Raw genomic sequence first — 43,919 nt, 5'->3', positions numbered from 1 at the left:
AAGGAGAGTTACGCGGTGGCCCACCTCCTGTTCAGGGAGCGGTACCCATCCGTGGAAGTGCGCCCCGGGCAGACGCCCGCGCACTCCCAGCCGCTGATCCCGTACACCACGACGAGGGACACCATCCGTTCCCGGAGCAGGCGCTCACTCCGACGCGCCGACGTAACTACGACCTCATGGCATGACCGGGGCGGGGGGAGAGAGGCTTTCGCGTTCTCTTTGGGTGTGGAAGGTCCAGTACTGCGGGAAGTCGCCGTTGCTGATGAGGGCCCGGAGGGTCAGGACGGCTTCGGCTGAGGGGACGCTCCACCGGCTGCCGGTGATATCGAGACGTTCGGCCACCAGATGACGTGCTGCTCCTTCGACGATGCCGCTGGCGATGGGTCATCCGGCATCGAGGGCCTTGTCGTATTGGAGATAGGCGGCGTTGTCCTCCAGGTAGCGGCAGGCCCTGTCCGCTGCGGCCGTTGACCGGCGGACAGGATCTCGGTCATCGTCTCCCGCGTGATCTCCAGCCCGGGACAACACCTCCTCCCGCTCAACGAGACGCCTGCTCAACTCCTCGATCCTGTCCATCAGTTCGGCGATTCGGCGATCTCCTCCCGCGCGGCGGCCGCCCGCCGATCGAGCTCCTCCAGCCACGACCTCATCGCCGCCTCCAAGACCGCGTCCTGGAACAGGACGATCCGCCGTCCGACCACGAACGGCAACGGCGCACGCCATCACCAGCTCACCGCAGAAGAGCCACACCCTTTCGAGTTCAGGAGTCGCTGTCGGCGGTATCAGCGTGTGAGGCGACGAGGGCACCGGGCTGATGCCGGGGATGGGTTGGCTTGCGGTAGTCGAGTCTGCGGCGGCGTTCCCGCCGCTCCCGCAGTCTGTTGTGGACAGGGCTGAAGAGGGTGGCGGCCAGCAGGCCGCACGAGGTCTGGAAGGCCCACCGCTGCCAACTGCCGGAGGTTTCCCCTACTTGGGCTGAAGCCATGTCCGCGAGCGGCTGGGCCAGTATCATCCCCACCGGAATGGGCCACAGCGGGCTGTGCCACCATCCCAGACCTTGTACGGCGACCCCGATGATGGTGATCCCGATGGCGAGTGTGACAGCGACGGCCGTCAGTGCGGAATAGTTGATCTGCATAGGACGGGTTCCCGCTTCGCTCGGAGGACGGCTGAGGTCGAGGTGCCACATGGGCCCGGTCCTTGCAACGGTCACGCGGTTACGGTGGTTCACCGGGGCAGCAGAGGGCGCGACGGATGGACGCCCGCTCAGTGAGCAGTGGCACCCCAGGCGTCCGGCGTCCCGTGATCGAGCAACAGTCGATGCCGAACCAGCAGCCAACGCGTTGTGTGTGGTGCCGTTGCGCAGACGATCCGCGTGGCCAGGGTCTTGCTCGACGAAGACCGGCGTGCGCTTGGCCAGTGCCCGTGCCGGAAACCAACCACTCTTTGGCGAGAGTTCAGACTCAGGTGCCTATGCCCCGCCAGTGGTTTCATCCCGCGCAGAGGGGTTGTAAGTCGCCGCCCTCGGCATGCCGACGCCTACAGGAGTTCCTCGTCGCGCCCAAGTGAGCACCGATGGACATGAGTTGGACATTCACTGCACTGTTTCCTGCTCTCGACCAGATGCAACAGTGGCACGTCAGGCCAGGACCGGTCCGCTCGGCCCTGTGCAGCACGTCGGCTTCAGCAAGGACACAGCACGTTGCTCAGTCTCCCTCCCGTTCATGTACCTCCGGATGGCGGCGAGCGCGTCTTCCTCGGGGAGACACTTACACCGACTCTCCTCAAGTTGGCACAGACGAATGGAGAGCTGTCGTTCGTCGAGGTCATCACGCCCGCTGACGCTGGTCCGTCGCCCCACACACCGAGGGGAATCGGAAACGTTCATCATGATGGAAGGCCAGTTGGTCATCACCGCGGGCGACGGGGGGTACGAGGTGCAGCCCGGGGGAGTGGTGAATGTGCCCAAGGGCCTCCGCCACTCCTTCATGAACCTGAGCCGGACCAAGTCGGCTCGTATCTACTTCCTTTACGCCCCCGGGGGAGTGGACGGGATGTCTGCGGAGATCGGCACCCTTGGCGTACGAGGTGTCGTGAGCCCTTCGCTCAACGAGACCAGCGTGAAGGCCATGGACTATCTCGCGGACCAGTACTGGTACAACTTCGACTGGCGGAGTCCGCTCTCCGGATCAGGACGTCCAGCCCCAAGCCGTAGGCCCGCCCGCCCAAGGCGGCGGGCTGTCAGTGAACAGGAACCACCGTGATATCCGCAGTCGTCATGCCCGAACCCGACGCGCCGCTCGAGGTGCGCACCTACTCCCAGCCGGAACTCGAGCCCGGGGCCGTCCTGCTGCGCACCCTCGGCAGCGAAGTATGCGGCACCGACGCACACTTGTGGAAAGGCCAGCTCGCGGGCGTGCCGTACCCGATCATTCCGGGGCACGTCAGCGTGGGACGTGTCGCCGCCCTCGGCCGCGCCGACGGGACCGGCGAGGTCGCGAAGGACGTGTCCGGGACACCTCTCGAGGTCGGGCAGGTCGTGACCTTCCTGGACGTGTACGGGACCTGCGGACGCTGCTGGTACTGCACCGTCGGCCACGCCACCACCCGCTGTCCGGAGCGCAAGGTGTACGGGGTGACGCTGTCGGCCGACGAAGGCCTGCTGGGCGGCTGGGCCGAGTACATCCACCTCAAGCCCGGCGTCCACGTGATCCCCCTGCCCGACACTCTGGACTGGCGCGCGTTCCTCGCCGGCGGCTGCGGCATGCCGACCGCACTGCACGCGGTGACCCTCGGTGGGATCGACTTCGGCGACACGGTCGTTGTCCAGGGTGCGGGGCCCGTGGGTCTGTGTGCCGCTGTGCTCGCCCAGTTGCGCGGCGCCGGGCAGGTGATGGTCGTCGGCGGTCCCGAGGTCAGGCTGGACGCGGCGACCCGGTTCGGTGCCGATGCCGTCCTCGACATCGGCACCACGACCCCCGAAGAGCGCCTGGCGGCGATCCGGGAGGCCACCGGAGGCCGCGGAGCCGACGTCACGATCGAGGCGACCGGGGTGCCCTCGGCGGTGCCCGAGGGCATGGGGATCACCCGGGACGCGGGGCGGTACGTGGTCGTCGGCCAGTACACCGACGCCGGTGAGGCCACCTTCAACCCGCACCTGGACCTGAACCAGAAGCACCTGGACATCCGCGGGTGCTGGGGCAGCGACGTCGGACACATGTACCGAGCGGTCCAGGTGATGGCCCGCTATGGGCGGCAGTTCCCGTGGGCCGACCTCATCAGCAGGGAATACGGCCTCGACGAGGCGCAGAGCGCACTCGAGGACGTCGCCGCGCAGCGGGTGGTGAAGGCGCTCATCGTCCCCTGACACCGCCGCCCGCGTCGGGGACCCAGGCACGGGCCGCTGCTCCAAGGGAGCCGGTGTCGGAGCGGGCTCAGACAAGCAACACCACCTGGCCCAAGGCAGCCCGCGCCTCCAGTGCCGCCCGCGCCCCAGGCGCGTCAGCCGGACGGAGGGTGGACACCGACGGGGCGGAGTCGGCCCGCCGCCTCGGCCAGCGCCGGGTCAACCGGCGCCCGTACGCCGCTGGGCGGTTGAACAGGTGGACGACGAACCCCGCGTGCCGTGCCGTGATCGCGGACGGGCGATCGCGTCAGCATCCAGCAGCAGTGCTCGGGCCGCTGCGGCGACCACCTGCTCGGCACCGCCGCCGGCGCGTCCCCAGCCGTCCGGTGCTGCTCGGTTGTCCTCGACGGCGGCGTCGGCCATCACCTGAAGCGCGATGGAGTCGCGCAGATGCCCTCACCCACGGGTGGCCATGGTGCGGGAGAGCTGCCAGGCCGCCCGTAGAACACGGTCGACGTCGTCACGGGTATGGAACAGGTGGGTGGAGATGCGGACCGCGTGATGCACGAGATCGGACCCGGGGACCGGCACCTCCGTACTGCGAACCGTGATGCGGTGCTCGGTGAGGAGCCGCTCGACGAACGTGGCCGTCCTCGTCGCGTCGAGCACGTCACGCCTGTCGGCGAACGGGTTGAACGCGGTCAACGCCGTCCGGAGCCGGGAGTCGTCCAGCGGCGAGTAGAGGGCGTCGAGCCCCCACCGCTGCGCGATCTGCTGTTTCAGATGAGTGGCCAGGGACAGGGAGTGCCGCTCGATACGCTCACGGCCGATGTCATCCCAGATCTCGCAGGCCTTGGCCAGACCGTGCACCTGCGGCAGGCTCGGGTTTCCGACGTCCTGCAACAGGTCCACAATGCCGTAACCAGCGACATCGGTCGGTGTGCGCCGACGCGTACCGCCCTCGGGGTAGAACTCCGCGGAAGTGATCGTGGGCCAGAACTCGGGCAGCGGATTCGGATTGTACTGCGGTAGGACCTTGTTCCGTATGTACAGCAAGCCGGTCCGTTCCGGACCGCACTGCCATTTGGCGCCGGATCCGGCAAGGAAGTCGACGCCGAGTTCGCGGTACCGCAACGCCAACTGGCCGGGGATGTGTGCCCCGTCGACGACGGTGATGAGGCCGTGGCGCTGGGCCAGTTCGGCCAGCATCCGGATCGGCAGCATGGTGCCGGTGCGGTAGACAGGTGCCGAGAACAGCATCACCTTGGTACGTGAGGTGATGGCCTCCTCGAAGCGTTCCACGTAGTCCTCGGCACGCTGGTCGTTGCCAATCGGCAGGGTGACCCGGTGCACGACGACGCCGCGCCGGTCTCGCAGGATCGCCAGCGGAACATCCGCAGCGGGGTGTTCGTGGTTGGTGGTGAGTACCTCGTCCCCGGCGTTCAACGCGAGACCGGCAAGGACCGTCCCGATGCCGTCAGTGGTGTTGGCCGAGATGAACAGCTCGCCGGCGTCGCAGCCGAGTCCCATACCGATCTGCCGCCGAAGGTCCGTGAACGTCTCGTGATAGGCGCTCAGTCCCCGCTCGGCGATCTCCCGGTGCTGTTCCCGGATGGTTTCGAGCACTTCACGGGGCGGTGAGCCGACCGTGCCCACGTTCATGAAGAGCGGATCTCTGCGCAACACGAACATGCGCTGCCACGCAAGCGGATCGGTCGGTCCCGCGGCTTGGTCCTCCGCAGGGTCGACAGCGGGCTCGATGAGTGAGACGTCTTGAGTGTGTTCCATTGGTGTCTGCGGTTCCAGATTTCGTGAGTACGTCATTACAGGGCACCCATGAGCGCTGCGCCTCCAGGGCAGCCATGAGCGGACCGCTGGACCGCCACGATGTGTCTCTGCTACCGCGCATCCGCGGCACCTGGCGGTCGGGAGCAGGGCAACACTGCCGGGTCCGGCGGTGCTGGGGCGTCGGCGACCGCTACCCACTTCGGCATCTCGTGCTGCCCAGTTCCGCACAGGGGGTGTCGTACTCAACTGCGCGTCGGGCTCGCTGCGTTACTTGTGGCCGTCCTGGGCCCGGGCGTGTGCCAGGCGGGCTTGTCGGGCACCAAGCTCACCCCGGAGCCGGCCCGAATACAGGTGCCACATGGCGAGCGCTCCGAGTGCCGGCCCTGGAGCGAGGACGAGGAAGCCGTACCGCCAGCCGAAAATACCGCTCATCACAGGCACAAGGTTGATCGTCACTGTGGTGAGCAGGAAACCCATCGCTGTCTGAGCGGTGAGCGCGGTGCCTACATACCGAGTGTCGGCGACCTCGCTCAGGGCGGTGGAGAAGACCCCCGAGTCCGCGATCACCGCCGCGCCCCAGAGGGCAAACACCGTGTACTGGATGGCGCCTGACTGCCCATATACCAGCGGCGAGGCGAAACAGCACAGTCCGCTCACCACGAGTGCCACGATGGCCGCCGGGGCTCGCCCATGGCGGTCGGCCGCCCACCCGCCCAGGAGGCAGCCCACAGCACCGGCGATTCCGATGACGAGAAAGGCGAGTACACCGGCCTCAGCGGTGCCTGCCTGGCTGCCCGCGACGACGAAGGACGGCAGCCAGGCCCAGAAAGCGTACAGCTCCCACATGTGGCCGAAGTATCCGAAAACGGCCAGTCGTGGTCCGCGCTCACGGAACATCCGGAGGGCGTAACCGGGGTTGTGCCGGACGACGCCCTGGCCGAGATGAGGCCCCGGGCGGATCAAGGTGAGAGCAAGAAGCGCGGCACCCGTGCCCATCGCGGCCGACACGAAGAGCACGCCCTGCCACGGCAGTCCACCGAGTCCGTTGACCAGATGCGGCAGCGCCGATCCGACGGTCAATGAACCCACGAGCACGCCAAGAGCGATGCCGCGCCCCGTCGCGCTGAACCACGACGCCATCAGTTTCATCCCCACGGGATAGACCCCGGCCAGGAAGAAACCGACAAGCAGACGGCACAGCACAGCCGTCAAATAGTCGTTCGCGAGGACCGGCAGCGCCGCGGTCACTGCCGCCCCACCCATGGCACCCAGTGCCGCGACGCGCTGGGGCGGGTACCGGTCCGGCAGGTTGAGCGCGGCAGAGGTAACAGCGCCCATGACGAACCCGAGCTGCACCGATGCCGTGAGCCAGACGGCCTGCAGCTCTCCGATATGCCACTGGTCACGGAGCGCGGGAACCACCGCGGAGGCGGAGAACCACATCGCCATGCCGAGCACCTGCAGCAGCGCGATGAGGCCGAGCTGAGTCTTCGGGCTTTCCAGCTTCAACGGCTTTGCTCCTGGGGCGGTTGACACGGATGGACAGCAATCTCCGGAGGCGTGTGGCTGCTTGTACGGCGATCCCCTGCGGCCAAGCCCCTACGCGGTGATCCACTGCGCGGTGCGCGAGAGTAGCGCAGACCGGCACCTCGCACGGGGCACTGCACCGTCCATGCGTACGTCCCCACGGTGCCGTCAGCGTTGCCTGTCCGCCTGCTCAGGCAGCCAAACACGCATGTGCGGGCCGGCCTCACCGTGAGCATGACTTGGCAGGGAATGGCCAGGGAACGAGCACCGGATCCACGCGGTTGCGGCCCTGGACCGTGTCACGCTGCGACGGTGAGACGCTCGATGCTCGAACGTGAACCGGAACTGGCAGACCTCGTCGCAGCGACTCAAGAGGCCGCTTCCGGCCGCGGCTGCGTGGTACTTGTCCATGGCGAGGCCGGCATCGGCAAGTCCAGTCTTGTCGCAGCGCTGCGGGACAGCGTGCCGGACACCGTGCGAGTCCTCACCGGCTACTGCGACGATCTGCTCACGCCGCCTACGCTGGGCCCGTTTCATGACCTGACGCACAGTGTCGGGACGGAGCTGCGGCACGCGCTGGAGGAGGGCGCGGACCGGGACAGGCTCCTGACGACGCTGGGCGCCGAACTGCGGGACGCCGGACGCCCCACGGCCATGATCGTCGAAGACGTGCACTGGGCGGACGACGCCACACTCGACGCGCTGCGCTATCTCGCGCGGCGGATCGCCGGCCTTCCTGTCGCGCTCGTGCTGACCTACCGCGACGAAGCCGTGTCCCCGGAACATCCGCTGCGTAGGCTGCTCGGTCAACTGGCCGGCTCCGACCGGCTGCGCAGAGTGTCCTTGCGCCCCCTGTCACCCCGCGCCGTCAAGGAGATGGCCGCGAGCAGCCCGCTGGACACCGACCGGTTGTACGCGGCCACGGCGGGCAACCCCTGCTTCGTCAGTGAAGTGCTCCTCCACGGATACAGCGACGCGGTACCCGCCACGGTCGTCGACGCAGTGCTGGCACGAGTACATCAGCTGGGTCCCGACCTTCACGACACCGTGGAACAGCTTGCCGTGATCCCCTCCGCGGTGGACCGGCAGCTCGCGGAACTGCTGCTGGGCAGCAACCTCGACCTCCTCACCGCCGCTGAGCAGCGGGGTCTGCTCACGGTGACCGCCCGCCAGGTTGCCTTCCGCCACGAGATAACGCGCCGCGCCATCGTCGACTCACTGCCGGGAGCCCGCCGCACCGAACTCAATCGCAGGGTACTCGCGGTACTCACGGCGGCGGAGGGAACCGAACTGGGTCGGGTGGTCCACCACGCCGCGGAGGCCGGCGACCTGGACGCCATCGCACGATTCGGTCCGGCGGCCGCTCGGGAAGCGTCCCGGGCGGGGGCCCACCGTGAAGCGGTCGCACACTACGGACTCGTGCTGCAGGAACCGGGCCGCTTCGCGCCGGCCGAGCGTGCCACCCTGCTGGAGGAATACGCGATCGAGTGTTACACGCTCGGAGACGGGGAGCGCTCGGTCACCGCGCAACTGGAGGCGGTGGAACTGCGCCGCCTCCTCGGCGCCCCGGAGGAAGTCGGCGCCGGATTGCGATGGCTGTCGCGCATGCACTGGTGGAACGGACAGCGACCGGCTGCCGAACACGCCGCACAGCAGGCCATCGACACCCTGACCGGCACTGGTGACAACCGCCTGCTCGCCCTCGCCTACAGCAATCAGGCTCAGTTGCACGTCTCGGCCGACCGGTACGCCGAGGCCGTCGAGTACGGCGAGCGAGCGACCGCTCTGGCCCGCGATGTGGACGCACCGTAGGTACTGGCGCACGCCCTCAACAACCTGGGCTCGGCCCGGTGGGCCCTGGGACAGCGAGCGACGGGCCAGGCGATGCTGGAGGAGAGCCTGCACGTCGCCCTGGCGGCAGGAGAGGTCGACCACGCCTGCCGGGCCTACGTCAACACCTCGTGGCGGCTCTTGGACGACCTCTGCCCCGGAGCTGCACGCCGGCAACTCCTGGAGGCGGTAGCACTGGCCGAGGAATCCGAGCATCTCGGGTTCCTCGGCTACATCCAGCTGGGCTGCGCCCTCGCGGACTTCGCAACCGGAGCGTGGGACAACGCGCTGAATGAGGCGGCCGTTGAACGAGAGCAGGAACTGCCTGTCACCCGGTCCGGGTTCCTCACCGTTGCGGGGCGTATCCATGTGCGACGCGGCCAGGACGACGGCAGCAGGCTTCTTGAACACGCCCTGGAGCTGGCCGAACCCGTCGGCGAGCTCCAGCGGACAGGAATGATCGCCGCAGGGCTGGCTGAGGCTGCCTGGCTCCGCGGCGACCTCGACGCCACTGGCCGACATGCCGGTGCGGCCTACGCGTTCGCGTGCCGGGCCGGGCACGTCCGGTTGCGGGAGGAACTCGGGTACTGGCTCGCGAAAGCCGGTCACCCCGTTACTCCTGTGGCCGTCGACCATCCCTACGCGCTTCAGGTGAACGGGCGTTGGCGAGAGGCGGCGGACCTCTGGAAAGCATCCGGTCACCCCTACGAATACGCCGCCGCTCTGGCGGACAGCGACCAGCCCGATCCCCTGCTCACCGCTCTTGACGTGCTCGACGAGCTCGGGGGAGGACCGTTGAGCCGATTCGTACGCGCCCGGTTGCGGGCCCACGGAGTGCGGCGCGTCCCTCGTGGCCCCATACCCGCCACTCGCCGGAACCCGGCCGGCCTCACTCCTCGGCAGGTCGAGGTGGCCCAACGCCTCGTGCGAGGCCTCACCAACGCGGAGATCGCTGCTGAGCTGTACGTGTCAGTGCGTACGGTTGACCATCATGTCGCCGCCGTCCTGGGCAAGTTGGGAGCCGGAAGCCGGCGGGAGGTACGGCGCCGGGCGATCGCCCTCGACGTTCCCCTGGAAGAAGAGGGTTAGCGCGGGGCGTCGGCAGGTGCGTCGTACCTCGGTGCGGGCGCGCGCCGACTGTTGCCCGTGCCGCGGCCCAGCAGCATGCCGAGCAGGATGATCAGTCCACCCACCGGCTGGTTCCACTGCATATGTTCACCCAACAGGACCACACCCGTGAACGCGGCGATCGCGGGCGACAGATACGTGACCGTCGACGCGGCCGTCGCCCCCATGTGTTCTGCCACCTGCGCACTGAGCAGGAAGGCCAGACCAGTGGCGAAGACGCCCAGCGCAGCTACCGCGCCGATCGCGCCCGCGGGCATCGTGCCATACCCAGGCGGCGGACCGGCCACGAGCGGCGCCACCACTGCCATCTGCAGGGCAGCCATCACAAGCTGGGCCGCACCGAGTCCCAAGGGTGTCACGACCTGGCGGTTGAGGATCCACCGGGTGTGGCTGAAGCCAAGGCCGTAGCAGGCGACGGCGCCCGTCAGCATGAGCTGGCCGGTGAACGACGCTCCTCCCAGACCGTTCCAGACTCCCAGTACCACGGCCACGCCCAGGAAGCTGAGCAGAAGCCCTGCCAGCAGCCGTCGGGTCGGCCGTTCGGAGGGCAGCAGGAGTAGTGCGGCCAGCGTGGTGCTGAGTGGGGTCGCAGCGCTCCACACTCCCGCGGTCGCCGAGGAGACGCGCTGCTCGGCATACGCGAACAAGGTGAAAGGGATCGAGTGGAGGCACAGCCCGATCAGGAACGCATGCCCCCATGTCCGCCGGTGGCGCGGCAGACGTTGGCCCACTGCGGAGAGCAGCACCAGGAGAGTCAGGGCACCCAGTACGATCCGGCCGAAAGCCACATAGACGGGAGCGATGTCCCGCACCGCTACCTTGATGAACAGGAAGCTGGTGCCCCACATGACCGCGGTCGCCGTGAAGGACACCACCCAGCGGCCGGCTATCGGCTTCCGCGTGGGACGTGGGGGGTGGGCGAGGACGCTGTCTGTATCACAGGGAGACGCTGCCATCGGCAACCTTTCGGGCGTGGGTGAGCGCGGATCGAGCCCGCAGGTGAGCCGGCCGTCCTTCTCATCACCCTCGGTGGGAGACGACACCCACTGATCGGGAGCCGCAGGCACCGGCGCTCGGTCATCGACAGTGCGCCAGGCGCCACGAACCTAAGCCGCGCTGGACGGACACCGGATCGGCATTCACTGCCTGTAGTGGTCGGCCTGTTACCCACTTCGGGGCCGACGTATTGCGTGCTCATGGGCAGCGGGGATGCCAACAGCATCGGGGGAGTGGTGACTGACCGCCGGATTTCGTCCGGCGGTCAGTCTCGTGCAGCGCGTTACTGCCGTGCGGCGCAACCGCGTTACTACCGGGCGGCACCGCGCTGCTACGGTGCGGCACCGTGTTACTGCCGCGCGGAGGTCCCCGGCCGTCTCACCGGACAGCCGTCGGGAGTTCAGCCCTCAGGGCCGGACCTACCGCAGCTGGTCGTAGACACTCAGGGCCACGGTGTACTGCCCCATCCAGTTCGGGTGTCCGGGCAGGGCACCGGAAGCGGATGTCAGCGGCTCGATGTACCGCACCTCCTTGGTCTCGCACATGTCGTGGCCGACCGTGGGCTTGTAGGTGTCGACGTATGCCGCGCCGGCCCGTGTGGCCTGCTGGGAGAGCATCGAGTTGAGCCGCTTGGTGGTGTCGCGGAGGTACCCGAAGTCGCCGGCTGCGATGGGAACGGCCTTGCAGCCGACAGCGTTGTCCGGCATCAGTGAGGGGTAACCCACGACCATGACCCGAGCCTGCGGACTGCGCCGCTTGATGTCGCTCAGTACTGAACCGATCCGGGTCGACAGCGTGTTGATCCGGTCGCTGAGCTGATCGCTGCCGCCCGCGGTGTACTTCTTCTTGCAGGGACTGCCGGCCGGATCGGAGGACGCCACGAGGACGCAGTCGGTAAGGACACTGGTGAAGCCGATGTCGTTACCGCCGATGGACAGGGTGACCACACGGGTGTCGGCCGACAGGGCGTTCACCTGCGGAGGCTTGCTGCCTTGTGCGTTCCACATACTGCGGGTGGTCGCACCGCTGCAGGTGACGTCCTTGAACGAGGGCATCTCGTTCATCGTGGCCAGATAGGAGGGATAACTCTGGGTGGAACGCGCGCACTCGGCGTCCTTCTGCGTGGGCACACCGGCGCCGGAGGCGTACGAGTCGCCGAGCGCGACGTAGTGCGCGGAGCCTGCCGCTGCCGAGCTGAGGGTTCCAGCGGTGGCAGACGACATGGCACCGGCTATGAGCGATGCGGTCGCTCCAAGGGCTGCCGCGGTCACGGCGGTTCGCCGGACAGCGCGTAAGCGGCTTGAGCGAGTCATGGGATCTCCAATTGGTATTCAGAAAACGAGAGATGTCCGGGGCGTGCCAAACCGCCCATGGGAACAATCTGTTGACGGAACGCCGGGGGTACCGGTTCACCATTGACACGCTTCGTCACCGCCGTCAGTGCCCTGACGAACCGCACGGGCCGGGGACGTCACATCTGGCGGCCGACTCCGCGGACCAGCGGAATGCCTGACTGCCCTTCACGATCGGTACGCACTGCGAGTACCTGGTTCACACCCATGGTGTTGCGCTCGAAACCAAGTGCGGAGGCCGCCATGTAGAGCCGCCACACCCGGGCCCTGGCGGGCGTCGTCAGCTTTACCGCAGCGTCCCAGTGCGCCTCCAGATTGGTCACCCAGGCGCGGAGGGTCAGTGCGTAGTGCTCGCGCAGCGACTCGACGTCCCGTACCTCGAACCCGGCCTGCTCCAGTAGTGCCACGGTGGAGCCGACGGTGGACAGCTCCCCGTCCGGGAACACATAGCGGTCGATGAACGCGTTCAACTGGTACTTCGCCTCCCGTTGCACAGGGCGGCGCGCTATCTGATGGTTGAGCAGCCTGCCTCCGGGCCGAAGAAGGCCGTGGAGCCTTCCGGCATAGGCGAGGTACTGCTGGGTTCCCACGTGCTCGGCCATCCCGATCGAGGAGATCGCGTCGTACGGGCCGTCATCGATCTCGCGGTAGTCCTGTACTCGGATCTCGATCCGGTCAGTCAGCCCCGCGTCCCTGACGCGTTCGCGGGCCAGGAGTGCCTGCTCCTCGGAGATGGTCACACCCACGACCTCGACCCCATGATGCTTCGCCGCGTGCAGAGCCATTGAGCCCCATCCGCAGCCCACGTCGAGGAGCCGTTGTCCCTGACGCAGCGCGAGCTTCCGGCAGACCAGTTCGAGTTTGGCCTCCTGAGCGTCTTCCAGAGTGCGACCTGACGCAGGATCCGACTCCCAGTAGCCGCAGGAGTAGACCATGGAAGGGCCCAGGAAGAGCGCGTAGAAGTCGTTACCCACGTCATAGTGGTGGCTGATGGCGGCCCGGTCGCGACGCAGACTGTGCAGCGCACCACGCCGTCGGGCCACTTCCTCGGCGGGGGGCCGGGGCGGCCGCAGATCGCCGACAAGAGGCATCACCTCGCGCAGGGCGCGCAGGGCACCCGATGCCCGGCGAGCCAGCGACGCCGGAGGCGGACCCGAGGAGCCCTGGTGCCAGTCGTCGCTTTCCCACAGCAGCCCTGAAAGGCTGTCCAGCACCTCATACAGGTCGCCGTCCACCTCGAGATCCCCCGCGACCCAGGCCCGGGCCAGACCGAGATCGTCCGGCCGCCACATCAGTCGGCGCAGAGCCTGAGGGCCGTGGAGGACAAGGGCCGGTCTGTCCGGCGGACCCGCGCTGCTGCCGTCCCAGGCACGCAACCTCAGAGGCAGGGCGCTGCCCAGTACGTGGTGGAAGCTTCGAGCCACGATCGCGGCTGTCTCAGCCAACTGCTCTCTCCTCGGTCCGTGCCGGATCGGTTCGCCCGGCGCATCTCGCCGGGAAAACGTGTTCCGTAGGCGCCTGGTTCATCCGTGATCGGCGCAGCGCGGCGCCGGCGAGGCCGTTTCGCATGGACCGACTACGACGGCGAACTCCCCGGCCGCTCGCGGCTGCGTCTGAACGGTTCAGTGACTCGGCCGGTGCCATGCGAGGCAGGTCACCGCTGATAGGGAATGCCCTCACGCAGCAAACCGGAAGGGGAGCTCGCACAAGGGCATGTGGTACTGCGTGACGCCCTGCGAGTGGCGCGGGGCCGCCAAGGGTGTAGCCGCTGGGTGCGGATGAGGACGGTGGATCGCCGGCCCAGAGTACGGTCCGGTGCGAGGCTGCTTTGTGGTCGGCCGACCTGGGCCTGGATGCTGGTGGTGGCACGGGGCGCCAGACTCGCTTCCCAGAGATCGTCGATGAGACTGTGTCGACGGGCAGAGGCCGGCCGCTGCCGGTGTGGAGCACGGTGAGCAGGACACGTCGTCTGGCGGGCCAAGATCCAGGAGGGCATCTCCGTGCCAGACCTCCAACGGACCCAACAGACCGAACCGCATCGTCGCCCGCAAGCCGCCCCCTCTCGGCCATGGGCGACTCCCAGTCAGAAACCCAGGGCCAGGCAGCTGGGGGTCGCCGCCTGGCCCTGAGGGGAAGGACGGCCCGGGAAGAGTCTCACTCCGAACCGTCCGTCACATGCCAAACGGATGAAGCCGGTGGAAGGTTCATGTGCTGCTTGATCCCGTTCGGCGAAGCCGGTTCACCTGACTCCGCACGCCGCGGGACCGGTAACTCGATTTCCCGGGGGTGGGCCCGCGTGATGTCCGACTTTCGCGGACGCGGAGGAGTTCACCGGGGGCCTTCCCATTCGCACGTTCCCCCGTGCACGGTAGGGCGGTCATGCCATGACACAACCGACGCGACGACACATCGCAGGGCGTGCTCGATGTCGGCGCCTTTGTGGCGCCATGTCTTCGGGCTGTGGCGTCGTGTCTTCGGGTTCGCCGGGGCTGATCGTCGAGGACGTGGCGGACGAGGCCGTCATCCGGACGATGGCCCGGACCCAGGACGGCCCGGTTCTGCGTTCCCGCGTCCCGCCTGCGGTGTGCCGGCGGAGGCGGATGCACGGTCTACACCGGCGTACGGCGGCAGACCTGCCCGTGGATCGCCGACAGGATGGTGCCGGCCGCCGCCCGCCGCGGCACCCGGCACGGCACCGGCAGGGCGTCCACCGGTGGTGATCGAGAGATCCTTCTTGCTGCACAACTTCCGACGCCTGCGCGTGTGTCGACAACGGTGAGCCGACATGCACGAAACGCTCCTCAAACTCGTCGGCTGCCTCGTCACCCACCGACAACTCACGTCATGATGTCAGCCGTTGTGACTGAGGGATTGCAACGCCACGTAAGGCCATGGCCGATCGCAGAGCCCTGATGGCATGAAAGCAACGCGACTTGACAGTTCCGGTGGGTATTCCCAGCGTCTTCGAAACCTGAGCGGTGCTCTGGTCGAAGAAGTAGACTTTTTGCAGTATTTCCTGGTGATGCCGACTCAGGTCTTGCAGAGCCTCTGCCATGACGATCCGCGTCAGCACCTGATCAAGAGGATCGAAAACTTCGACCTCTGGCCAGTCACTGTCGTCCGTTGTCTGTGGCCGTACCATGCGCGCCCGGTAATCGTCTATGACCAGGTTCCTGACTACCATCTTCAACCAGGCCCGGAGGTGAATCTTCGCTTCAGGACGTTCCTTGGCATGGATCCATGCTCGGACTACAGCTTCCTGGACGATGTCCTCAGCTCGTTGCCAGTCCCCGCCGAGCATGTTTGTGGCAAAGCGCATGAGTGCCATGGCGTGCTGATCGTAGATCTCTGCCACCACGTTCTCCGGACTGACTTCCTGTGGATCCGCGATTTGGCCTTGGTGCCCGGTAGGCGAACAAATCATTTTGAGCATCGTGAGCTTCCCCTGGCTGCGCTTACTCGAAGTGATGCCTCCGCGCTTTCGCAATGGAAGAATCATCACTGACGCTACTAGCCGCAAACGCAGACATTGAGCCATCGCCTGACCAATGCTTGCTCACATTGATGCAACCTGTGCTCAAAATTTGCTCACGTGGGCCCGCACGGGCTTTGCGTCTCAGTGCTGGACTCCGGTGGTGCGACGTGAGTAAGGGGGCGCTCACGTAGCGTACTGCAGTCGCGAGCTGGGACTGTACCGGGCCCGTCCAAGGCGCCGGCAAACCTGCGCGTACCCGCCTGTTCTTACTTCGGACCAGTGGTTTCCTGGGAGCCAGAATTTATGAATCGGGTAAAAGGTGAAGAATCCTTTCGTAGGTGGCGGGTAGGCCGCCTGTTCACGCCCGGCAGCTCGTCGACACCTACCGGCTGACGCGATACGCACACCAACCCTGGGCTGTCATCAGCTGCTCGACCCCGTACCTGGCCCCCGTACCGGGGGATCGATCGACCGTCGGTGCCGGCACGCCTGTCGGCCAGCCGCTCCGGCGGCGCGCCGTGCACCGTCACGTCGCCGGTGCCGATCACCCGCATCCCGGCAAGGGCCGGGGCCGACTCGGCTGTGGGGGAGTCAGGTCGCTGACGGGGCATGCCGGTCAGTCAGCAGACGTCGTCGCCGGTCCAGACGCGGCGACAACACCCCGAATTCCCTGCGAGCCCGTGGGCGGGGGTCAAAGCAGCTCTCCGTGTCGGCCGGACAAGTCCCCGCCGGCCGGGAGCGCGTGGACGCCCACGAGAGCAGCGGTCCTGACGTAGACAGCGCGGGCGAGAGCCGCGTCCTGGGCGAGTTGGGAAGGCGTGGCCGGCCGGGAGTCACTGAAGAAGCCGCCTGCGGGTCGTGGCGCCGGGGAGGCGGTTGCGAGCCACAGGACGGTCTGCACTCCTTCGTCGGGCGTGATGGAAAACGGCCGGAACAGCGGAGCGGTCAGCCGCATGAGCCCGCCCGCGTTGGTGCTCATGCCCGTGCCCTTCACCATGCCGGGGTTGGCGCTGTAGATCTGGATGCCGTCGGGCAGGCGCCGCGCGAGTTCGCTGGTCGCCAGGAGGCTGAGCAGCTTGCTGGTCCCGTAGACGTGGAGCTGCGAGTAGAAGCGGTCGCGCCATGAGGTGCCGGACACGTCAGGGTCGGCGGGGTCGAGTCTGCCGCGCTTCTCCACGAAGGTGGAGAGATTGACGATCCGCGCGTCGGCGGTGAACGCACCAGCCGCCAGGAGAGCGTGTGTCAGCAGAAACGGCGCGTGGTGGTTGACGGCGTGGGCGCGCTCGACACCGTCCTCTGTCTGTCCGTAGCGGGGGAACGCAGCTCCCGCGTTGTTGACGAGCACGTCGACACGGACTGCGTCGGCAGTCAGCTTCGCCGCCAGGACGCGGACCTGTCCCCACTGCGACAAGTCGGCCGTGTACGTCCGAGGCGCGCCCGCGTCGTTTCGGCCATGGGCACGGAGACTCTTGGCCGCGGCGGCGGTGCGCGCCTCGTCACGGCCGACAAGAACGACGTCGAGGCCCTCTTGGAGCAGGCGGCGTGCCGTCACCAGACCCAGGCCACCGGCGCCGCCGGTGATGACTGCGGTTTTGATGCCCATCATGACTCCTCAACTCTGGTCGTCGCCCGTCTCCGCCGCCTCGATCACGGGCGGATCGTCGTGCGCGGCTGCTTGGAAAAGCGCGAGCAGACGCAGCCGGCCGTCTTCGTCGAGGCGGGCGAACGGGGAGTGTTCGATGGCGTGCCGGATGACCCGTTCACGTAGCTCGCACCCTTGGGGGGTGAGTTGAAGGATCTTCGCGCGGCGGTCGGTGGGGTGGGGTACCCGTCGGACCAAGCCGTGCTTCTCCAGGCGGTCGATCATGGACGTGGCGGTTGACGCGTCGCAGTGCAGCTTCTCGGCCAGTCGGCGCGCGGTCATCTCCGGCTCTCCGCTGAGCCGCCACAGCGCGTCGGCCTGCGCATCCGTGAGCTCCAGGTCGCGCAGAAGCACCTTCAACTCGCCCTGTACCTGGTCATGCAGCAGGAACAGGTAGTCGATCAGACGGTGGTCCACAGGTCCGGCATCCATGAAACCAAGTTACATGGAAGTTCCAATAAAGGGAACTTCAAACTATTTCCCCGGGTGTGCTGAAGCCCGCTATATGCGCGACCACGCGGCCGGCGGGCAGGGCGCTCGCCGTGTCGCACTGGTGAGTCCAGTCCCAGGAGGCTGTATGCGGAGGCCAGGCGCCGACGAGGCAGTCGAGGGCGCCGCCGCCGATTCTCCCGGCCGAGATGACGCCGAACCATTCACTGCGGACAACGCGACATCGATCCGGCCCTGGACCGGCCGATCTCCTCTGCTTCCCGCCCCCGTCTGGCAAAGATGAGTTCTGTTTGCCTCATCAGGCCTCGGCTGGAGGCGTGCTTCGCCCCGCCGGCTGCTGGGCGGCTTCGGCGAGGCAGGCGTGCGAGTCATCGACCATAACTGACGCATCGTCAGAAATGAACAGTGTGTTTTGACAACCCGATGACGTCCCCGTCCGTCTCTAGGGCGAGCCGCCTGCACACGGGTGAGGCTCCGGGTTGCCGGGGCCGCAGGACGGCTCCTGTCCGATTTCGAAGTGTCAGGAGTTCAGGTGGAGTTACGCGCGAGACGAAGGCGTGCGGTCGTGGTGGCAGGGGTTGCTTCCACGGCCCTACTACTCGCCGGTGTGCCGGGCGGGGTGGCCGAGGCCAGGCAGTCCGGTGAGCCGGCCAACCTGCGTTCCCGAGTGGTGGCCCAGGGCGTGAGCGCCGTCGGCACGGCCAAGGTGGTGAAGACGGTGACGCTGGTCACCGGCGACCGGGTCCTGGTGGACGGGGCCGGTCGGGTCAGCGGGGTGGAGCGGGCGAAGGGCCGGGAGCGGATGCCGTTCTCGGTGCGGGTGGTCGAGGGCCACACGCATGTCGTGCCCGGCGACGCGGAGTTGCTGCTGGCACGGGGCAAGCTGGACGCCCGGCTGTTCGATGTGACCCAGTTGGTGGCGGACGGCTACGACGACACGGGCCGTTCCGACCTGCCGCTGATCGTCACGTTCCGGGGCAAGAAGGCGCCCGCGATGAGCCCGTTCACGCGAGCAGGGACAAAAATCGGCCGTGCCCTGCCGGTCGTCAACGGCAAGGCGATGCGCCCCGTGAAGAAGCGAGGCGCCGAGTTCTGGGACGCCGTGACCGACGCCGGCGCGGCCGGTCGCGATGCGGGGGGAACGGCGGAGTTCACCGCTTCGACGGCGGTGGAGAAGGTGTGGCTGGACGGCAAGCGCCGGGCCAGTCTCGACAAGAGCGTGGCGCAGATCGGCGCGCCGATGGCCTGGGAAGCCGGGTTCGACGGCACTGGCATCAAGGTCGCCGTCCTGGACACCGGGATCGACAAGACCCACCCCGACCTGGCGGGCCAGGTCATCGCGGAGAAGGATTTCTCCGAATCGTCCGGCACCGGTGACGCGCAGGGTCACGGTACCCATGTGGCGTCCACGGTGGCCGGGACGGGGGCCAAGTCCGGCGGCAAGTACAAGGGTGTCGCCCCGGGCGCGAAAGTCCTGAACGGCAAGGTCCTGGGAGACGCCGGCTGGGGCTCGGACTCCGCCATCGTCGCGGGCATGGAATGGGCGGTGGCCGAGGGCGCCGACATCCTCAGCCTCAGCCTCGGCGGCGAAGACACGCCCGGCATCGACCCGATGGAGGAAGCGGTCAACCGGCTCTCCGCCGAGACCGACGCACTCTTCGTCATCGCGGCCGGCAACGACGGTAAGTTCGGCGAACGGACGGTCGGCTCGCCCGGCAGCGCCGAGGCCGCGCTCACCGTCGGCGCGGTCGACAAGGCCGACGAGCTCGCCGACTTCTCGAGCCGTGGGCCGCGCCTGGGTGACGGCGGGGTCAAGCCCGACCTGACCGCGCCCGGTGTCGACATCACCGCCGCCGCGGCACCCGGCAGCGCCCTGGAGGGCGAGTTCCCCTCCGACATACCCGGTTACCTCACGATCAGCGGCACCTCCATGGCGACCCCGCATGTGGCGGGCGCCGCCGCCATTCTCGCCCAGCAGCACCCCGACTGGAGCGGCGAGCGCATGAAGGCGGTACTGACCGGCTCCACGAAGCCGGGTGCGTACAGCTCCTTCCAGCAGGGCACCGGCCGCACCGACCTGGTCCGGGCGATGGAGCAGAATGTCATTGCCGAGCAGGGGCCGATCAGCTTCGGCATGCAGCAGTGGCCGCACAACGACGACGAACCGGTGACGAGGCAGCTCACCTACAACAACCTCGGTACGAAGCCGGTCACCCTGGAGCTGTCCGCCGACGCGTTCTCAGTGGACGGCAAGCCCGCCGCCGAGGGCATGTTCGCCGTCTCACCGCAGCGGCTCACCGTCCCGGCGGGCGGCGAGGCCAGTGCCGATGTGACCGCGGACACCCGTGCGGGTAGCGCCGACGGTACGTTCGGCGGCTCGGTGTCCGCCGTCTCGGCCGACGACAAGGTCGCGGTGCGCACCGCCGTCGGGGTGGAGCGCGAGGTCGAGTCGTACGACCTGACGCTGAAGCACATCGACGAGAACGGCAAGCCGACCGGCGACGCCGCCACCTCCTTGGAAAGCTTCGAGGGCGACTTCTACTACTACCCCAGCGATGAGGACGGCGAGTTCAAGGTACGGCTGCCCAAGGGCGACTACTCCCTCAACGGTTCGATCCACCCCGACTTCACGTCCTCCAAGCTGGCCATACTGATGCAGCCGAAGCTGGAGCTGGACAAGGACACCGCCGTCACCGTCGACGCCCGGCAGGCACAGCCGGTGGACGTCACCGTGCCCGACACGGCGGCCGAGAACGTCGAGGCCACGGTCGCGATCGGCGTCGACCGGGGCGAGGGGGTGGACGTGGGCACGCGCGTGTTCGCTCTCCCGACTTTCCAGGGCGCGCGGTTCGGGCAGCTCGGCCCCGAGCCGGCCGTCGGCGAGGTGTTCGCCCAGTACTCCGGCGACTGGAGAAGCCAGGACGACGAGGGCAGACCGGTCACCTACCACCTGGCCTGGGACCGCGGCCGCAAACTGGGCGGCTTCGCCGCCGAGGTGAAGCAGAACCAGCTCGCCAAGGTCGACCTCCAGGCGGGCGTCACCGTCACGGACAGGAACGTCCAGGTCGAGGTTTCTCCCCACACACCCGATGGGGGCCTGCTTACCGGCTACGACGACCTGAGGGGGAAGCTGCCGCTGCGCACCACTGAGTACATCCTCGACAACGGCATCAAGTGGTCCCTCCGCATGTGGCAGACCAGTGGCGAAGGCGACGACAAGCGCTTCGAGTCCTTCCTCATGAAGAACCCCAGGACCTGGCAGGTCGGCCAGAGCTACACGGAGCGGTTCAACGTCGGCGTCTTCGGCCCGGCCCTGGGCGGGGCCGCGGACCCCGGACCGAGTAGGGGACGCCCGGGTGTCGAGCGGCACGGGAATGTCATCAGGGCCTATCTGCCGCTGTTCGGCGACGGCGCCGGGCACTGGGGTGTCAGCGAGCACACCTCGGTGGAGAGCTCGCTCGAGGCAGACGGCAAGGAGATCCCCGACGACTACGGCTACCCCCCGACCGACGACGTCACTGAGTACACCGTTCCCGCCCAGGACAGCGCGTACAAACTGACCCTGGACAACTCCCGTGATCCCGCGGTGTACCCGGTCAGCACCCGCGTCAGGGCGGAGTGGACCTTCCGCTCCGGCAAGACCCCCGAGGACGAGCCGACCGCGCTGCCGCTGTCGGTGATCCGTTTCTCCCCCGCACTGACCCTGTCCAGCACGGCGAAGGCGGGCAAGGAGTTCGAGGTGCCCTTCAGCGTCGAGGGCGCGGCCGCCGGAAAGCGGCCCGCGAAGCTGGCCTTCGAGGTCTCGTACGACGAGGGCACCACCTGGCAGCCCACCAAGGCCATCGGCGGCACGCACCTGTCGCTGAAGCACCCGGCGAAGGCGGGCTCGGTCTCGCTGCGGGCCAAGATGACCGACCGTAAGGGCAACACGCTGGTCCAGACGATCGAACGCGCCTACATCACAACCAAGTAGACGCCTGCCCTGCACATGGCCTCGCCCGAGGCGGCTTCGACGCCGCCCCGGGCGAGGCTGTTCGTGAGGCACAGCGGCCATCCCGCTCCGCCGGTCCCTGATCCCGGTCGCTTGCCCGTATGCGCGCACGCACTGACTCTCCTCGTTCTCGCGCACAGAACTGAAAGCCCGGCCCAGGACGTCGGCGATGACACCGTCGTCGGCGCGGAGGACCTCGGCATGCTCACGGTCTGGTGGCTGTGTTCGCCGCTGGTGAGGCCACTGCACGGCCTGAGTGGGCACCCTTTGAGCAGAGATTGACCTGTCGATGAGCAGTCCCGTGCAGCAAAATGGGTCGGGTGTGCCTTCGCCACCAGTCATGCCGTCGGCTTGCGGCTCGTCGTCGATGTGCGTCCTTCGCCGGACGCCGAATCGGGTTCCTGGTGTCGAGCCCAGTTGTGGTGTGCCGCCCTTGAGCGGTCCGAGGCGGAGACGCATTGCGGCGTCCGGAGGCAGACGGTGCGTCAGCGCCGGGCGCATCCACCGGCAGGCATTCTCCCGGGTGCTGCCTGAACCTACGAGCACGCGAAGGACCTCATGAAGATCGGTTTCGCTTTGCCCCAGTTCCACCACCAGGCTTTTGAGATCGCGCAGACGGCGAACTTCGCCCGCCAGGTGGAGGACGCCGGCGCAGCCAGTCTCTGGGTCGGCGACCGCAACCTGGCCGCCGTCAACCCGGTGGTCGGCTACGGCGGCGTGGGCAATACGATTCCCTCGGAACTCAACCCGGCCGCCGACCCGTTCGTCTTGCTCGGGATCGCCGCCGCCGCGACGCAACGGGTACAGCTGGGATCGCACGTGCTGATCGCGCCGCTCTATCCGCCCGTCCAACTTGCCCGGTCGCTGACCACCATCGATCTGGTCAGTGGCGGCCGACTGCTGCCAGGCTTCGGCATCGGCTGGTCACCGGAGGAGTATCAGGCGGCCGGTCAGGACTTCACTCGCCGCGGCGCACGCATGGAAGAACTGCTCGACGCACTCGACGCCATCTGGACGACCGACCCTGCCCAGTACGAAGGCGATCACCTGTCGGTTCCTGCCCATCACTCTCCGCTCAAACCCGCCCGTCGTCCCCGTCCGCCCTTCTACCTCGGCGCCCTGTCCGAAAGGGCACTGCGCCGCGTCGCCCGCCGCGGCGACGGATGGCTGCCGCTTTGCGTGGTGCCCAGTTACATCGACACCGACGGACTTGTCGCCTCGCGCGCCCTGCTCGATGACCTCGCGCGTGACGCCGGGCGGGATCCGGCCGACATCGACACGGTGCTCCGCGTGAACATTGACGCCGGCACCGGCACCGGCCAGGTGGCGGACGCGATCAGGTCGATCCACGAAAAGACCGGCATAAGCCACTTCATGGTTGATTCGATGTACGAGGTCCCTACGGTCGACGGGGCCATCGCTCACGCCTGTGACGTACTCGAGCGGGTTGCCAAGGGCTGAGAGACGGCGGCCGCTCCACCCGCCCAAGGGACGGGAGCGGCCGACGCAGCCGTCCGGACACGCTCAGACGCGGCGCCGCGCGCCGCGCATGCGGACGGTCGTCCCGGACTTCTGGTGACAGCATGACAGTGCGCAGCATTGCCTCGCGGTCTGTCCGGGCGGCGTTCCGCCGAAGTGCGTGACTGATCTGTCCCGCCGCCTCGCAGGTGCCACCGACTCCAGTATGGTGTCGGGCCGCCGCAGATACACCGTCCAGGCCTGGCGGACGCGTGCGCTGACGGGTGGGCCGTGCCCCACTCAGCAGACCCGTCGTGGTGGCACATCGGCTGGTCAGCTGACGCGAGCACGTTCAACGTCGGCGTCGAGGCCTCGGCGTCAGCCGGCACAGCCGGTTCCGTTACACATGAGTCGGTCGACGTGTCCACCTACCTGCCTCTTGATGTCCTCGGCGGTCAGTCCCTGCCGGCGAATGAGGTGTTGTATCAGATCGGCGCGAAGCGAGGCGAGCAGGGCATGTGCCGTCCAGTCAGCCTCCGCGGGCCCGTGCAGACGCACCAGTGATTCCCGCAGGGCCTGGTGAGCCCATACGTAGTGGTCGACGAGGAAGGGGTCGGTGCTTTGCGGGCTGATGCTCCCGCAGCCGGCGTCGAGTTCGGCGGCAAGACCGAGGTGGTCCAGCTTCGCCTGCAACAGGGCCATGACGACCGCAGGCAAGCGTTCCTCCGGGGCGGCGGCCGGTCCCAGCGGCCCGGGCCCGTGCTCAACGGCCTCGCGCAACGGCTGGAGCCGGTCGGCGAAGATGGCGCTCATCAGGCCCGCGCGGTCCTTGAACCGCCTGAACACCGTGGCCTTTCCGACGCCGGCGGCGGCTGCCACCTCGGCCATGGACACGCCCTCGGGTCCCTGAGGCCGGTCGAAGAGGGCGTGGGCAGCGGTCAGCACTGTGTCCCGGTTGCGTCGGGCGTCCGATCTTATGACCGCCTGGGCCACGGCTGCTCCTGAGTGGTTCGGCCCTCGGCTCGGCACCGGCCACGTGATGGGCGGAGGCCGCAGAGGAGTGGGACGAGGACAAGTGGAGGGAACGGCGCCGCGGGGGCTGCAGGCCGCACGGCCCCCGTCGTCGAGTAATCAGCTTGTCTGTTGCCGCTGATCAACTGCCGTCCAACTACCGCTCATTTCATGCTTATCCTGCTCATCGATGTTGGCAGGTCCGGGGTGACGGCGGCAGGAGCCAGTTTTCTCGACCTCGGCGGCATGAGTGAGAGGCAACAGGGCTGGGGAGCGCCCCTTTCGCCGAAGGCGAGCGCACACCTGACCAAAGCGGCGAGCTTCCATGCGGGTACCGAGGCAACCGCACGCGGATGGCTCTGACTCTCATCAGGCGGCACCCGAGCGACCGGCCGGCAGCGGCCACCCACGGTGACCCAGCGATACGCTGCCTGTCGCCCCATTCTGACGGGGTGGTGGGTGAGCGGACCGGTCATCGACCTCGTGGCAGTGGTCGACCAACGCTCGCCGGACAGGTGGTCACGTATGGGCTGATTATGAGCAGAGATTGAACTTGTTCATGAGCAGTGGGTCCCGACATGATCAGCGGTGTAGGTGACCGAGGCGGAACGCCACCTCGCAGTCAGGCCGGAAGAGTTGCCGATCTTCATGCGCCAGCTGACCGTTGTCGTCCGGTACCTGCTGGAGTTGGCCGGTACGCGGGTCGTCGTAGGCGTCACCATCGGTCTGTGGATCGCGTGTCGGCCTGCCGCCCGCCCGCGACGGGGGAGGGCGTGGTGGTCCACGCCGCAGCCCTGACCGCCGTCCACGTCGCCGACTCCATCGTCCTCTTCGATTACTCCGTCACCGATCCAGTCAGGACCAGCCATGTCTGCCGCTGCCACGCCGTGCCCCGCCCCGCACTTCCCGGAGGCCGTCGCAACCGACCATGCCCGTCGTCAAGTGCGATCGATGCTGGAGGACCTGCGCTCGGGTGCATGGGCGCCGACCGTGCTTGAGTGCCGCGTTGCCGAGATCCTCACGACGAGCATCGCGGCTGACGGCATGCTCTCCGCTGACCGCGTGCGTGCCGCCCTGTGGGAGGGGAACATGGCCATGACGTACGCGAACGGCGGCCGCTTCGCCAGGGCCCTGGCGGACATCGTGCCGGTGCTGGACCACTCGGAGCTCATGTCCCTGGACGTGGTGGACACCGCCGGTGAGCTCGTCAGGGCGGTGGCCGAGCAGAACTGAGGGCCGGCCACCGAAGTCAGCCCGAACCCGCAGTCGCCCGGAGATCGTGGCACGCTTTCCGGGCAACTGCGCCGTACGATTCGGCACCCGAGGTGCATCCGAGGTGCACCCGAGGTGCCATCCGGCTCTGCTTGGCCGTGAACAACGGCGCGTGCGGTCACCGAGCAGTGCGGTGACGATCCCATCCCAGGGCAGCGGCCGGTCGACCGCCCCTGAGCGGTCGAAGGCACTTGACGCCCACCTGATCGGCGACCGCCGGTGCAATGCCGGAGCCCCGCCCCGCTCGGCCTGAAGGGACCTTCCACACCGGCCGCGAGCATCAGCGCCTCTACCCCGCCCCTGACCACCACCTCTACCAGCTCAGCGCTCGATCAGAAACTTTCCCTGCGGAGGAACTGCACCCGTGCGAGACAAGCCGCCCATGGCCGCCATCGCTGAGATACCGGGCCCCAAAGGCCTTCCCCTGCTCGGCTCGGCACTCGACCTCCAGCGCGACTCACTGGACACCTTCCTGCGCGCGCGGCACGAGTACGGCGACGTGGTCCGTATCTCCGCCGGCCCGCCAGGACTGCGTTCGGTGATGCACTGCGTCTTCTCCGCGGAGGGCGCACAACAGGTCCTGGCCACGCAGACGGCCAACTTCCGCAAGGACAACCGGCTTTACGAGGAGATACGGCTGTCCATCGGCAATGGCCTGCTCACCAGCCAGGACGCCGACTATCGTCGCCAACGCCGCCTCATCCAACCGCTGTTCACCAAGCGGCAGGTGGATGGCTACGCCGCGGCGGTGACACTGGAGGCCGACAGTACGGTGGAACGCTGGCGCGCCGCCCGCGACGCCGCCGGGGACACGGTCGTCGACGTGATCAGGGAGATGGACCGGTTCGCGCTGCGCACAGTGGCACGCATCCTCTTCGGCGCGGACATCGAGGCGGCCGCCGACGTCGTGCACGACAACTTCCCTGTGATCAATGCGTACGTGCTCCGGCGTGGCTTCTCACCCGTCAACTCGCCGCGCTCCTGGCCCCTTTCGGCCAACCGCCGCGCCGAAGAGGCAACCCGCGCGGTGTACGCGGTCTGCGACCGGATCATCGCCGAGCGCCGGGCGGCCGGAACGACGGCCGCTGCCACCGAGGGCGACGACCTGCTCTCCCTCCTCGCCCGGGCAAGCAGCGAAGAGGACGGCAGCCTTGACGCCGCCGAACTCCGCGACCAACTCCTCGTCTTCCTGATTGCGGGCCACGAAACGACCGGGACATCCATGACCTTCGCGCTGCACTTGCTGTCCCGGCACCCCGAGATCCAGGCACGGGCCCAGGAGGAGGTCGACCGCCTGCCGGCCGGGCGTACGCCCTCGGCCGCCGACCTTGACCGACTGCCGTACCTGACCCAGGTGTTGAAGGAGGCCATGCGGCTGTACCCGGCCGCTCCGCTGATCGGCCGCCGGTCCGTCGAAGCCGCCGAAGTCGGCGGGCACCTCATTCCCGCCGGGGCCGACGTCCTGGTCCCGCCGTGGGTCATCCACCGCCACCCGGACCTGTGGGACGACCCGGAGCGCTTCGACCCCGAACGCTTCACCCCCGAGCGCGAGGCCGTCCGGCACCGGTACGCCTGGTTCCCCTTCGGCGGCGGTCCGCGCGCCTGCATCGGCCAGCACTTCGCGATGCTCGAGTCCGTGCTCGCTCTGGCGGTGTTGCTACGCGCTTACGAGTTGGAGGCGGTGGACAGGGAGATTTCCCTGGTGGCGGGGATCACGCTTCAGGCGACGGGGACGGCGCGGGTGCGGCTCAGGGCGCGCGCCCAGACCCGTTGATACGTGAGGCACTGCCTTGCCTTGAGGCACTGCCTTACTTTGAGGGCGACGTCAACTTGTTCAGCGCGTTGCTGGTGGCGGGTGGGCTGGTGGGATTCGCGGCCTGGTCGTTGAGGTGCTTCGACCGCCGGTGTCGCACGGATCGCATCCGGCGCAGCCGACGGCGTTCTCGGTGGCGGAACTTCGCACACCACTGAGGCTCTCGGGGGGACAGCCGAAGCCCTGCCCGCCCCGGCTGAGGCAGGTGATGCCGGACTTCTGGGGGTGCAGTCGCATCCTGAGCCGATCCAGCACTCCCGCCGCCAACTGCAGATGAGGAACCTCACGTTGTCCGGACAGCCATCTGACCCGTCCCCTTTCATGCGGCGATTCGCAACTTCTCATACCTGGCGCGGACTTCGCGCGGAGGGCCGCATCTCGACGAGTGGCAGCGCCGCCTTTTGATAGGGGTGGATGCCCAGTCCCTCGGCCACGGTGGGATCAGAGCGGTCGTCCGCGCCGCCGGTGTCCGCGAAGGTTCGACCGGTTGATGCACCGTTGGGGACCTGCTCAAGGTGTCGCCATCGTCACCACCATTGCCGTCGGCGTGGTCGTGGCCGCCACTTCGCCAGGTCCGGAACGCTCCGTCCGAGCCGCCGTCTGGGTACGCTCATCGAGATCAGCATCGTCCCGGGGAAGGCGCGGTGGATGCGGCGCTGCCCGCCCATACGCGGTGAACACGGCGCGGCGCGACGGCGGCTCCCCCGGGGCGGCGAGGGACACCATGCGGCCGACGTTCACGTCGGTGGGGGGACTGCGCGTGACAAGGAACCAGACGAGACTTGCGTGGGCGGCGGCCGTCGCGGTGGTGGTTGTGGTGGTGGCCGTGTCGGGCATCGTCTACGCCTACGGTGCACGGGACAAGAGGTGCGGGGAGGACTTCGAGTCCGCGGCTCTGTCGGTGTCCGGCGTCATCACCGCGGATTTCACGTGCGAAACTGAGTTCGAGGGCTCGCTGCAGTGGGGCACGGTCACTCTCGACGCGGAGACCGAGGAGGATGCGGTCGCGCTCATGGAGTCCGTCCTCCGGGCCTACACGGAGAAGCCGGGCATTCGTAGCGCATGGGGCCCTTCCGTCGACTACGTGAGCGAGAACGGCACCATCTCGGTATCGCCAGCAGACGCGGGCCTCAACGGGGGATCCCCGCCCCTGTATGCCATCCGCGAGCACTACGGCCTGTAGAACCATCCGATACGGCGGCTGCGCCTTTGGCGGCAAGGACACTAAACGCGGTCGGGGTTCACGGCGGCGGCAACTGGGATCGGATGGCCTTCGGTGTCGCCATATTCTGCCAGCGGGTCCAGCGGGTCCAGCGGGTCCAGCGGGTCCAGCGGGTCCAGCAGGAGTCGGTAGTCGGACGCCTCTCCGGATTTCAAGTGATCTTGCTCTGGGAAAGGACTGCTCGCGAGAGTCGCATCCCGACCGACATATCCGGAAGCGCGATCGGGTGGCGGGGCCGGATCATAGTAATCCGGGCCACCCGCTCACGACTTGGCCAAAGAGCGGTTCAGCGCAGGATGAGCAGTGGCCGGTCGCGTGTGGTGTGGAGCTGCCACAGTTCCTGGGCTACCTCGTCCGGTTCGTGTGTGGCGCCGCGCCCGATCGGGCCAACGACCGTGACCTGCGCGGCATGTACGCCCTCGTCGGCGAGTGCGTCGTGGAGCATCCGCACGTAGGCCGACTCGGCGGCGTAGGCGATTCCCGACACCGCGCGGTCGCGGTGTGGTTCGACGGCGGCGCCGCCGGTGGTGAACAGCAGGGTGCCGTGTTGCCTGCGGCGCATGTCCGGTACGACCGTGCGGACGGCCGCGGAGGCGGCGATCACGCTCAGTGCCAGGGCGCTCTCGATGTCCGGTGGCCCGGTATCGAGCACGGGCTTGATCCACGCGACACTCGGCCTCGGGCTGAACAGGACCACCTCGATCGGACCGAGCCGCTCGCGCAGTGCGCCGAGCGCCGCGGCGAGTGCTTTCTCGTCGGTGACGTCTGCGGTTTCGATCGCTGTCGTCAGGCCCTCAGAGGTCAGGTCGGCGGCCATCGCTTCCAGGCGTTCGACGCCGCGCGCGATCAGCCCGACCGGATGTCCCTCGCGGCCGAACCGGCGGGCCGTCGCAGTGCCCAGACCGGGCCCGGCGCCGATGACGACGAACGCGCCCATGCTGCTCACACCGCCTCCAGGTCAACGCTCTTGGTCAGTGCCTCGTTGGCATCGATCTCGCCTCGCATCCGGTCCAGGCGGGCGCGTGCCCCGGCGAGCGCGTCGGAGCCGAGCAGTAGCCGCAGTGGCGGTGTGTCGGCATCCACGGCCGAGGCGATGGCCGCGGCAGCCCGTACCGGGTCGCCGGGCTGGCGGCCGGACACGCCCAGTGTGGCCTCACGGCGCTTGCCCGCGGTCTGCTCGTAGTCGTCCAGGCGCGTCGGGGACTGCTGCATCGACGTCCCCGCCCACTGGGTTCGCAGACCGCCGGGCTCCGCGATCGTCACCGTGATGCCGAGCGGTGCGAGCTCTCCGGCCAGCGACTCCGACAGGCCCTCCAGCGCGAACTTCGTGGCGTGGTAGTAGCCGGTCGCCGGGAACGCGGCCAGGCCACCGAAAGAGGAGATGTTGACGATGCTCCCCGAGCGGCGGGCCCGCATGCCGGGCAGCACGGCCTTGAGGACTGTCACCACGCCGTGCACGTTGGTGTCATACAGGGCACGGACTGCGCTGTCCTCGCCCTCTTCGATGGCGGTCAGGTAGCCGTATCCCGCATTGTTGACCAGGACGTCGATGTGCCCGAACTCTGCCTCGCACGCCTGGACGGCCGCGGTCACCGACTCGGGGTCGGTCACGTCCAGCCGGAGGGCCAGCGCGCGGTCGCCGTACTTGGCGGCGAGATCAGTCACGGATGCGCGGTTGCGGGCGGTGACAGCTACCCGGTCACCCCGTTCAAGGGCGTGCTCGGCCAGGGCGCGGCCCAGACCACTGGAGCATCCGGTGATCAGCCATACAGACGTTTCATGCGTTTCGTTTGCCATGCCTCCATGGCACCAGCGAGTCAGCTGACGTGCCACACCCCCTTGAGGGAGGCTCTCGCAGGGTCAGTTTCACCAGTGGCGCAAGAGCGGCCCGGCCGGTGAGTAGCGGTAAAGTCCCTCTGGATGGCACCTGATGACAACCAGCTCGGTTCCTTCCTGCGCAGTCGCCGGGAGAAGATCGACGCTGCCTCCGCCGGTGTCGTCGACAACACGCGACGGCGGGTCAAGGGGCTGCGCCGCGAGGAACTGGCGCTGCTCGCCGGGCTCAGCCCCTCCTACTACGCCCGGATCGAGCAGGGCCGCGACCGCCATCCCTCCCGCGAGATCCTCGAAGCCCTGGCCGGTGTCCTGCGCCTGGACGACACGGAGCGGGCCTACCTGTGGTCCCTGGCAATGCCGTCGCTGGCCCCGGCCGACAGCGACGCCATCCCTGCCCACACTGTGCGGCCGGGGGTGCTGCACCTGCTGGAGCGTTGGGCTGACCTGCCCGCGTTCGTCGTCACACCCAGCCGCGACGTGCTGGCCGGAACGCCGCTCGCCGCCCGGCTCAACCCGGCATGGAGCCCGAAGCGCAACCTGATCGAGTTCGCCTTCCTCGACCCACGCGCACAGGAGGTCTATCCGGACTGGGACGAGATCACCCTGCAAGCCGTCGCAGGTCTGCGCGCCACGGCGGCCACGCGCCGCACCGAACTCGCAGGCTTCGTGGCGAGCATGCGCGAGCGCAGCGAAACATTCCGTGCCCTGTGGGACTCCCACGACGTGTACGAGCGCGTGATGGGTGAGAAACGGCTCGCCGTCGATGGCCTCGGTATCCTCCGACTCAGTTTCGAGACCTTCGCGCTCGCCGGGCCCGAGGGCCACGTCATGTACGTGTACTTCCCGCAGCCCGGCAGCACAGACGACGAAGCACTGCGCGGCCTTGTCTGAGAAGGCCCACCCACAGCGAGGAGCAATCCCGCCCCGTTGGTCAGTCCCCGCCGCTCTCATCGTCCTCGAGTCTCGACACTTCCAGATCGCGCAGGAGCCGCAAAACTCCAGCGGGCGGAGTGGACGCGGTGAAGTCGTAGCGGCCGAGCACGTTGAGGTTGCGGTGCTTGAGCGGGGGCAGACGAGCGACGTCCTCGTCTCGGATCTCGTGGCCTTCGGCGTGGAGTTGGGCGACGGGGCGTGGTGACCCCCGCGGAGGCATCGGTGCATCCGCGTCATGTGATGAAGGGGGCAGGGGCCTCCCGCTCCGGCCGGGTGCAGACGGTGCTCGGTCCACGAACGTGGGAATGCGTCCGCAGGATGCTCCTGATGGACAGTCACATAGCGCACGCCGGACCGCTGTTCGTCGGAATGGACGTGAGGAGGTGCCCGGTGGCCAGTTACTGCCGTGCCGGCGTCATCACGTCCCGCACCCGGCAGGTCGTCTCTTTTCACAAGAATCACGACCGGATGCCGGTGGATGTCTTCGAGCCGGCAGGCGCTCCCCGGATTGCCCGCATGCTGCTGATCAGAGACGCTGGCGCAGCGTCGCCTCGAACACCGAGAAAGGTGAAGGCGTTGGCAGGGTCCGGTCGAGCGTGAAGCCGGCGTTTTTGAGCAGTTCGTCGTACTCGTTCGGCGTCCGCTCACGACTTGTCAGCATGGCCAGCATCGTCAAGTCGATCATCTTGGCGAGATGCGGCTCGTCATTCTCCTGCAGAACCGCTTCGATCACTACGAGCCGGGCGCCGGGGTTCGCGGCCTGCGCGATCGAGCCAAGTATCTTGCCGCAGGCCGCGTCGTCCCAGTCATGCAGGATGTACGACAACACATAGACGTCCGCGGCCGGCACCCCGTCGAAGAAGTCGCCCCCGACAATCTCGACCCGGTCCCCAAGGCCCTGTGCCCGCAGCACCTCATGTGCGTCGGCCACGACATGCGGCAGGTCGAAGACAATCCCACGACGGCCTTCGTCGCGACTGAGCAGTTCGGCCATGACGGTGCCGTCGGAGCCGCCGATGTCCGCCACAGTCCTTCCCTCAGGCAGGACGTATCCGCCGAACATGCCCGTCCGCAGGCTTCCCGTCACATTGTCCATGGCGCTGCTCAGCAGGGAGAAGCGCTCCGGGTCTTCGCCCAGCCACTCGAAGAAGGGCTTCCCGAAGTGGATCTCGGAGGCAGGTTCACCTGCTTTGACGGTGCTGAGCAACTCGCCGAACGGTTGGTAGTGCGTCTCCATCCAGTACAGGGCCGCGTCCCGCAGCGACGCGGGGTGCGTCGCGAACAGGAGCTCACCGAAGGGAGTCACCTCGACCGTGTCCTCGACGTGGCGAAACAACCCAAGCGGTGCGAGCGTGCGCAGGAGGCGTCGCAGAGCGCTCTCGTCGGCACCGGTCTCCTCCGCCAAGCGCTCGACGGGGCGAGGCCCTGCCGCGAGCTTGGTGGCCACGTTCAACTCGGCCACGACGTACAGCGCTTGGGAAACCTGGAACCCAGCCAGCATCTGCGTCATCAGGGCCGCTGCGGACGGGGCAGGTGGCGCAGTTCCGAGGGTGTCGCTGGTTTCAGTGTTGCTCAACTCGTGTCCTTTCTAGCGGTGCCAGGGCACTGCTTCGCGCTGCTCGGCAGATGCTCTGCCGAGCATCACTGACCCTTTCACCGCACGGCGGGCAACTTAAGCTCAATCCCTGTTCAAGCGGTGCTGACGAAGGGCCCAATACTGCTGATGAGCTCTCTAAGCGGCACGACACGAGCCCGCCCTCGGCGCTGTGCCGTGCCGCCGCCCTGCTGCGGGAATTCCTAGGGACGTTCGACCTGGGCGGCTGGTTCATGGCGACGCGACGACAGGAAGCAGCGCACCTGGTACAGGATGATTGGACGGTCGGAGCCAAGGCTCGTCGCCCGGCCCGATCCACCGCCCTCGCCCAGCGTGGTCGATGCGACGGCGTCCTGCCCGAGGCGACGCTGCTGGCCGAACGGCCCGAGGAGGCCGAAGAACCCACCGGCTACTGGGCTCCAACCTGCCGCTGGATGGGCGGACGCCTCAGTAGTGTCGGGCACCGACCTGGCGGAGTGCCATGTTCCGCGGCGGCAGTGGCCATCGCGGTGTTTCTCGGTCGTTCAGGACCCCTGGGAGGAGGTGGTGAACGGGGCGAGGAACGGCTGCTGGGTCTGTGTCGGTCTCGTTCAGCGGTGTCAGGCGAAAGCGCCGGCCGTCCTCTGGGCCAGCGCTTCTCACACCGTCATGTACCAGGAAGCACACTGCCGCAACGGCTCACGCCGACAAGGCAGTCGCGGCACTGACCCACGCGGTGGATGCGCTATGCCGCTACGGACACGGCCCGAAGAAGACTGATTGCGGCCCACTGCGTTCATAGGTGGCAGCACTCGCCGACGGTATCGTTCCGGGCCCTTGGGCGGTCGGTTCAGCAGGGAGGATGCCTGCTCTACTGTTCCGCTGATCGGTCCCGGCTGACCATGATCGGTTCTCCGCTCAGTTCATGGCTCCACAGAATGTCGGTGACCCGTTGCACGGCGGCGGTCAGATGGCGGCGGTAGGTGCTGAAGGACATGCCGAGGCGTCTGGCTGCCGCTTCCTGGGTGGGGGCGGCCTTGCTGTAGGCGGTCATGAGGGTGTGGTGGCGCTTTTCCCCGCCGCGCTCGTCGAGCAGGGTGTCGATGGCACGCAGCAGGACATCGTGGAGGCTCCCGCCGTTCTCCGCGACCAGGCGGCTGCGGCTGAGGGGGTTGCCTGCCAGTTCGTTGGACCACCACAGGGCACGCAGGGCAGCCTTTATGGCGGTGTCGAATTCCGGCCGGGACAGTACGACGTGTTCGCCTCGCTCGTGCGGGGTTCCGACCGGAGAGGCGACGGCACCCTGGCTCTTCGGCAAACCGTGCTCGGCCGCCCACTCGATGGCGGACTGGGCACGCCAGTCGTGCGCGAAGAGGCGGTACCCATGCTGGCCGACCACAGGTCTGGCATCCGTCGGCGGCATGTCGGAGCGCTCGAGATAACTGTTCCAGTACCCGTCGTCCCGCTTCACGACGAACGACCATGCCAGACGGTCGGCCCGGATGGCCTCCGCCGTCGCGCGCAACGTGACCAGGTTGTGGGTGGCCGAGGGTCGCTGGTACGCCTGCGGGTCAACGTGGAACCGCGCGATGGCCATCTGCTCGCCCGCTCGCAGCGGACTGCCGGCGTGTGTGTGAGCCCAGGCGGCGGCCACCACCGGATCGACGTCCTCCCCCTCCGGCCCGCTGAACCGCAGCAACGCCGAAAAGGCGGTGATGTCATCGGTGCGGGTCGCGCGATAGACAATGAACGCTTCGGGCTGCCGGTCCAGCCAGGAGCGGACGATCGCGGCGGACTCGGCACCCTCCATCTCCTGCGCCAGTTCCACCACACGGCTCTGATCGGCAGGAGTACAGGGCATTTCCCGCACCTCGCCGTCGGGACGCCACACGACGGTGTCGGTAACGGAGCCGGCGGCCCGTTCCAGGTATGCCAGGGCTTGCATCGCCTGGAGCGCCTGTGCGGCGGGGACCTCCCGGACCCGGCCGAACAGATACTGGTGCATTCGTCCGCGCAGGGCTGCGAATCCGTCCGGGTCACGCCAGCGGAGATCAGCCGCCAGCACCTCGCGCACCACATCGTGGGGAAAAAGCCCCGCCGCGGTGGATTCGATGAACGGCTGGGCGCGCAGCCAGGCGAACAACTGGCCGGCACTCTCGCCCGTCATCGCCCGCAGCAGGGCCTCGGAGGTGACCTCGGCCTGGGCACACACCTCCAGCGCCATACGGTGTTCCGGGCTCGGCAAATCGCCGACGAGTTGCGGCAGCAGCGTGGCGATCACATCCCGGCCCGGCGACCAGTCGGCCGCCCGCGGCGCCCCGTCCGCGTCCTGGCGCACAGCGACCGCCGCAGCCAGTGACAGGGCCAGCGGATTACCACCGGTGAACGACAACAGTGCCTGATGCACCCCCACCGGGACACCACGCACACGCAAATACGTCTCCACATCGGTCTCGGTCAGATTCCGCAGCGGCACCACACGCAACAGACCGATCCATCCCGGGTCGGCGACCCACCGCGGATCAGGAGCCGCACGGCCGGCGACCACCACCACCGAACCCTGCGGAAGCCGCGGCAGGAACTGCTCCCACAACCAGTGCTCCAAGCCCTGACAGTGCTCGAAAGTGTCGACCAAGAGCACCGATCCCGGCTCGCCGATCGCCTTCCCCGCAGCCTGCTCGAAGTCCTCCGGCGTTGCGGGGACCGTACGGCCGTCCACCTCGACCACCAGCCGCCCAACCTCCCGCGCCTCACGAGCAAACCGCCTCAGCAGCGTGGACTTCCCGATCCCGCCGGGTCCCTGCAGAAAGAGCACGGGCGAGGCACCGGGTTCCCCCGCCAGCGCCGACCGGAACAGGGCCCGCTCCGCCACCCGTCCAGCGAAAGCCCGGTCCCGCGCCGCGACCACCAGGTCACCCAACGAGCCGCTGTCCTGCATATCTTGAGCCCTTCACCGACCGAACCGTGTGCTGCGCAACAGCCTACGGCGCACATCCGAGAGCAACCGAAGGGATCAAAGGCGCGCGGGTATGACTTGCTTCACGCCAGCACCGGTAATTGGCCCCGGTACGGCTTCGGTTGGGGTGTTTTCCGTTGGAGAGCGGGCGCACCATCGCCGGATCGGGCAGGGTCTGTTTCGGGGTGAGGGAGCCATGCGAGGGCCGGATGTCGGTCGGGTGGCTCCGCAGTGCTGCGGAGCCCTGGGAAGCGGGCGAACTGCCAGGTTGCAGTCAGTGTCCATGCCGCGACCGTGCCGCCTTCTGCCCGCTGCAGTGGCGCCCGTTCCTGCCCAAACTTTGGGCTTCGGACGCCGGCCGCCGGGCCCAGACCCACATTCCGTCCGACGTCACGCACTGTGAGAAGGGGCGGCTCGCCCTGGACAGGCTCGACACACTTGCCTCCAGCGGCATGGACCGGCATCCGCACCACCTGCCACCAACCTCAGCCCAACAGGACACCCACGACACCAAGATCGAGAGAGGCCTAACGGAGTCCTGGCCTGTCCGGCGGATCTTGGCTGGCCGTCGCCAGTAGCTCTGCGACCAGGGGGTTTTGGTCGTTTTTGCGCCAGGCGACGGCGACTCTTGTGCGGGCGGTGCTGGGCTTGATCCTGCGGAAGGCAACGCCTTTGAGGCGGATGCGTCGGATGCTCGCCGGGGCGATGGAGATGCCCAGGCCAGTTCCCACGAGGGCGCACACGGTCTGCCACTCCACTGCGTTCTGGGTCACCTGGGGCGTGAAACCCGCTGCGGTGCAGAGGCTGGTGATCTGGTCGTGCAGTTGCGGGCCGACCGTGCGGGGCAGGAGTACGAAGGGCGATTCCGCCAACTGTGCGAGGTTCGCGGTCCGTTGGGCGGCCAGAGGGTGAGTGGACGGCAGCACGGCCACGAACGGCTCGCTGAACAGCGTCTTGAAGCCGATCTCTGTTTCGTCGGCGGGGGGTTCGCGCAGCAGACCGATGTCGATGATCTTGTCGTGCAAGGCGGCGATCTGCGGCGCGGTGGTCATCTCATGGATGTCCAGGCGCACGTTGGGGAACTGTTGCCGGAAGGTGCGCAGCAGGTCGGGCAGGACGGTCAGCGCGAGGGAGGCGGCGAAGCCGATCTGTAGGCGGCCCGCCCGGCCGCTGCCGACGGCGCGGGCTGCGTCCAGGCCGGCCGCGAGGTCGGTGAGGGCCCGCCGTGCGGCGGGCAGCAGCTCGCGGCCTGCTGGGGTGAGGGCGACGCGTCCTGGTTCGCGACTGAACAGTGCGTAGCCGACCTTGTCTTCCAGGCGGCGGATCTGTTGGCTCAGCGGCGGCTGGGCAATGCCCAGGCGGGCGGCCGCGTGGCCGAAGTGGAGTTCTTCCGCGAGTACGACGAAAGTGTGCAGCTGCGGCAGGGGCAGTTCGGGACGCTCCATACTCTTAGAGATATCAGACCATGCCTGCAGCTGTATTAGACGTATCAGCGCTGGTCACTTAGCGTTCGGTGCATGACAGAGCGACGAGCGATCCTCAGTGGCTCGCCCTTTGAGGAGCAGATCGGATATGCCCGTGCCGTTGTCGACGGCGACTGGGTGCATGTGTCCGGAACGACCGGGTTCGACTACGCCACGATGACGATCTCCGACGACGTGGTGGAGCAGGCCGAGCAGTGCCTGCGCAACATCGACGCCGCGCTGGCCGAGGCGAAGTGCACCTTCGCCGACGTCGTGCGGGTGCGTTATCTGCTGCCTGACCGCGAAGACTTCGAGCGGTGCTGGCCGGTTCTGCGCCGCTACTTCGGCGAAGTTCAACCGGCCGCCTCGATGCTCATGTGTGGCCTCGCCGACCCCCGCATGAAGATCGAGATAGAGGTGTACGCGCGGCGGGCCCCCAAAGCGACTGTCGCACCCGTCGAGGCCTATGAACCCCCCTACTACATGGCTGTCTTCACTACGGTGGGAACCCAGGACCAGAACGACTACAGCGAGACCAACGCACGCATGGAAGACCTGGTGAAGGACGTCCCCGGGTACCTGGGGATGGACCACGCGCAGACTCCCGGCGGGCTGGGCATCACCGTCAGCTACTTCCGCGACGCCGACGCTCTCACGGAGTGGCGGACCAACGCCGAGCATCGCGCGGCTCAAAAGCGCGGGCAAGCCGAGTGGTACCAGAGCTACACGCTGCACGTGGCGAAAGTGGAACGGAGCCACGGGTTCATACGAGCAGGGGACCCGCGGAGCCCGACAGCAGGCTGACGAACCGAGGCCACCTCAGCGACCGTCCCACCACCAGCTCGTATCGAACGGGTCGGCGTGCCCCCTCGCGAGCCCGATCTCGGACGGCTGTTCCGTACGAAGACGCCGGCCCCCTCGACCGTCTGGCCGCCTACCTGGGTCGCACCCTCACGCTGCATTGCCTACTGCCCAGCCGCGACCATCCTGGACGCGCCCCGCATCACGTTCCACCACCCGCCTGTATCGGACGCTCCCGGCGTATTCCGTATCGTCGGCAGCCGGCGGGCCGTTGGGGAATGTTTCGTGCGACCCGAGGCTGCTTGAGCTTACTGGTCTGCTGATCGATCCCCGTCGGTGGTGATGGGTTCTCCGTTCAGTTCATGGCTCCAGAGAATGTCGGTGACGCGCTGTACGGCGGCGGTCAGATGGCGGCGGTAGGTGCTGAAGGACATTCCGAGGCGTCTGGCCGCTGCTTCCTGGGTGGGGGCGGCCTTGCTGTACGCGGTCATGAGGGTGCGGTGGCGTTTCTCCCCGCCGCGCTCGTCGAGCAGGGTGTCGATGGCGCTCAGCAGGACGTCGTGGAGAGTCCCGCCGTTTTCCGTGACCAGGAGGCTGCGGCTGAGGGGGTTGGCCGCGAGTTCGTTGGGCCACCACAGCGCGCGCAGGGCATCCTTGACGGCGGTGTCGAACTCCGGCCGGGACAGCACGACATGTTCCCCCCGCTCCGGCCCGCTTCCGGCCGGGGACATCACGGCACCCGCGCCCGCCAGCACGGCTTCGTTCACCTCCGCCACCCACGCCACGGCGGACTGGACACCCCAGTCGCGGGCGAACAGGCAGTACCGGTGCTCGCCAACCGCGGGTCTGGCATCCGCCGGCGGCATGCCCTTGCGCCCGAGGTAACGGTTCCAGTAACCATCGTCCCGCATCACGACGAACGCCCAGGCCAGGCGGTCGGCCCGGATGACCTCCCCCGTCACACCCCACTGGGCCAGGTTGTTGGACGGCGAGGGGCGCTGGTAGGCCTGCGGGTCCACGTGAAAGCGCCCGATGGCCATGTGCTCGCCCGCTCGCAGGGGCCTGGTGGCCCGTGCGTGGTCCCAGGCGGCGGCCACCACCGGGTCGACATCCTCCCCCTCCGGCTCGGTGAGTCGCAGCAGCGCCGAGAAGGCAACGATGTCATCGGTCCCCGTCGAACGGTAGACACTGAACGCTTCGGGCTGCCGCTCCAGCCAGAACCGGACGATCGCCGCGGACTCGGCACCCTCCACCTCCTGCGCCAGTTCCACCACACGGCTCGCATCGGCAGGAGTACAGGGCGTTTCCCGCACCGCGCCATCGGGACGCCAGTCGATGGTGTCCCAGTCATGGCCCACGCCGCGTTCCACAAACACCAGGGAGCGCACCGCCTGGAGCATCTGCGCGGCGGGCACCTCCCGGACCCGACCGAGCAGATACTCGTGCATCCGCCGATGCAGAGCGACGAATCCGTCCGGATCACGCCAGCGCAGATCGGCCGCCAGTACCTCGCGCACCACGTCGTGCGGGAAAAGCCCGGACGCGGTGGACTCGATGAACGGCTGGCCGCACAGCCAGGCAAAGAGTCCGGCGGCACGCTCGCCCGTCATCGCCCGCAGCAGCGCCTCGGAGGTGACATCGGCCTGGGCGCACACCTCCAGCGCCATGCGGTGCTCCGAACTCGGCGGCTCACCCACAAGCTGCGGCAGCAGCGTGGCGATCACGTCCCGGCCCGGGGACCAGTCGGTCGCCCGCGGCGCCTCGTCGTCGTGCCGCCGGTCCTGCTGGAGGGCGACCGCCGCCGCCAGCGACAGGGCCAGCGGATTGCCACCGGTGAACGACAACAGCGCCTGATGCGCCTCCGCCGGGACACCACGCACCCGCAAGAACGACGCCGCGTCGTCCTCGGCCAGGTTCCGCAACGGCACCACCTGCAGCAGCCTCGCCCACCCCGGGTCGGCGACCCAGCGCGGGTCAGGAGCAGCCCGCCCGGCGACCACCACCACCGCACCCAACGGCAACCGCGGCAGGAACTGCTCCCACAACCAGTGCTCCAGACCCTGACAGTGCTCGAAGGTGTCGACCAACAGCACCGCCCCCGGCACACCAGTCGCCTTACCCGCGGCCACCTCGAAGTCCTCCGGCGTCGCGGGGACCGTACGGCCGTCCACCTCGACCACCAGCCGCCCCGACTCCCGCGCCTCCCGGGCAAACCGCCTCAGCAGAGTCGACTTCCCGATCCCACCAGGCCCATGCAGAAACAACACCGGCGCCCCACCCGGTTCCCCTGCCAGCGCCGACCGGAACAGGGCCCGCTCCGCCACCCGTCCAGCGAAAGCCCGGTCCCGTGCCGCGACCACCAGGTCACCCAACGAGCCACCGTCCCATATCACTTGAGCCCCTAGCTCCTCGCAGACCGAATACCGTGCACGGCGTAACAGCCTACGGCGCACATGTCAGATCAACCGAGGGGATGAGAGGAGTGTCGGTACGACGTGGTTCGAGGCCCGTGAGGTAGCTCTTGGGTGTTTTGTCGAGGCTTGTAGCGATGCCGCGCCAGTCCTGCAGCCGGCTGATCAGACGCTGGACACTGTAGTTGTCCTGAAGCCGTCGCGGCTGGCGGGGTGGAGGGCGAAGCCTCAGGTGTGCGGGACGCCGGCCCCATGCGCGGAGGAGCAGTAGCGAACCGCTGACGGACACACCAGGGCGAGCTGCGTGGCGTTGGTCGGGACGGGCGCCCGCGGCATCTGCCCGCGGTGCGCACGCATGTGATCCGGGCTGACGTCCCGGCTCCGGGCCCCGAGGGTACCGCTGACGGCGGCAGGCTGAATCGTGCCGACTGACCCATACTCGGAGACGTGAACGGGCGGCTCGACCACGCTGACTTCCTCAAGACCCGACGCGCGGGGCTGCGCCAGGAGGACTTCGGCCCGTCGACGTCCGAAGAACGACGCGACTGAATCGCTGCACCCGACGGCCCTGAGGCAGCTGGCGTGGCCCTGGTGATCGCCGTCTCCAGCACGTTTCCGAACCACCCGATTCCCCAGTGAGCTGCTGACGGTCCGCCGGAACGCCGCGGGTCACCGAGGCATGCCCCGACACGGAGGTATGCCCGCCCACGGAAGTACGCGACTGCCGTGCTCAATTTCTCTGCGAATAGAAGGAGTTGTTATGAAACAGGACTTTGCGGGGCTGACGGCTTTTGTGTCGGCCGCCAGCCGCGGCATCGGGCGAGGAATCGCCCGCGAGTTCCTCAGCAGGGGAGCGGCCGTCACCATCACGGCCCGCGACGCGCACGCGCTGGACGTCACCGCCGATGAACTGGCCGCGGAAACGGGGGCCGCACGTGGTCGCATCCTCACCGTGCCGGGAGACGCGGGAGACGCCGACGCACGAGCCGACGCGGTGCACCGATGCGTGGAAGAGTTCGGCAGCCTGAACGTACTGGTCAACAACGCCGGTGTGAACTCGCTGTTCGGACCGCTGGTCGACGCCGAACTGGACGAGGTGCGCCAGACCTTCGAGGTCAATGTCACGGCGGCACTCGGTTTCACCCAACTGGCCTGGCACGCATGGATGTCGGAGCACGGCGGCACCGTCGTCAACATGAGCTCGACCGCTGCCCTGCGTGCGACCGGTGACATCGGCGTCTACGGAGCGAGCAAAGTCGCTCTGTGCCGGCTGACCGAGGAACTCGCCTACCAGCTCGGGCCGAAGGTGCGCGTCAACGCCGTGGCACCCGCGGTGGTGAAGACCGTCTTCGCCGAACCCCTCTACATCGGCCGGGAAGCCGAAGTGGTCGAACGCTATCCACTCCGACGGCTGGGGCTCCCGTCCGACGTGGCCCAGCTCGTTGCCTTCCTCGCCTCCGACGAGGCCGGATGGATCACCGGCGAAACCGTCCGCATCGATGGCGGACAGCTCGTGCACAGCGTCATCGCCTGACTCGCCGCACCGGAACACCACCAACAGGAGAAGGGAAACCCCATGCACGACCGAAGCCCGCGCAGGGTCCTCGACGACCACCTCGCCGCACTCAACAGCGGAGACGCCGACCGTATCGCCGCCGACTACGCCGACGACGCTGTCGTCCTCCTCCCCGGCACGGCCTTCACCGGGAGGGCAGCCATCCGGGACGCCTTCGCGGAGAACGCCCGCGCGTTGCCCGACGCGGGCTACACGTCGGTCTCGCTCACAGGATCGTCGGAACTGCTGCTCCTGGAGTGGCACATGAGCGCCGGATCCGTGACGGTGACGGACGGCATCGACACCTTTCTGATCTCCGACGGATTGATCCGTCGGCAGACCTCCCGATTCACTCCGGTCGGCGGGTGACACCGCGCCAGGCGTAGGTGCCGCCTGTGACATCCGCCCATCGAGTCTCCTCCCCAGCTTTAGCTGTCCGGCTGCCCGGAGCATGCTCGAATGTCAGCGAGCCGGCGTGAGCGGTCCTGGTCCCGAGGCCTTGGGTGCCATTGACAGCGGCAGGTCCGCGGGAGTTGTCCGTACTAGGTTGTCTGCCATGCACATCGAACTCGGACAGTTCCTCAAAGCACGCCGTTCCCGGTTACAGCCCGCCACGGTGGGACTGAGCACAACCGGAGAACGGCGAAGGGTGCCGGGCCTGCGCCGGGAAGAGGTCGCCACGCTGGCCGGGCTGAGCGAGTCCTACTACCGAGACCTGGAGCAAGGCGTTGCCGTCAACGCCTCGCCCCAGGTTCTCGACGCCCTTGCCCGCGTGTTCGACCTCACGCCCCAAGAGCACGAACATCTTCGGCTCCTGGCCGAGCCCGCACCGCGGCCGATGACCAGGAACCGACCTCAAAGTCAGGAACCCGCGCCGGAGACACAGCGAGTGATCGAGTCGATCTCGGCGCCCGTGCTTGTCACCGGCGTCACCGGTGACATCCTCGCGTGGAACCCGGTGGCGCATGCCCTGTTCGCCGGCCACCTCGATGTGCATGCCCCTGAGAACCCGGAGCACCGGCCCAACCTGGCACGCCTGATCGTCCTCGATCCCGCGAGCCGGACGCTCTTCGTGGACTGGGCTGCCAAGGTCCTTGACGTCGCCGCTCATCTGCGACTGTCCGTCGGGACCTGGCCAGGATACCCGGGACTGGACTCATTGATCGGTGAACTCAGCATCAAGAGCGAGGAGTTCACGAAAGCCTGGTCGAGCCACGAGGTGAGCACCTGCGGACTGGAACCCTTCGGCCTGGACCACCCCATGGTGGGCGAGCTGACAGTGGAGCAGCACACGATGGTGTCGCCGACGGCTCCTGAGCAGACCTACATGCTGTTCACGACGCCCAAGGGGTCCTCGTCGCAGGCGGCAGTGGACATGCTCAACTGCGCTTGCCGGTCTCAACCAGGGATGAAGGTCCCTGGATCACTTCGCGGCGACCGCCCGCCAACTGATTCCTTTTCGGTCGCGGGCAGCTGATTACGTGAACTCGTGGGCGAGGTTGGGTTGGAGCCAGGCCACTACTTCGCGGAGGTCCGTACCCTGTCTGCGGGCGTAGTCCTCAGTCTGGTCTTGCCCGAGTCGTCCGACGGCGGAGTTCTTGAGGCTGTGGTCGGGCTCGCGGGGTAGCCGAGGGCCGGCCGGATGCCGCGGAATCGCTCGGCGTGCGGGTCCTCCAGAGGGGGATCGGCGTCGGGCTCGAACCAGTCGCGGTGTGTTGGGGTGTCAATCACGCTGTCCTGAGCGGTGTGCCGGCATAGGTCCGGCGATACGGGGTGCAGTCCCAAGGCGGTCCGCCGCTGGTTGCACCGCTTCAATGACGACCTGCAAGAACTGGAGGCCTAGGGTGGGCGGGCAAGGCCGTCAGCGGCGATCGCCGAGGCGGAACGCACAACCCAGCGAGGTGGTGTCCGGCAATCCAAGGTGGTCGACCATGTCGGCGACGATCAGTTCGGGAGCGAAACCCTGGCGGCGGGGGTGCGCGACCCGCGTGCCCAGGCTCAACCGTGACTCGACGAAGAACTCGGCCGACCCGACTTGTACGTCCTGCGGGGCGTGGTTACCTCTAATGCGAGCTACTTCCGCCAGCATT

The 43,919-nt window shown here is 67.9% G+C and carries 35 protein-coding genes and 4 pseudogenes; 17 read left to right on the top strand and 22 right to left on the bottom strand.

Annotated features, from left to right (window positions below; genetic code table 11):
• Positions 1-174: 174 nt before the first annotated feature.
• The 3 genes and pseudogenes from ACTWQR_RS30475 to ACTWQR_RS30465 form a co-directional block, all read right to left on the bottom strand.
• Positions 175-444, bottom strand: a pseudogene (locus tag ACTWQR_RS30475) (ISKra4 family transposase); the annotation flags it as partial.
• A 131-nt stretch (positions 445-575) separates the two neighbouring features.
• Entirely contained in the window at positions 576-710 is a 135-nt protein-coding gene (locus ACTWQR_RS30470; protein ID WP_443230410.1) for a hypothetical protein, read from the bottom strand.
• Between the two features lie 50 nt (positions 711-760).
• Positions 761-1,138: a hypothetical protein gene (locus ACTWQR_RS30465; protein ID WP_443230409.1), complete on the bottom strand. Its 378-nt coding sequence runs from the start codon at positions 1,136-1,138 to the stop codon at positions 761-763.
• A gap of 391 nt (positions 1,139-1,529) precedes the next feature.
• Here ACTWQR_RS30465 and ACTWQR_RS30460 point away from each other — a divergent pair, with 391 nt between their 5' ends.
• Both ACTWQR_RS30460 and ACTWQR_RS30455 read left to right on the top strand, forming a co-directional pair.
• Entirely contained in the window at positions 1,530-2,264 is a 735-nt protein-coding gene (locus ACTWQR_RS30460; protein WP_443230408.1) for a cupin domain-containing protein, read from the top strand.
• Positions 2,261-3,367, top strand: a complete 1,107-nt coding sequence (locus ACTWQR_RS30455; protein WP_443230407.1) for a zinc-binding dehydrogenase — start codon at positions 2,261-2,263, stop codon at positions 3,365-3,367. The genes ACTWQR_RS30460 and ACTWQR_RS30455 overlap by 4 nt, the downstream gene beginning before the upstream one ends.
• A gap of 198 nt (positions 3,368-3,565) precedes the next feature.
• Here the strand turns inward: ACTWQR_RS30455 and ACTWQR_RS30450 are convergent, their stop codons facing one another.
• The 3 genes from ACTWQR_RS30450 to ACTWQR_RS30440 form a co-directional block, all read right to left on the bottom strand.
• Positions 3,566-3,769, bottom strand: coding sequence for a hypothetical protein (locus tag ACTWQR_RS30450; RefSeq protein ID WP_443230406.1), 204 nt, complete (start codon positions 3,767-3,769; stop codon positions 3,566-3,568).
• A 33-nt stretch (positions 3,770-3,802) separates the two neighbouring features.
• A complete protein-coding gene (locus ACTWQR_RS30445; protein ID WP_443230405.1) occupies positions 3,803-5,134 on the bottom strand; it encodes an aminotransferase class V-fold PLP-dependent enzyme in 1,332 nt (443 codons plus the stop codon).
• A gap of 267 nt (positions 5,135-5,401) precedes the next feature.
• Positions 5,402-6,643 (bottom strand): MFS transporter, encoded by a 1,242-nt coding sequence (locus ACTWQR_RS30440; RefSeq protein WP_443230404.1) that lies wholly within the window; start codon positions 6,641-6,643, stop codon positions 5,402-5,404.
• Positions 6,644-6,973: 330 nt separating this feature from the next.
• On the opposite strand from ACTWQR_RS30440, the gene ACTWQR_RS30435 reads away from it, so the two are divergent.
• Together ACTWQR_RS30435 and ACTWQR_RS30430 are read left to right on the top strand one after the other, a co-directional pair.
• Positions 6,974-8,473 carry an ATP-binding protein gene (locus tag ACTWQR_RS30435; protein ID WP_443230403.1) on the top strand — a complete coding sequence of 500 codons (1,500 nt, stop codon included), beginning with the start codon at positions 6,974-6,976 and terminating at the stop codon, positions 8,471-8,473.
• A 72-nt stretch (positions 8,474-8,545) separates the two neighbouring features.
• Positions 8,546-9,580: a helix-turn-helix transcriptional regulator gene (locus tag ACTWQR_RS30430; RefSeq protein WP_443230402.1), complete on the top strand. Its 1,035-nt coding sequence runs from the start codon at positions 8,546-8,548 to the stop codon at positions 9,578-9,580.
• Here the strand turns inward: ACTWQR_RS30430 and ACTWQR_RS30425 are convergent.
• The 6 genes from ACTWQR_RS30425 to ACTWQR_RS30400 all read right to left on the bottom strand — a co-directional run bounded on the left by ACTWQR_RS30425 (position 9,577) and on the right by ACTWQR_RS30400 (position 17,516).
• A complete protein-coding gene (locus tag ACTWQR_RS30425) occupies positions 9,577-10,494 on the bottom strand; it encodes a DMT family transporter (RefSeq protein ID WP_443230401.1) in 918 nt (305 codons plus the stop codon). The two genes, ACTWQR_RS30430 and ACTWQR_RS30425, sit on opposite strands and share 4 nt — an antisense overlap.
• A 540-nt stretch (positions 10,495-11,034) precedes the next feature.
• A complete protein-coding gene (locus tag ACTWQR_RS30420) occupies positions 11,035-11,838 on the bottom strand; it encodes an SGNH/GDSL hydrolase family protein (protein WP_443230400.1) in 804 nt (267 codons plus the stop codon).
• 248 nt (positions 11,839-12,086) lie between these two features.
• Positions 12,087-13,412 carry a class I SAM-dependent methyltransferase gene (locus ACTWQR_RS30415; RefSeq protein WP_443230399.1) on the bottom strand — a complete coding sequence of 442 codons (1,326 nt, stop codon included), beginning with the start codon at positions 13,410-13,412 and terminating at the stop codon, positions 12,087-12,089.
• 1,397 nt (positions 13,413-14,809) lie between these two features.
• Complete coding sequence (locus ACTWQR_RS30410; protein ID WP_443230398.1) at positions 14,810-15,322, bottom strand: sigma-70 family RNA polymerase sigma factor; 513 nt, start codon at positions 15,320-15,322, stop codon at positions 14,810-14,812.
• Between the two features lie 811 nt (positions 15,323-16,133).
• Positions 16,134-17,048 (bottom strand): SDR family NAD(P)-dependent oxidoreductase, encoded by a 915-nt coding sequence (locus ACTWQR_RS30405; protein ID WP_443230397.1) that lies wholly within the window; start codon positions 17,046-17,048, stop codon positions 16,134-16,136.
• Positions 17,049-17,054: 6 nt separating this feature from the next.
• Positions 17,055-17,516, bottom strand: a complete 462-nt coding sequence (locus ACTWQR_RS30400) for a MarR family winged helix-turn-helix transcriptional regulator (protein WP_443230396.1) — start codon at positions 17,514-17,516, stop codon at positions 17,055-17,057.
• Positions 17,517-18,102: 586 nt separating this feature from the next.
• Between ACTWQR_RS30400 and ACTWQR_RS30395 the strand changes: the two genes are divergently transcribed.
• Together ACTWQR_RS30395 and ACTWQR_RS30390 are read left to right on the top strand one after the other, a co-directional pair.
• The gene (locus ACTWQR_RS30395) at positions 18,103-21,507 is read left to right on the top strand and encodes a S8 family serine peptidase (protein ID WP_443230416.1); all 3,405 of its coding nucleotides are present in this window, start codon (positions 18,103-18,105) and stop codon (positions 21,505-21,507) included.
• Positions 21,508-22,083: 576 nt separating this feature from the next.
• Positions 22,084-22,986: a TIGR03619 family F420-dependent LLM class oxidoreductase gene (locus tag ACTWQR_RS30390; RefSeq protein WP_443230395.1), complete on the top strand. Its 903-nt coding sequence runs from the start codon at positions 22,084-22,086 to the stop codon at positions 22,984-22,986.
• Between the two features lie 375 nt (positions 22,987-23,361).
• Here ACTWQR_RS30390 and ACTWQR_RS30385 read toward each other — a convergent pair whose 3' ends face one another.
• Positions 23,362-23,976: a TetR/AcrR family transcriptional regulator gene (locus ACTWQR_RS30385; RefSeq protein WP_443230394.1), complete on the bottom strand. Its 615-nt coding sequence runs from the start codon at positions 23,974-23,976 to the stop codon at positions 23,362-23,364.
• Between the two features lie 612 nt (positions 23,977-24,588).
• Here ACTWQR_RS30385 and ACTWQR_RS30380 point away from each other — a divergent pair.
• The 4 genes from ACTWQR_RS30380 (at position 24,589) to ACTWQR_RS30365 (ending at position 28,262) form a co-directional block, all read left to right on the top strand.
• The gene (locus ACTWQR_RS30380; protein WP_443230393.1) at positions 24,589-24,792 is read left to right on the top strand and encodes a hypothetical protein; all 204 of its coding nucleotides are present in this window, start codon (positions 24,589-24,591) and stop codon (positions 24,790-24,792) included.
• Between the two features lie 69 nt (positions 24,793-24,861).
• A complete protein-coding gene (locus tag ACTWQR_RS30375; protein WP_443230392.1) occupies positions 24,862-25,227 on the top strand; it encodes a hypothetical protein in 366 nt (121 codons plus the stop codon).
• A 421-nt stretch (positions 25,228-25,648) separates the two neighbouring features.
• Positions 25,649-27,040, top strand: coding sequence for a cytochrome P450 (locus ACTWQR_RS30370; protein ID WP_443230415.1), 1,392 nt, complete (start codon positions 25,649-25,651; stop codon positions 27,038-27,040).
• Between the two features lie 799 nt (positions 27,041-27,839).
• Positions 27,840-28,262 (top strand): hypothetical protein, encoded by a 423-nt coding sequence (locus ACTWQR_RS30365; RefSeq protein WP_443230391.1) that lies wholly within the window; start codon positions 27,840-27,842, stop codon positions 28,260-28,262.
• Positions 28,263-28,303: 41 nt separating this feature from the next.
• Here the strand turns inward: ACTWQR_RS30365 and ACTWQR_RS30360 are convergent, their stop codons facing one another.
• From ACTWQR_RS30360 to ACTWQR_RS30350, 3 genes are all read right to left on the bottom strand, one after another.
• Positions 28,304-28,456, bottom strand: coding sequence for a hypothetical protein (locus tag ACTWQR_RS30360; RefSeq protein ID WP_443230390.1), 153 nt, complete (start codon positions 28,454-28,456; stop codon positions 28,304-28,306).
• 131 nt (positions 28,457-28,587) lie between these two features.
• On the bottom strand, positions 28,588-29,238 hold the full coding sequence (locus ACTWQR_RS30355; protein WP_443230414.1) for an SDR family NAD(P)-dependent oxidoreductase: 651 nt from the start codon (positions 29,236-29,238) through the stop codon (positions 28,588-28,590).
• A gap of 5 nt (positions 29,239-29,243) precedes the next feature.
• The gene (locus tag ACTWQR_RS30350; protein WP_443230389.1) at positions 29,244-30,098 is read right to left on the bottom strand and encodes an oxidoreductase; all 855 of its coding nucleotides are present in this window, start codon (positions 30,096-30,098) and stop codon (positions 29,244-29,246) included.
• A 123-nt stretch (positions 30,099-30,221) separates the two neighbouring features.
• On the opposite strand from ACTWQR_RS30350, the gene ACTWQR_RS30345 reads away from it, so the two are divergent.
• Positions 30,222-31,028 carry a helix-turn-helix domain-containing protein gene (locus tag ACTWQR_RS30345; RefSeq protein WP_443230388.1) on the top strand — a complete coding sequence of 269 codons (807 nt, stop codon included), beginning with the start codon at positions 30,222-30,224 and terminating at the stop codon, positions 31,026-31,028.
• Positions 31,029-31,068: 40 nt separating this feature from the next.
• On the opposite strand, the pseudogene ACTWQR_RS30340 reads toward ACTWQR_RS30345, so the two are convergent.
• From ACTWQR_RS30340 to ACTWQR_RS30330, 3 genes and pseudogenes are all read right to left on the bottom strand, one after another.
• A pseudogene (locus ACTWQR_RS30340) lies at positions 31,069-31,263 on the bottom strand (hypothetical protein); the annotation flags it as partial.
• A gap of 333 nt (positions 31,264-31,596) precedes the next feature.
• Complete coding sequence (locus tag ACTWQR_RS30335) at positions 31,597-32,580, bottom strand: methyltransferase (RefSeq protein ID WP_443230387.1); 984 nt, start codon at positions 32,578-32,580, stop codon at positions 31,597-31,599.
• Between the two features lie 934 nt (positions 32,581-33,514).
• Positions 33,515-35,581 carry an ATP-binding protein gene (locus ACTWQR_RS30330; RefSeq protein ID WP_443230386.1) on the bottom strand — a complete coding sequence of 689 codons (2,067 nt, stop codon included), beginning with the start codon at positions 35,579-35,581 and terminating at the stop codon, positions 33,515-33,517.
• A gap of 212 nt (positions 35,582-35,793) precedes the next feature.
• Between ACTWQR_RS30330 and ACTWQR_RS30325 the strand changes: the two are divergent.
• Positions 35,794-36,054 (top strand): annotated as a pseudogene (locus ACTWQR_RS30325) (transposase); the annotation flags it as partial.
• A 72-nt stretch (positions 36,055-36,126) separates the two neighbouring features.
• Here ACTWQR_RS30325 and ACTWQR_RS30320 read toward each other — a convergent pair.
• The gene (locus ACTWQR_RS30320; protein ID WP_443230385.1) at positions 36,127-37,044 is read right to left on the bottom strand and encodes a LysR family transcriptional regulator; all 918 of its coding nucleotides are present in this window, start codon (positions 37,042-37,044) and stop codon (positions 36,127-36,129) included.
• Positions 37,045-37,116: 72 nt separating this feature from the next.
• Between ACTWQR_RS30320 and ACTWQR_RS30315 the strand changes: the two are divergent.
• Positions 37,117-37,494: pseudogene (locus tag ACTWQR_RS30315) on the top strand (RidA family protein); the annotation flags it as partial.
• Between the two features lie 51 nt (positions 37,495-37,545).
• Positions 37,546-37,866, top strand: coding sequence for an antibiotic biosynthesis monooxygenase family protein (locus ACTWQR_RS30310; RefSeq protein ID WP_443230413.1), 321 nt, complete (start codon positions 37,546-37,548; stop codon positions 37,864-37,866).
• A 305-nt stretch (positions 37,867-38,171) separates the two neighbouring features.
• Here the strand turns inward: ACTWQR_RS30310 and ACTWQR_RS30305 are convergent, their stop codons facing one another.
• Complete coding sequence (locus ACTWQR_RS30305; RefSeq protein ID WP_443230384.1) at positions 38,172-40,256, bottom strand: ATP-binding protein; 2,085 nt, start codon at positions 40,254-40,256, stop codon at positions 38,172-38,174.
• A 778-nt stretch (positions 40,257-41,034) separates the two neighbouring features.
• Here ACTWQR_RS30305 and ACTWQR_RS30300 point away from each other — a divergent pair.
• From ACTWQR_RS30300 to ACTWQR_RS30290, 3 genes are all read left to right on the top strand, one after another.
• Entirely contained in the window at positions 41,035-41,808 is a 774-nt protein-coding gene (locus tag ACTWQR_RS30300) for an SDR family oxidoreductase (protein WP_443230383.1), read from the top strand.
• 42 nt (positions 41,809-41,850) lie between these two features.
• Positions 41,851-42,198: a nuclear transport factor 2 family protein gene (locus tag ACTWQR_RS30295; protein ID WP_443230382.1), complete on the top strand. Its 348-nt coding sequence runs from the start codon at positions 41,851-41,853 to the stop codon at positions 42,196-42,198.
• Positions 42,199-42,385: 187 nt separating this feature from the next.
• Positions 42,386-43,306, top strand: a complete 921-nt coding sequence (locus tag ACTWQR_RS30290) for a helix-turn-helix transcriptional regulator (protein ID WP_443230381.1) — start codon at positions 42,386-42,388, stop codon at positions 43,304-43,306.
• Between the two features lie 384 nt (positions 43,307-43,690).
• Here the strand turns inward: ACTWQR_RS30290 and ACTWQR_RS30285 are convergent, their stop codons facing one another.
• Positions 43,691-43,918: a hypothetical protein gene (locus ACTWQR_RS30285; RefSeq protein WP_443230380.1), complete on the bottom strand. Its 228-nt coding sequence runs from the start codon at positions 43,916-43,918 to the stop codon at positions 43,691-43,693.
• Position 43,919 lies beyond the last annotated feature (1 nt).

The organism is Streptomyces sp. 2A115 (assembly GCF_052245575.1).
GTDB lineage: Bacteria > Actinomycetota > Actinomycetes > Streptomycetales > Streptomycetaceae > Streptomyces.
The sequence above is the reverse complement of the archived record's forward strand: the minus strand, read 5'-3'. Positions and strand labels throughout refer to the sequence as shown.

What these genes read in the sequence shown, in the direction of transcription:
- ACTWQR_RS30465 (WP_443230409.1), bottom strand. Translation starts at nt 1,138, where the DNA reads ATGCAGATCAACTATTCCGCACTGACGGCCGTCGCTGTCACACTCGCC.
- ACTWQR_RS30460 (WP_443230408.1), top strand. Translation starts at nt 1,530, where the DNA reads ATGCCGACGCCTACAGGAGTTCCTCGTCGCGCCCAAGTGAGCACCGAT.
- ACTWQR_RS30450 (WP_443230406.1), bottom strand. Translation starts at nt 3,769, where the DNA reads ATGGCCGACGCCGCCGTCGAGGACAACCGAGCAGCACCGGACGGCTGG.
- ACTWQR_RS30445 (WP_443230405.1), bottom strand. Translation starts at nt 5,134, where the DNA reads ATGGAACACACTCAAGACGTCTCACTCATCGAGCCCGCTGTCGACCCT.
- ACTWQR_RS30430 (WP_443230402.1), top strand. Translation starts at nt 8,546, where the DNA reads ATGCTGGAGGAGAGCCTGCACGTCGCCCTGGCGGCAGGAGAGGTCGAC.
- ACTWQR_RS30420 (WP_443230400.1), bottom strand. Translation starts at nt 11,838, where the DNA reads ATGTCGTCTGCCACCGCTGGAACCCTCAGCTCGGCAGCGGCAGGCTCC.
- ACTWQR_RS30405 (WP_443230397.1), bottom strand. Translation starts at nt 17,048, where the DNA reads ATGATGGGCATCAAAACCGCAGTCATCACCGGCGGCGCCGGTGGCCTG.
- ACTWQR_RS30400 (WP_443230396.1), bottom strand. Translation starts at nt 17,516, where the DNA reads ATGGATGCCGGACCTGTGGACCACCGTCTGATCGACTACCTGTTCCTG.
- ACTWQR_RS30390 (WP_443230395.1), top strand. Translation starts at nt 22,084, where the DNA reads ATGAAGATCGGTTTCGCTTTGCCCCAGTTCCACCACCAGGCTTTTGAG.
- ACTWQR_RS30375 (WP_443230392.1), top strand. Translation starts at nt 24,862, where the DNA reads ATGTCTGCCGCTGCCACGCCGTGCCCCGCCCCGCACTTCCCGGAGGCC.
- ACTWQR_RS30370 (WP_443230415.1), top strand. Translation starts at nt 25,649, where the DNA reads ATGGCCGCCATCGCTGAGATACCGGGCCCCAAAGGCCTTCCCCTGCTC.
- ACTWQR_RS30355 (WP_443230414.1), bottom strand. Translation starts at nt 29,238, where the DNA reads ATGGGCGCGTTCGTCGTCATCGGCGCCGGGCCCGGTCTGGGCACTGCG.
- ACTWQR_RS30350 (WP_443230389.1), bottom strand. Translation starts at nt 30,098, where the DNA reads ATGGCAAACGAAACGCATGAAACGTCTGTATGGCTGATCACCGGATGC.
- ACTWQR_RS30345 (WP_443230388.1), top strand. Translation starts at nt 30,222, where the DNA reads ATGGCACCTGATGACAACCAGCTCGGTTCCTTCCTGCGCAGTCGCCGG.
- ACTWQR_RS30335 (WP_443230387.1), bottom strand. Translation starts at nt 32,580, where the DNA reads ATGACGCAGATGCTGGCTGGGTTCCAGGTTTCCCAAGCGCTGTACGTC.
- ACTWQR_RS30330 (WP_443230386.1), bottom strand. Translation starts at nt 35,581, where the DNA reads ATGCAGGACAGCGGCTCGTTGGGTGACCTGGTGGTCGCGGCGCGGGAC.
- ACTWQR_RS30320 (WP_443230385.1), bottom strand. Translation starts at nt 37,044, where the DNA reads ATGGAGCGTCCCGAACTGCCCCTGCCGCAGCTGCACACTTTCGTCGTA.
- ACTWQR_RS30310 (WP_443230413.1), top strand. Translation starts at nt 37,546, where the DNA reads ATGGCTGTCTTCACTACGGTGGGAACCCAGGACCAGAACGACTACAGC.
- ACTWQR_RS30300 (WP_443230383.1), top strand. Translation starts at nt 41,035, where the DNA reads ATGAAACAGGACTTTGCGGGGCTGACGGCTTTTGTGTCGGCCGCCAGC.
- ACTWQR_RS30295 (WP_443230382.1), top strand. Translation starts at nt 41,851, where the DNA reads ATGCACGACCGAAGCCCGCGCAGGGTCCTCGACGACCACCTCGCCGCA.
- ACTWQR_RS30290 (WP_443230381.1), top strand. Translation starts at nt 42,386, where the DNA reads ATGCACATCGAACTCGGACAGTTCCTCAAAGCACGCCGTTCCCGGTTA.
- ACTWQR_RS30285 (WP_443230380.1), bottom strand. Translation starts at nt 43,918, where the DNA reads ATGCTGGCGGAAGTAGCTCGCATTAGAGGTAACCACGCCCCGCAGGAC.